At 41.0% G+C, this 57671-nt stretch carries 54 protein-coding genes and 1 tRNA gene (1 of these 55 running past the window's edge); 26 read left to right on the forward strand and 29 right to left on the reverse strand.

What is annotated here, in order from left to right; all coding sequences use genetic code 11:
• Window positions 1–423 precede the first annotated feature (423 nt).
• The gene (locus CVS91_RS00005) at window positions 424–1461 is read left to right on the forward strand and encodes an isoaspartyl peptidase/L-asparaginase family protein (protein ID WP_107829387.1); all 1038 of its coding nucleotides are present in this window, start codon (window positions 424–426) and stop codon (window positions 1459–1461) included.
• A gap of 138 nt (window positions 1462–1599) precedes the next feature.
• On the opposite strand, the gene CVS91_RS00010 is transcribed toward CVS91_RS00005, so the two are convergent.
• Together CVS91_RS00010 and CVS91_RS00015 are read right to left on the reverse strand one after the other, a co-directional pair.
• The gene (locus CVS91_RS00010) at window positions 1600–2424 is read right to left on the reverse strand and encodes an adenylosuccinate lyase (protein WP_107829388.1); all 825 of its coding nucleotides are present in this window, start codon (window positions 2422–2424) and stop codon (window positions 1600–1602) included.
• Window positions 2425–2474: 50 nt separating this feature from the next.
• Complete coding sequence (locus CVS91_RS00015) at window positions 2475–2660, reverse strand: hypothetical protein (RefSeq protein WP_087581907.1); 186 nt, start codon at window positions 2658–2660, stop codon at window positions 2475–2477.
• Window positions 2661–2769: 109 nt separating this feature from the next.
• Between CVS91_RS00015 and CVS91_RS00020 the strand changes: the two genes are divergently transcribed.
• Window positions 2770–2846 (forward strand) — tRNA-Arg (locus CVS91_RS00020).
• 41 nt (window positions 2847–2887) lie between these two features.
• Here the strand turns inward: CVS91_RS00020 and truA are convergent.
• From truA to glmU, 7 genes are read right to left on the reverse strand one after another with little or no spacing between them, the layout of a single operon-like run.
• Window positions 2888–3619 carry a tRNA pseudouridine(38-40) synthase TruA gene (gene truA, locus CVS91_RS00025; RefSeq protein ID WP_107829390.1) on the reverse strand — a complete coding sequence of 244 codons (732 nt, stop codon included), beginning with the start codon at window positions 3617–3619 and terminating at the stop codon, window positions 2888–2890.
• The gene (locus CVS91_RS00030) at window positions 3619–4647 is read right to left on the reverse strand and encodes an LptF/LptG family permease (protein ID WP_107829392.1); all 1029 of its coding nucleotides are present in this window, start codon (window positions 4645–4647) and stop codon (window positions 3619–3621) included. Before CVS91_RS00030 ends, truA begins: the two co-directional genes overlap by 1 nt.
• Window positions 4640–5428, reverse strand: coding sequence for a prepilin peptidase (locus CVS91_RS00035; protein WP_107829770.1), 789 nt, complete (start codon window positions 5426–5428; stop codon window positions 4640–4642). Before CVS91_RS00035 ends, CVS91_RS00030 begins: the two co-directional genes overlap by 8 nt.
• Window positions 5429–5435: 7 nt before the next feature.
• Entirely contained in the window at window positions 5436–6107 is a 672-nt protein-coding gene (uppS, locus tag CVS91_RS00040; protein ID WP_107829394.1) for a polyprenyl diphosphate synthase, read from the reverse strand.
• A gap of 3 nt (window positions 6108–6110) precedes the next feature.
• Window positions 6111–6797 (reverse strand): hypothetical protein, encoded by a 687-nt coding sequence (locus tag CVS91_RS00045; protein WP_107829396.1) that lies wholly within the window; start codon window positions 6795–6797, stop codon window positions 6111–6113.
• On the reverse strand, window positions 6794–7966 hold the full coding sequence (gene coaBC, locus CVS91_RS00050; RefSeq protein WP_107829398.1) for a bifunctional phosphopantothenoylcysteine decarboxylase/phosphopantothenate--cysteine ligase CoaBC: 1173 nt from the start codon (window positions 7964–7966) through the stop codon (window positions 6794–6796). Before coaBC ends, CVS91_RS00045 begins: the two co-directional genes overlap by 4 nt.
• Window positions 7953–9263 (reverse strand): bifunctional UDP-N-acetylglucosamine diphosphorylase/glucosamine-1-phosphate N-acetyltransferase GlmU, encoded by a 1311-nt coding sequence (glmU, locus tag CVS91_RS00055; protein ID WP_107829400.1) that lies wholly within the window; start codon window positions 9261–9263, stop codon window positions 7953–7955. The genes coaBC and glmU overlap by 14 nt, the downstream gene beginning before the upstream one ends.
• A gap of 136 nt (window positions 9264–9399) precedes the next feature.
• Between glmU and CVS91_RS00060 the strand changes: the two genes are divergently transcribed.
• The 8 genes from CVS91_RS00060 to CVS91_RS00095 are packed head-to-tail and all read left to right on the forward strand — an operon-like array spanning window position 9400 to window position 18800.
• Complete coding sequence (locus CVS91_RS00060; protein WP_021093044.1) at window positions 9400–10167, forward strand: motility protein A; 768 nt, start codon at window positions 9400–9402, stop codon at window positions 10165–10167.
• On the forward strand, window positions 10167–10946 hold the full coding sequence (locus CVS91_RS00065; protein WP_107829402.1) for a flagellar motor protein MotB: 780 nt from the start codon (window positions 10167–10169) through the stop codon (window positions 10944–10946). The genes CVS91_RS00060 and CVS91_RS00065 overlap by 1 nt, the downstream gene beginning before the upstream one ends.
• 11 nt (window positions 10947–10957) lie before the next feature.
• Complete coding sequence (gene fliP / locus CVS91_RS00070; RefSeq protein WP_196779718.1) at window positions 10958–11680, forward strand: flagellar type III secretion system pore protein FliP; 723 nt, start codon at window positions 10958–10960, stop codon at window positions 11678–11680.
• A complete protein-coding gene (locus CVS91_RS00075; RefSeq protein ID WP_107829404.1) occupies window positions 11680–12945 on the forward strand; it encodes a TolC family protein in 1266 nt (421 codons plus the stop codon). Before fliP ends, CVS91_RS00075 begins: the two co-directional genes overlap by 1 nt.
• On the forward strand, window positions 12942–13685 hold the full coding sequence (locus tag CVS91_RS00080) for an efflux RND transporter periplasmic adaptor subunit (RefSeq protein ID WP_107829406.1): 744 nt from the start codon (window positions 12942–12944) through the stop codon (window positions 13683–13685). Before CVS91_RS00075 ends, CVS91_RS00080 begins: the two co-directional genes overlap by 4 nt.
• A complete protein-coding gene (locus tag CVS91_RS00085; protein ID WP_107829408.1) occupies window positions 13682–16708 on the forward strand; it encodes an efflux RND transporter permease subunit in 3027 nt (1008 codons plus the stop codon). The genes CVS91_RS00080 and CVS91_RS00085 overlap by 4 nt, the downstream gene beginning before the upstream one ends.
• The gene (locus CVS91_RS00090; protein ID WP_107829410.1) at window positions 16705–17940 is read left to right on the forward strand and encodes a TolC family protein; all 1236 of its coding nucleotides are present in this window, start codon (window positions 16705–16707) and stop codon (window positions 17938–17940) included. Before CVS91_RS00085 ends, CVS91_RS00090 begins: the two co-directional genes overlap by 4 nt.
• Window positions 17937–18800, forward strand: a complete 864-nt coding sequence (locus tag CVS91_RS00095) for an EamA family transporter (RefSeq protein ID WP_107829412.1) — start codon at window positions 17937–17939, stop codon at window positions 18798–18800. The genes CVS91_RS00090 and CVS91_RS00095 overlap by 4 nt, the downstream gene beginning before the upstream one ends.
• Before the next feature lie 71 nt (window positions 18801–18871).
• Here the strand turns inward: CVS91_RS00095 and CVS91_RS00100 are convergent, their stop codons facing one another.
• The 10 genes from CVS91_RS00100 to CVS91_RS00145 all read right to left on the reverse strand — a co-directional run bounded on the left by CVS91_RS00100 (window position 18872) and on the right by CVS91_RS00145 (window position 28583).
• Window positions 18872–19228, reverse strand: coding sequence for a FlxA-like family protein (locus CVS91_RS00100; protein ID WP_107829415.1), 357 nt, complete (start codon window positions 19226–19228; stop codon window positions 18872–18874).
• A 52-nt stretch (window positions 19229–19280) separates the two neighbouring features.
• A complete protein-coding gene (locus tag CVS91_RS00105) occupies window positions 19281–20432 on the reverse strand; it encodes a ComEC/Rec2 family competence protein (protein WP_234409632.1) in 1152 nt (383 codons plus the stop codon).
• A gap of 98 nt (window positions 20433–20530) precedes the next feature.
• Window positions 20531–21943, reverse strand: a complete 1413-nt coding sequence (locus CVS91_RS00110) for a replicative DNA helicase (protein WP_107829419.1) — start codon at window positions 21941–21943, stop codon at window positions 20531–20533.
• 4 nt (window positions 21944–21947) lie between these two features.
• A complete protein-coding gene (gene ispG, locus CVS91_RS00115; RefSeq protein WP_107829421.1) occupies window positions 21948–23006 on the reverse strand; it encodes a flavodoxin-dependent (E)-4-hydroxy-3-methylbut-2-enyl-diphosphate synthase in 1059 nt (352 codons plus the stop codon).
• A 124-nt stretch (window positions 23007–23130) separates the two neighbouring features.
• Window positions 23131–24312: a hypothetical protein gene (locus CVS91_RS00120; RefSeq protein ID WP_107829423.1), complete on the reverse strand. Its 1182-nt coding sequence runs from the start codon at window positions 24310–24312 to the stop codon at window positions 23131–23133.
• Window positions 24313–24320: 8 nt separating this feature from the next.
• Window positions 24321–25781 (reverse strand): MBOAT family O-acyltransferase, encoded by a 1461-nt coding sequence (locus CVS91_RS00125; RefSeq protein ID WP_107829425.1) that lies wholly within the window; start codon window positions 25779–25781, stop codon window positions 24321–24323.
• A gap of 51 nt (window positions 25782–25832) precedes the next feature.
• Window positions 25833–27683, reverse strand: a complete 1851-nt coding sequence (locus tag CVS91_RS00130; RefSeq protein ID WP_107829427.1) for a primosomal protein N' — start codon at window positions 27681–27683, stop codon at window positions 25833–25835.
• On the reverse strand, window positions 27683–28093 hold the full coding sequence (locus tag CVS91_RS00135) for a type II secretion system protein (protein ID WP_087583073.1): 411 nt from the start codon (window positions 28091–28093) through the stop codon (window positions 27683–27685). The genes CVS91_RS00130 and CVS91_RS00135 overlap by 1 nt, the downstream gene beginning before the upstream one ends.
• Window positions 28090–28326: a hypothetical protein gene (locus CVS91_RS00140; RefSeq protein ID WP_009293636.1), complete on the reverse strand. Its 237-nt coding sequence runs from the start codon at window positions 28324–28326 to the stop codon at window positions 28090–28092. Before CVS91_RS00140 ends, CVS91_RS00135 begins: the two co-directional genes overlap by 4 nt.
• Before the next feature lie 23 nt (window positions 28327–28349).
• Window positions 28350–28583: a hypothetical protein gene (locus CVS91_RS00145; protein WP_002940382.1), complete on the reverse strand. Its 234-nt coding sequence runs from the start codon at window positions 28581–28583 to the stop codon at window positions 28350–28352.
• A 125-nt stretch (window positions 28584–28708) separates the two neighbouring features.
• On the opposite strand from CVS91_RS00145, the gene uvrB reads away from it, so the two are divergent.
• The gene (gene uvrB / locus CVS91_RS00150; RefSeq protein ID WP_107829429.1) at window positions 28709–30685 is read left to right on the forward strand and encodes an excinuclease ABC subunit UvrB; all 1977 of its coding nucleotides are present in this window, start codon (window positions 28709–28711) and stop codon (window positions 30683–30685) included.
• 491 nt (window positions 30686–31176) lie between these two features.
• Window positions 31177–31953 carry a PhzF family phenazine biosynthesis protein gene (locus CVS91_RS00155; RefSeq protein ID WP_103605266.1) on the forward strand — a complete coding sequence of 259 codons (777 nt, stop codon included), beginning with the start codon at window positions 31177–31179 and terminating at the stop codon, window positions 31951–31953.
• A gap of 2 nt (window positions 31954–31955) precedes the next feature.
• Here the strand turns inward: CVS91_RS00155 and CVS91_RS00160 are convergent, their stop codons facing one another.
• Entirely contained in the window at window positions 31956–33116 is a 1161-nt protein-coding gene (locus tag CVS91_RS00160) for an MFS transporter (protein ID WP_107829431.1), read from the reverse strand.
• Entirely contained in the window at window positions 33117–35660 is a 2544-nt protein-coding gene (locus CVS91_RS00165) for a tryptophanyl-tRNA synthetase (protein WP_107829433.1), read from the reverse strand.
• 168 nt (window positions 35661–35828) lie between these two features.
• On the opposite strand from CVS91_RS00165, the gene groES reads away from it, so the two are divergent.
• The 3 genes from groES (at window position 35829) to CVS91_RS00180 (ending at window position 39244) form a co-directional block, all read left to right on the forward strand.
• Window positions 35829–36089, forward strand: a complete 261-nt coding sequence (groES, locus tag CVS91_RS00170; protein ID WP_009293641.1) for a co-chaperone GroES — start codon at window positions 35829–35831, stop codon at window positions 36087–36089.
• Window positions 36090–36106: 17 nt separating this feature from the next.
• Window positions 36107–37741, forward strand: a complete 1635-nt coding sequence (groL, locus tag CVS91_RS00175) for a chaperonin GroEL (protein ID WP_002940160.1) — start codon at window positions 36107–36109, stop codon at window positions 37739–37741.
• A 135-nt stretch (window positions 37742–37876) separates the two neighbouring features.
• Window positions 37877–39244, forward strand: a complete 1368-nt coding sequence (locus CVS91_RS00180) for a phosphomannomutase/phosphoglucomutase (RefSeq protein ID WP_107829435.1) — start codon at window positions 37877–37879, stop codon at window positions 39242–39244.
• A gap of 68 nt (window positions 39245–39312) precedes the next feature.
• Here the strand turns inward: CVS91_RS00180 and CVS91_RS00185 are convergent, their stop codons facing one another.
• The 5 genes from CVS91_RS00185 to CVS91_RS00205 form a co-directional block, all read right to left on the reverse strand.
• A complete protein-coding gene (locus CVS91_RS00185; protein WP_107829772.1) occupies window positions 39313–39627 on the reverse strand; it encodes a TfoX/Sxy family protein in 315 nt (104 codons plus the stop codon).
• 20 nt (window positions 39628–39647) lie between these two features.
• Window positions 39648–40505 (reverse strand): cysteine ABC transporter substrate-binding protein, encoded by an 858-nt coding sequence (locus tag CVS91_RS00190; protein ID WP_107829437.1) that lies wholly within the window; start codon window positions 40503–40505, stop codon window positions 39648–39650.
• A gap of 91 nt (window positions 40506–40596) precedes the next feature.
• Window positions 40597–41334 (reverse strand): amino acid ABC transporter ATP-binding protein, encoded by a 738-nt coding sequence (locus CVS91_RS00195; RefSeq protein ID WP_107829439.1) that lies wholly within the window; start codon window positions 41332–41334, stop codon window positions 40597–40599.
• Window position 41335: 1 nt separating this feature from the next.
• Window positions 41336–42004 (reverse strand): amino acid ABC transporter permease, encoded by a 669-nt coding sequence (locus CVS91_RS00200; protein WP_087581878.1) that lies wholly within the window; start codon window positions 42002–42004, stop codon window positions 41336–41338.
• Complete coding sequence (locus CVS91_RS00205; RefSeq protein ID WP_107829440.1) at window positions 41991–42644, reverse strand: amino acid ABC transporter permease; 654 nt, start codon at window positions 42642–42644, stop codon at window positions 41991–41993. Before CVS91_RS00205 ends, CVS91_RS00200 begins: the two co-directional genes overlap by 14 nt.
• Window positions 42645–42753: 109 nt before the next feature.
• Here CVS91_RS00205 and CVS91_RS00210 point away from each other — a divergent pair, with 109 nt between their 5' ends.
• From CVS91_RS00210 to CVS91_RS00235, 6 genes are all read left to right on the forward strand, one after another.
• Window positions 42754–42999, forward strand: coding sequence for a CBU_0592 family membrane protein (locus CVS91_RS00210; RefSeq protein ID WP_021089339.1), 246 nt, complete (start codon window positions 42754–42756; stop codon window positions 42997–42999).
• Window positions 42996–43964 (forward strand): agmatine deiminase family protein, encoded by a 969-nt coding sequence (locus CVS91_RS00215; protein ID WP_107829442.1) that lies wholly within the window; start codon window positions 42996–42998, stop codon window positions 43962–43964. The genes CVS91_RS00210 and CVS91_RS00215 overlap by 4 nt, the downstream gene beginning before the upstream one ends.
• 2 nt (window positions 43965–43966) lie before the next feature.
• Window positions 43967–44893, forward strand: coding sequence for a cation diffusion facilitator family transporter (locus CVS91_RS00220; RefSeq protein WP_107829445.1), 927 nt, complete (start codon window positions 43967–43969; stop codon window positions 44891–44893).
• A 1-nt stretch (window position 44894) separates the two neighbouring features.
• Window positions 44895–45767 carry a carbon-nitrogen hydrolase gene (locus CVS91_RS00225; RefSeq protein WP_107829447.1) on the forward strand — a complete coding sequence of 291 codons (873 nt, stop codon included), beginning with the start codon at window positions 44895–44897 and terminating at the stop codon, window positions 45765–45767.
• Window positions 45768–45971: 204 nt separating this feature from the next.
• Window positions 45972–46913, forward strand: a complete 942-nt coding sequence (locus tag CVS91_RS00230; protein WP_021086898.1) for a TAXI family TRAP transporter solute-binding subunit — start codon at window positions 45972–45974, stop codon at window positions 46911–46913.
• 88 nt (window positions 46914–47001) lie between these two features.
• Window positions 47002–49068, forward strand: a complete 2067-nt coding sequence (locus CVS91_RS00235; protein ID WP_107829449.1) for a TRAP transporter permease — start codon at window positions 47002–47004, stop codon at window positions 49066–49068.
• A gap of 98 nt (window positions 49069–49166) precedes the next feature.
• Here the strand turns inward: CVS91_RS00235 and CVS91_RS00240 are convergent, their stop codons facing one another.
• The 3 genes from CVS91_RS00240 to CVS91_RS00250 all read right to left on the reverse strand — a co-directional run bounded on the left by CVS91_RS00240 (window position 49167) and on the right by CVS91_RS00250 (window position 51680).
• Window positions 49167–49652: a tetratricopeptide repeat protein gene (locus CVS91_RS00240; RefSeq protein WP_021093085.1), complete on the reverse strand. Its 486-nt coding sequence runs from the start codon at window positions 49650–49652 to the stop codon at window positions 49167–49169.
• Window positions 49653–49722: 70 nt separating this feature from the next.
• A complete protein-coding gene (locus tag CVS91_RS00245) occupies window positions 49723–50430 on the reverse strand; it encodes a M48 family metallopeptidase (protein ID WP_234409633.1) in 708 nt (235 codons plus the stop codon).
• Window positions 50361–51680, reverse strand: coding sequence for an MATE family efflux transporter (locus CVS91_RS00250; RefSeq protein WP_107829453.1), 1320 nt, complete (start codon window positions 51678–51680; stop codon window positions 50361–50363). Before CVS91_RS00250 ends, CVS91_RS00245 begins: the two co-directional genes overlap by 70 nt.
• A 96-nt stretch (window positions 51681–51776) precedes the next feature.
• Between CVS91_RS00250 and abc-f the strand changes: the two genes are divergently transcribed.
• From abc-f to CVS91_RS00275, 5 genes are all read left to right on the forward strand, one after another.
• The gene (abc-f, locus tag CVS91_RS00255) at window positions 51777–53708 is read left to right on the forward strand and encodes a ribosomal protection-like ABC-F family protein (RefSeq protein WP_107829455.1); all 1932 of its coding nucleotides are present in this window, start codon (window positions 51777–51779) and stop codon (window positions 53706–53708) included.
• Between the two features lies 1 nt (window position 53709).
• The gene (locus tag CVS91_RS00260) at window positions 53710–54144 is read left to right on the forward strand and encodes a hypothetical protein (RefSeq protein WP_107829457.1); all 435 of its coding nucleotides are present in this window, start codon (window positions 53710–53712) and stop codon (window positions 54142–54144) included.
• Between the two features lie 73 nt (window positions 54145–54217).
• Window positions 54218–55729, forward strand: a complete 1512-nt coding sequence (locus CVS91_RS00265) for a DKNYY domain-containing protein (RefSeq protein ID WP_107829459.1) — start codon at window positions 54218–54220, stop codon at window positions 55727–55729.
• Entirely contained in the window at window positions 55729–57174 is a 1446-nt protein-coding gene (locus tag CVS91_RS00270) for a DKNYY domain-containing protein (RefSeq protein WP_107829461.1), read from the forward strand. Before CVS91_RS00265 ends, CVS91_RS00270 begins: the two co-directional genes overlap by 1 nt.
• A gap of 125 nt (window positions 57175–57299) precedes the next feature.
• Window positions 57300–57671, forward strand: partial view of a BCCT family transporter gene (locus CVS91_RS00275; RefSeq protein WP_107829463.1) — the start only. The gene runs 1569 nt beyond the window's last position; the window shows 372 of its 1941 coding nt (coding positions 1–372); it begins with the start codon at window positions 57300–57302; the stop codon falls past the right edge of the window.

The following is a 57671-nucleotide window of genomic DNA, read 5'->3' on the forward strand; positions in this document are numbered from 1 at the left end:
TGGGATGTTGGAAAAGTAGGTCGTTGCGGGCTTTGTTGTTTGTCTGCTTTAATTCTTATATTATTAATCTTGGTTTTTTATAATTGTTGCTTTCTGTCTAAGTGTAAAGTATTAGTTTTTATTTTTTTAATTCTGCTATGTTATATTCATTCCATTGCTTGTTAAAAATGCCAAACCTTAGCCATTTGATATTAGCATGACCTCTTAGCTGATCTTCAAAAAGTCATTTTTGAGGTGATACGTTGATAGTTTCTGTATTTATCGTTCTTGTTAAAGTTTTATTACACACAAACGAACACGATGCTAAATTTATTAAATTTAACACTGTCTCATGCAAAAGTGTATACTTATATTAAGCTAAATAAAAAGTATTAAGTTATATTATTTTTTTAAGATTTATCAAATTTCTTTGAAGGAGAGCGTATGAAACTAGCATTTTCAAAAGCTGTTTTAGTAGCAGCTGGCGTTGCCTTATTCGCAGGCTCACTCTTAAACGCAGAGGATAAATTTAGTCCAGTCATAGTCATACATGGCGGCACTAGCGGACTTGAGCTTACTAAATATGAGTTTAAAGTACGCGAAGAGCCTATGAAAAAGGCGCTTTTGGCCGGCCAAGCTGTGCTTGAAAAAGGTGGTAGCGCGATGGATGCGGTGACGGCAGCCATTATGGTGTTAGAAGATGATCCAAATTTCAATGCTGGCAAGGGCGCAGTATTTACAGCTGATGGCTTTAATGAGCTGGATGCTTCGATCATGGACGGCTCTACTAAAAAAGCAGGCGCAGTCGCTATGGCAAGGCATATTAAAAACCCTATCCTTGGCGCGAGAGTCGTAATGGACAAGACCTGGCACACTCTTGTTGCTGGCGAGGGAGCTGACAAACTGGCCAAAGAAAACGGCCTAGAAATGGTTGATCAAAAGTATTTTTTCACGCAGTTTAGATATGACGCACTCCAAAGAGCTAAGGAGAAACAAAAGCTCATGCTTGATAGTGAAAAGACAAAGAAAACTTCGCTAAATTTATATGAGCGTCCATATCTTGGCACTGTTGGGGCGATTGCTCTTGATAAGAATGGCAACCTAGCTGCAGCAACAAGCACTGGTGGTATGACAAATAAAATGACTGGCCGTATAGGCGATAGTCCGATAATTGGCTCTGGAACCTATGCAGATAATGACTCAGTAGCAGTCTCTTGCACAGGCACAGGTGATATCTACATGCGTGTAAATGCTGCTCATGAGGTCTCAGCCCTTTATAAATACAAAACTTCAGATGTGCAAAAAGCAGCCGAAGAGGCTGTAAAAGAGGTAGCAGCACTAGGCGGTAGTGGTGGTATCATCTCTATCGATAAATATGGTAAGACCGGCTTTGCTTGGACTAAAGATAAGCTTGGTATGTATCATGGTGAGGCAAGACTAGGAGCTAAACCTGTTGTTTACTGGCCACTTGGCGAGAAATGATCAAAATAGCTAGGTCGGATTATATCCGGCCTAGTTTTTAAAGGGAGAAAGTTTATTAAAATATATAAATTGCTCCAAGAACGATAAATGCTCTTAGGCAAAAACCGCCGATTAAATTTATATTAAGTGTTGTCTTGTCTAGCCAACTTTGATAAAATTCTCTTGGTTTTTAAAGAATGGTTTTAGCCCCTCGTAGGCTGCTTGGATCTTTTTAAATTTAGCGTTATACTCGTTTTTTATGCTCTCACTCTTGCTTGAGTGCCTGTCTGGGTGATAAATTTTAGCAAGGGCTAGGTAGCTATCTCTTACGGTTTCGAAGCTATCGTTATTCGAGCAGCCTAAAATTTCAAAATTTTCTTCTAGTAAATTTGCCAAAGCACTGAAGCGACTTTTAAATTTGGCCGAGTTTTGGATCTTGTAGTTTCTTTTGAATTCTTTAAATTTGACTTCATTGTAGTTAAAATTTACTATAAATTTTAGATGCTCGCGTCTTGAAATGATCTCTTCTATCAAGTCAAAGTCGCTATCTTTTTTTATTTTTAGGCTAAATTTGTGATTTTTCTCGTCAAATTTAGACTCATTTCCTTTAAAATTTTGCAAAATGTAGCTAGCAAAAGCTCTTGGAGTGTTATTTAGCGTAAAGATCATCTCGCCATATAAAAAGTCGATGTCGATGTTATATATGTTTGTTAGGGCGTTTCTTTGCACTAAAGATAGTTTTATGGTTTTGTATTTTGCAAAGGTCACGTCAAGCTCGTTGCCCTGTTTTTCGTAGAGTTTTTTTATAAATTTTAAGAAGCATTTTCGTTGTGGGATCTCGCTCTCTTCATAAAAAGAGATGATTTTGTCTTTGTTTGCTAGGGTTTTTGTGAAATTTTTACTTATCAGTGCGCGAAGCTCGCAAAAAAGAGCGTCGCTATCGGTTAAAATACTTAAAGATTCTAAAGTTTGGGTTATATTCATGGGTTTCTCCATTTAAAATATCCCCATTTTAAGCAACTAGCGTTCCAAAGTTAAATTTTCCTGATATTGCTATCTTTTGTATATGCCAAAAACTCATCTCTTAGCTTTTGCTCTTTGTGTAAGATCGCCTCCTCTTTTGTATGAGAAATGGCCTCTTTTTGGGGCTTTTTAGCCACACCTTGCTCTTTTGTAAGCTCTTTTTTTATTTCTTTTAGACTATCGAAAAAATCGTTCATTTTTGCTCCTTTTACTCAAAGGATTTTACTAAAAAGGTTATAAAATTAAAATGAATACAATCTCTTTTTAAGGAAAGTTTGGTTAATATCACAACTTAATTTTTCATGTGCGCTCGTAGCTCAGCTGGATAGAGCATTTGATTGCGGTTCAAAAGGTCAGAGATTCGAATTCTCTCGGGCGCACCATCCTTTTCTCTCTAAATTTTATTTTCAGATCACTTTTGAGATTAGCTAAATTTGTAAAAAACTCTATTTAGATATAGCCCTTCAGCAGGCGCTGGTATGCGAGTTAGAGCAGGACGTCCATTTAGCGAAGCTTTGATGAGCTCGCTGCCGTCTTTTTGCTTTAGCGCTTTTAGTAAATTTGCAACCATGAGCCGCACCTGACCACGCAAAAAGCCATTTGCTTTAAAAACGATGATAGTTTGCTCTTTGTATGCGTAGCAAAATGCTTTGTAAATTTCTCGCACTGGGCTTTTTGTGTCGCTTCCAGTTTTCATATATGCGCTAAAATCATGCTCGCCGATAAAATTATGCAAAATATCATTTGCTTTTTTAATATCAAATCTAGGCAAAAACACCTTGTAGTTTGAGCTAAAAACATCAAATTTACCGTGATCTATCACATATCTATAAGACCTTGCGACCGCGTCAAATCTTGCTTGAAAGCTATCATACACCAAATTTATGCGTTTTATGTGAATGCTTGGGTGTGCGTGGCGGTTTATAAGATCTTGCAAGCGCTTTAAATCTTTAAAGTGATCGCCACAAACAACGCTTGAGCTTTGGTTATTTGCATGCACGCTTTTATCGGTGCGCGAGCTAGAGACCACTCTTTCAAAAATGCCAACGTGGGCTAGGGCGCGCGCAAGCTCATCCTCTACACCGTTTTCATGCGGCTGAGTCTGTGAGCCTTGAAATTTCGAGCCATCGTAGCTGTAGATTAGCTGAATTTTCATCAGTATCTTCGTGTGATCTTGGCTTTATAAAGCAAGACGCCAGCTAGTAAAAATACGAAAAATATGAGCGGTATTGCAAGCGCTGGCTTTGATGAAAAGAGCATGATAAGCGTAAAATAGCCAAACAAAACGCCAAAAGTACCCACATAGACCATGCCTTTTTCATATCTATATGTGACGATGCCAAGGCTGATCGCAAAGAGCGTACTAGCAAGCGGGAAGAGGGCCACTAGGACGTAGGTGCTAAGGTCTTTTCTGCGCTTATCACTGCTGGCTGCCTCCATCCAGTACTCTTTGATGCTGCCAACGTCGCTTATCTCCTCGCTTTGGGCGGTTCTTATCTTCATTGATTTGAAATTGCTTTGGTGATAAATTTCATCTCTGATATCATACATTTTGCCCTCGTTTAAAGAGAGTTCTACGCTTTGACCCACGTTTATAATCTTTGCGTTTTTGGCGGTTATTAGGCGCTGTGAGTCTTTGACAAAGGGGTTAAACATCACGATATCTTTGTAGGTTGTGCCATTTTTGTCTTCGCTTTCGTTGCCCACATAGACCATCCAGTCGGAGAATTTTTGTCCAAACTGGGTTGGCTTTAAATTTAGCTTGGCAACCGTCTTTTTGTAGTCGATGAAATTTGCATTTAGCTGAGCGGCTATTGGTATCATGACGATGGCAACTACCAGCAAGGCAGCGCTTAAAAGGGCTGAAAAAGCTAAGAAAAATCTTGCGATCTTATTTGGCGAGCCACCAAGCGTGAAGATAACGATGCTTTCATTCTCTTTTGATAGTCGAAAAAGCGTCATCGCAAGTGAGACGAAAAATGCGATAGGCACGACAAAAAGCAGCACGCGTGGGAGCATAAATGAGTAGAGTTTAAAGAGCTCGCCAAAGCTGATCTCGATATATGAGGTGATACGTGCAATCTGGATGAAAAAGACGATCGACATGATCAAAAAAAGCGTACTAAATAGCGATGCAAACGTGCCTAAAAAGTTAAACAAAAGATATTTATTTACTCTACTCATAAATGAACCTTAAAATTTCTAAAATTTGCGCGTCAAAAGCGTAGGTGACAAGCAGTCCCAGGCTTAAAAACGGCACAAAGGCTAACTCGTAACCCTTTTTACGAACGAGCGCATAGACTGGGAGCGTAAGAAGTGCCGCCAGATAGATCGCCACAAGGGCAAATTTAGCTGGTAAAATGGCTCCGATAATCGCTGCGATAAATATGTCAGCGCTACCCATGGCTTCGCGCTTCATCGCATAGCTCACGACAAATCTCAGCACCCAAAAGATAAATCCAAAGAGGATTAAATTTAAAATTTGAGCAAAATTCCCTTTAAAGATAAAAAGCAACAAGGCATAGGCAAATGCAAAAAAAAGTGCTGCAAAAAGAAGCGGATCTGGCACGGCTTTATACCTTATGTCTATGATGCTAAGGGCTAGTAGCATGATAAAGCAAAGCCCTAAAAATAGCGCATAAAGCAAGGTTTCTACGCTTAAAATTTCGCCACACTCTTTAAAAAAGCAGATCAGAAAAAGCAATCCAGAGGCTAGCTCAACCAGCGGATAGACAAGGCTTATCTTTTGCTTGCAAAAGGCACATTTGCCGCCTAAAAATAGCCATGAAAAAAGCGGGATATTGTGATAAAAATTTAGCTTGTGAGAGCATTTTGGGCAGTGAGAGGCTGGGAAATTTATGCTTTCATTTCGTGGCAAGCGATATATCAGCACATTTGAAAATGACCCCACGCAGATGCCTAGAACAAAAGCAAAAACAGCAAAAAAGATGACCAAAATATCCATTATCTCATTAAACTCCGCCAAATCTTCGCTCTATATCTTTAAATTTAGCAACGATGCTTGCAAGCTCATCCTTGCCAAAGTCAGGCCATAGTGTCGGTGTGAAAAATAGCTCCGCGTAGCTTGCCTGCCAGAGCATGAAATTTGAAAGCCTGCTCTCGCCGCCAGTTCTAATGAGAAGATCCACCGGCTCACTCTCGTCAAGTGCCGCATTTAGGCTCGCTTCATCTATCTCGCAGCCTTTTAAATTTAGTTTTCGCACAGCTCTTATGATCTCATCTTTTGAGCCATAGTTTATCGCTAAATTTAAAAGCAAATTTGCATTTTCCCTTGTTGCATCTTTGGTGATCTCTATCTCATTTTTTAGCTCGTCACTAAATGGTGAGATGTCACCGATCGTGTTAAATTTGATCCCATTTTTTATAAAATCATCACGCTTTAAAAGAAGAAATTTCTTAAGCAAATTCATCAAAAAATCAACCTCTTTTTGCGGCCTTTTCCAGTTTTCGGTGCTAAATGCGTAAAGGCTTAAAATTTTCACCCCATTATCGATGCAGAATTCGCACATATCGCTCACCACATTTGCCCCAGCCTCATGCCCATTTGTCCGCAAAAATCCACGCTTTTTCGCCCAGCGTCCGTTGCCGTCCATGATGATAGCGAGGTGGTTAAGTTTGTTCAATGTCTAGCCTTTAAAGTCAATTATCTGCTCTTTTTTACTCCAAAGAGCGCTTACGTTTTGCACCATAACTGCGGCGCTGAATTCGCTTTTTAGCAAGCTTGCGACGTTGCTAAATGGAGTTGCAATCTCATATAAATTTTCATCTTTAAATTTAAAAATAAGCGGCGCAAAATTTGAAAAAACAAGAAAAACTCTCATCTCATTTGCCTCTTTTTTAAGCTGAAAAATGCCGTTTGTACCGCTATATGCAAAGGGTATATGCACGACGTTTTCTTGCAGGGCAAAGAGCATTTTTGCTAGCACTCTCATCTCATCTTTTGTTTTAACTTCGCTTAAGTTTTTAAATAAATAGCTATAAAGCCACGATAAATTCTCGTTTTTTACCAAATTTTCTATCAAATTTAGCCCATCAGCCAAAACGTCCTCATCTAAAATTTTTGGCTTTTCGTATAAATTTTTTATGACGATGTTTTCGCCCTGGCTATGCACCTCGCCCCAGTATCTGGAGCCCACGTTTAGCTCTTTTACGCTTTTTGTGTTTAAATTTCTATTTGCGAAATTTAAGATGTATCTGTTAAAGCCGACCTTTTGGCTCACCAAAATGCTAAGCGGCAGGGACGAATTTATCGCTACTAGCGGAGCTTGACTGTTTTTTGCTATCTTTTGGACGCGTGAGATCTGCTCTATCATAAATTTGCCGCTAGCTCCACGATACGCCCTGCGATCTCATCTTTTGAGGCAAGCGGTAGCAGTGTTTCGCCACCCCTTGTGATGAAATTTACCTCGTTTTGCTCGCTTGCAAAGCCATTTTTCTCGCCCAAAATATTTAGACAAACTGCATCAAGCCCTTTTTTCTCTAATATCGATCTAGCGCTTTTTAGAGCACTCTCGCTTGAAATTTCAAGCTTAAAGCCGATCTTTTTACATTTAAACTCTTTTAAGCTTTGCAAAATATCGACATTTCTCTTTAGGCTTAAATTTAAAGTTTCTCCAACGTTCTCTTTTTTTATCTTGCCATCAATTTTTGTCGGTGCAAAATCGCTCACCGCAGCGCACATTACAAGTAAATTTGCCCCCTCACACTCGCTCTTGCAAAACTCTAAAAGCTCGCTACTTGAGCTAAATTTAAGGCTATCAAACGGCTCGTTTGCGGTTTCAAAGCTAGCAAGCAGTTTTACCTCCGCACCCGCATAGTAAAAGGCTCTAGCCAAGGCTCTTGCCATCTTGCCACTTGAGAAATTTGTAATGGCTCTTACATCATCTATCTTTTCGGTTGTCGCGCCGCCTGTGATCACCACTTTTTTGCCAGCAAAAAGTGGCCTGCTAAGCCTTTTAATGGCAGCTTCTACTATCACTTCAGGGCTTGCTAAGGCACCCTTGCCAACGTCGCCACAAGCTAGAGTTTTAAGCACTGGTTCAACCACTAAAGCGCCGTTTTTCTTTAAAATTTCAAGTGAATTTTGTGTCGCGTAATGCTCGATCATATTGTTATTTGCAGCTGGGGCTACGACCAAAGGCACGTGTGAGGCTGCGATTAGTGTTTGCATGAAGACATTATCACAGATGCCAGCTGTTAGCTTATTTATCGTATTTACCGAGGCGGGTGCGATGAGGACTAGATCCATTTTAGAGTAGGCTATGTGATTTACGCCGTCTTGCCAGTTTTGCGTTTGTGAGCTTAAAATTTTATGCTCGCTTAGTGCCTCAAAGCCGCTTACACTGCAAAATTCAAGCGCTCCGTCACTTAAAGCCACATAAACATCTGCGCCTTGCTTTTTAAGCAACGATAAAATTTCGAATGCCTTGTAAAAGGCGATACTGCCACAAACGGCAAGTAAAATTTTCTTATTTTTTAACATCGTCTTTGCCAAAGAATTTCTCAAAAAAGCCGCTTTTGTTCTCTTGGCGACCTCTGCTGATAGCTAGAGCGCCACTCTCAACGTCTTTTGTGATGGTGCTACCAGCTGCGATGATGACATTATCAGCGATATTTACAGGGGCGACTAGCTGCGTATCTGAGCCTACAAAGACGTTTTTGCCGATCTTGGTTTTGTATTTTGCCTTGCCGTCGTAGTTGCATGTGATCGTGCCACAACCGATATTTGTGCCACTTTCTATCTCGCAGTCGCCAAGATAGCTTAAGTGTCCAGCTTTTACGCCGCTAAGAACGCCTTTTTTAACCTCGACGAAATTTCCTATGTGCGTGTCAGAAATTTCAGAATTTGGCCTTATGTGAGCTAGTGGGCCGATGTCTGAGTTTTTGATGACGCTGCTTTCTATCACTGATGAGCTTTTGATGATACTCTCTGTAATAACGCACTCGCCAAGGATACTGACGTTTTCTTCGAGCACGCACTCGCCTTCAAATTTAGCCCTGCTGTCTATGAAAATACTCTCAGGCATGCGCATCAAAACGCCAGCTTTCATCAAATTTTGCTTGATCTCATCTTGCATGATCTTTTCAGCGATGCTTAGCTGAAATTTATCATTTATACCCATGAAATTTTGCTCATTAACATTTACTGCAACGCACTTTAAGCCCTTTTCGTTTGCTATTTTTATGGCGTCAGTTAGGTAGTACTCTTTTTGTGCGTTTTGGTTGCTTATGAGCGGTAAAATTTGCTCTAGTGCCTCGCGTTTAAAGCAGTAGCAGCCAGCATTTACGCTTTTTATCGCAAGTTGCGCTTCGCTCGCATCTTTTTGCTCGACGATGGCCTCAACTTTGCCGTTTTTTATGATAACTCTGCCGTATCCAAAAGGATTTGCTGCTTCAAATGAGCTCATAACCACGTCTGCTTCAGCGTTTGCTAGGCGCATAAGGTCAGTTGATCTAACAAGTGGCATGTCGCCGCAAGTGACAAGCACCTTTTCGCCGCTTAAGCTTACGCCCTTTATCGCACCAGCAGTGCCTGGGAAATTTGTTAGATCTTGCTCGAAAATTTTAGTTTGAGGGAAAAATTCTTTTATCTTTTTGCTAATTAACTCTTTTTCGTAGCGAAGCACGACGCTAACGTCATTTGTGATCGCATAAGCTTGCTTTAAGATGTGAATGATCATTGGCTCGCCACATAGCTCAAATAGGACTTTTGGGCATTTTGATTTCATCCTGGTACCAAGACCAGCAGCTAGGATTATGATTGAAGTATTATTGTTCATTTTTAAGCCTTTTAACGTTAAAAATTTCGCAGATTGTAGCAAAAAATGGCAAACATTTTTTTTAATTTAACGATTGTTTCAACAAAAAGCTAATAAAATAGCAATTCTTAAGAATTTATAAATAAAGCGAGTTTAAATGGATTTAGGAACCGTCGTCGGCTGGGTTTTGACCCTGGTGCTTTTGTTTGGATCAATGGCGATAGGCGTTGGTATAGGACCATACATCGATATCCCTTCTGTGATGATCGTTTTTGGTGGTACTATCGGCGTTATGATGGTTGGCTTCAAGATGGAGACGCTTAAAGGTGTTGGTAAATTTTATGGTGTTGCTGTTAAGCCATCAGTTGTTGTAAATTTACCTGAGACTATAAAAAAAGTAGTTGATTACTCAACCAAAGCTAGGCGAGATGGCATCTTAGCACTTGAGAGCGAAGTAAATAACGAATCAAATCAGTTTTTAAAAAAAGGTCTTTCGATGGCGGTCGATGGCAATGAGCCAGACGCGATAAGAGCGCTTTTAGAGATCGACATCGATCAAACTAGCACAAGGCATGCAAATAACATCAAAATTTTCGAGCAAGTTGGCGGTTTTGCAGGTGCGATGGGTATGATCGGTACGCTCATTGGTCTTGTTGCGATGCTTCTAAATATGTCAGATCCTAGTGCGATCGGTCCATCTATGGCGGTTGCTTTGCTTACGACGCTTTATGGCTCAATGATAGGCAACATCATCGGCGCGCCTGTTGCAAATATCCTCTCGATCCGCGATGCTGATGAGGCACTTGAGAAACAAGTTATTTTAGAGGGTATCATGGCGATACAAGCAGGAGACAACCCAAGAACGCTCGAGGCTAAGCTTTTAGCATTTTTACCTCCAAAAGATAGAAAAAGTCAGTTTGAATAATGGGTAAGTTAATAAAACCAGAAGAGTGCCCAAAGTGCATGCCTGAGTGGCTGGCATCGTTTGGCGACCTTATGTCGCTCCTACTTTGCTTCTTTGTTTTGCTCCTTTCTATGGCGACAATGGATGCTAAAAAGATGGAGGCTGCTGTTGGCTCACTAGCTGGTGCGCTAAGTGTGTTAGATGGTGGCGCAAGACCAGATAGTCAGGTAGAAAAAGAGACAGAACCTGAAAATAAGCGCATACCAAAACCAAATGCTCAAAAAGGTGCTCAAAACGAGATGAGTGCAACTGTTAAAAAGATAAATGAGCTACTAACGGCTAGCGGGGCACCTGAGATCACGATGGAGGAGAGCGAGGATGGCTTTATCGTTAGGCTTCCAGCTGCGATGCTCTTTGACAAAGATAGCGCTGAAATTTCTGGCGAGGATGCGAAACTCTTTTTAAAGCGAATAGGCATGATCATAGCCAAAATGCCAAATGAGGTAAAAACAGATATCATCGGATACACTGATAATACAAATCCAAGCAAAGACTCTATATACAAAAACAACTGGCAGCTCTCTACCGCAAGGGCGCTAAGCGTGCTTGAAGAGCTAGTTAGTGACGGCGTACCACAAGAGAGGCTTATCACTTCTGGCAGAGCCTCTTTCGATCCGATCGCTAGCAACAGCACAGAGGAGGGCAGAGCCAAAAACAATAGAGTGGAAATTCACTTCGTCTCGCTTGAGCCAAAAAATAAAGAGGCTACTAAGAAAAGTATCCTTGATACAAGGAATTAGTCGTGAAAGCACTGCTTAGTTTAGCGGTTTTGTTTTGTGTGGTTTTTGGCGCTGATCCTGCGCTACCAACTATAAATTTAAGCCTAAATTCACCGCAAAATGCCGAGCAGCTTGTAAATTCACTAAATGTTTTACTAATCCTCACCGCACTAGCACTAGCTCCTTCGCTCATCTTTATGATGACGAGCTTTTTGCGCCTTGTTATTGTATTTTCATTTTTGCGTCAAGCTATGGGTACACAGCAAGTGCCACCTTCAACGGTGCTCATCTCGCTTGCGATGGTGCTTACATTTTTCATCATGGAGCCAGTTGGACAAAGAAGCTACGATGAAGGCATAAAGCCTTATATAGCTGAGCAGATAGGCTACGAGGAGATGCTTGATAAGAGCTTAAAGCCCTTTAAAGAATTTATGGTCAAAAACACTAGAGAGAAGGATCTTGCGCTATTTTTTAGGATAAGAAATTTGCAAAATCCAGCAAATATCGAGGATATCCCGCTAAGCATCGCGATGTCAGCCTTTATGATAAGCGAGCTAAAGACATCTTTTGAGATAGCATTTTTGCTCTACCTGCCATTTTTAGTTATCGACATGGTTGTAAGCTCCGTTTTGATGGCGATGGGTATGATGATGCTGCCTCCTGTCATGATCTCGCTGCCGTTTAAACTACTCATCTTTGTGCTAGTTGATGGCTGGAATTTACTAATAGGAAACCTCGTAAAGAGTTTTCACTGATGAAAAAAATTTTATTAGCACTTTTGCCTTTGGCGCTATTTGGATCAAATTTAAGCGAGATAGCAAACAAGGCCACTCAAAACGAAATTTCAAAGATCAAAGAGCTTGAGCTAAAAAGAGCAAATTTAAGTGACGAGGCGACATCAAGCGCCTACTTGCCAAGCCTTAGCCTAGAGGGCTCATACGGTAAAAATGCAAGCACCTTCCCAAGCATAGTCGCCAAAGAGTCAGCTGGCGTGCTAGCAAGGATTGATTTTTTACTATATGATGGCGGGGCGAGAGAGGCTAGGCTAAAGATGAGCCAGCTTTTAAAAAACAAAGCTGCCATCGCAAACGATGAAGCCAAAAACTATCTTGCATTTAAGGCTGTAAATTTATACTTTAACGCCTGCGCACTTGAAAATATAATAGCCGCCAAAAACGCTCAGGCAAATTTCTTAAAAGGCGTTTTAGACAAGCTTGAAAAGGCGAACATTGCAGGGCTTGCCCCAAAAGATGAGCTAGAAAATGTGCGGGCAAAATACCACCTAGCAAACAGCGCGGAGCTTGAATATAAAAATAAAATGGAGCAAATTTTAAATGAGATAAATTTGCTAACAGGCGAGCAAATTTCGCCACTTAGCGGGGCAAAAATGGCTGAGATTGGCTCAAATTTAGCTTCAAAAAATGCCGAGCTTGACAAGCTAAGTCAAGATATATCTTTAAGCGAGGCAAAGCTTAGCGAGACAAGAGCTGGCTTTTTGCCTCAAATTTCGTTTTATGACACCTATGGATTTTACAAAAATAACTACGACATCGACCTTGGCAAGTATAGCGCTTATCGTCCATATCTTGACAAATATCTAAAAGAGGACACGCACGGCAATAAATTTGGCGTTAGCTTTAGGTGGAAAATTTTTGACTTTTTTGCCACTAACAAGATGAGCCAAGCTAGCAAGATCGCGCTTGATGAAGCGAGGCTAAATTTAGAGTATAAAAAGCGTGAAAACGAGACTAAACTTAAAAATTTACAAAACGAGATCGCAACTCTTAGCTCAAAGATCACCTCGCTAAATGAGTATGTAAAAGCAAGCGATCTAGCACTTAGAGCAAGCTTTGAGAAGTATAGCTCAGGGCTTTTGGGATATAGCGACTTGCTTGAGGCACTATCACAAAAATTTGATGCCATTAGCCTTTTTGAGGGGGCGAAAGATGAGCTGGAGATAAAAAAGGCGGAGTATTTTTTTGAGAGCGGGGAGAGCATTTTAGAGAGGATTAGGGATTGAAAAAGCTGATAATTTTAATGATATTTTGCATTTTTTCATTTGCAGGGGAGGAGATTTTTGCTGATTTTGAAGTCTATGCCAAGCAAAGCTCAAAGCTTGCATTTGAGAGCAGTGGTAAGGTGGATAAAATTTTTGTAGATGTCTCAAGCCACGTTAAAAAGGGCGACGCCTTAGCTAGCCTTGATCAAACGAGCCTTGAGATCGCTCTAAAAAAGGCAAAAAACGACCTAGCGCTTGCCAAAAATGCCAAAGAATTTGCTAAAAGCACCTTTAATAAATTTAGCCAAGTAAAGGACGTCACTTCAAAGCAAGAATTTGATGAAGTAAAGTATAAATTTGACGAGGCAGCTCTAAGAGTTCAAGCAGCTGAGATCGCCATTTTAAATGCAGATGATCATCTTAAAAAGGCCGTTTTAAAAGCTCCTTTTGATGGCGTCATAGCTAGTAAAAATGTCGAGCTTGGCGAGAGTGCTTCGCCGCTTCAGCCAGCCTTTGTCTTAAACTCCGAGGAGGCTAAAATTTTAATAGCGATCGATGAAAAATATGCAAATTTAGTAAAAGTTGGCGATACGTTTAAATTTAAGCTTGACGCAACAAACGAGGAAAAAGAGGTTAAAATCGCGCTAATTTACCCAGAGATAAAAAGAGAGACTAGAAAATTTTACGCCGAGGCTTATGACAGCGGGCTAAAGCCAGGCATGTTTGGTCAAGGAAAAGTGATAATCGGCGAAAATAAATGATAAAAACAGCCATCAACCGCCCCATAACTACGCTTATGATATTTTTAAGCCTCGTTATCTTTGGCATCTACTCGCTAAAGACGATGAACGTAAATTTATACCCGCAAGTAAATATCCCAATCGTTAAGATCACGACCTACGCAAATGGCGATATGAACTACATCAAGACAAAGATCACGCAAAAGATCGAGGACGAGGTCTCAAGCATCGAGGGGATAAAAAAGCTTTACTCAACCAGCTTTGACAACCTAAGCGTGGTAAGCATCGAATTTGAGCTAAACAAAGACCTAGAGAGCGCCACAAACGACGTCCGCGACAAGATGCAAAAGGCAAGGTTAAACGCAAACTACGAGATAGAAAAGCTAAATGGGCTTTCTTCAGCCGTCTTTAGCCTCTTTATCACAAGACTTGATGGCAACGAAACTAAGCTCATGCAAGAGATCGATGACGTGGCAAAGCCATTTTTAGAGCGCATTAGCGGCGTTTCAAAGGTCAAGACAAATGGCTTTTTAGAGCCAGCGGTGAAAATTTTACTTGATAGATTTAAGCTTGATAAGACCGCTCTTAGCGCAAACGAAGTGGCAAATTTGATAAAGGTTGAAAATCTAAAAGCACCACTGGGCAAGATAGAAAATGAGCAGATCCAAATGGCGATCAAGTCAAATTTTAGTGCCAAAAGCATAGATGAGATAAGAAATTTAACGATCAAACAAGGGGTCTTTTTAAAAGATATCGCAAGTGTTGATCTTGCCTACAAAGACGCAAACGAAGCAGCGATAATGGATAAAAAAAGTGGCGTCTTGCTTGGTCTTGAGCTAGCTCCAGACGCAAATGCTCTAACCGTGATCGCCCTAGCTAAATCAAAGCTAGAGCAGTTTAAAAGCCTACTTGGCAGTGAATACGACGTAAAAATAGCTTATGATAAGAGCGAAGTGATACAAAAGCACATCGATCAAACCGCCTTTGATATGATCCTTGGCGTCTTGCTAACCATCGTGATCGTCTATCTATTTTTAAGAAATTTCTCGATCACTATCATCTCAGTCGTAGCGATACCAACTAGTATCGTAGCGACATTTTTCATCATAAATGCCCTAGGCTACGACATAAACCGCTTAAGCCTCATAGCGCTCACACTTGGCATCGGAATTTTCATCGATGATGCGATAGTTGTCACTGAAAATATCGCTAGCAAGCTAAAAGATGAGCCAAATGCCCTAAAAGCAAGCTTTGCAGGCATAAAAGAGATAGCATTTAGCGTCTTTGCGATCTCGCTCGTGCTACTTTGCGTCTTCGTGCCAATAGCCTTTATGAGCGGCATCGTTGGCAAGTACTTTAACTCATTTGCGATGAGCGTGGCAGCTGGCATCGTCATCTCGTTTTTCGTGAGTATCTTTCTCGTGCCAACGCTTAGTGCTAGGTTTGTAAATGCCAAAGAAAGCGGCTTTTTTCTAAAGAGTGAGCCCTTTTTTGAAGCGCTTGAAAATGGCTATGAGAAGCTTCTAACTTTAGCGCTTAAATTTAAACTCATATTTTTAGCCATAACGCTCGTGGTCGTTGTTTGCTCGTTTGGGCTGGCTAAATTTGTAGGAGGCGACTTCATGCCAAGCGAGGATAACTCGGAGTTTAACATCTACTTTAAGCTTGATCCATCACTTAGCCTGCAAGCTAGCAAAGAGAGGCTAAAAGATAAAATTTCACTCATAAATGCCGATCCTCAGGTAGCTTACGCTTACTTCATCCTTGGCTACACAGACGCCAAGCAGCCTTATCTTGTAAAAGCTTACGTTAGGCTAAAGGAGCTAAAAGATAGAGCTAATCACGAGCGGCAAAATGCTATCATGCAGAGGTTTCGTGACAAGCTAAAAAGTGATGATATGAGCGTCATTGTGGCTGATCTTCCGGTGGTTGAAGGTGGCGACGTGCAGCCAGTTAAGCTTACTATCACATCTGAAAATGGCAAAGAGTTAGAGAAATTTGTGCCAAAGATCAGCAAGATGCTAAAAGAGATAAATGACGCAACGGACGTAAATTCGCCCGAAGAAGATCTGCTAAAGCGCGTGCAAATTTCTATCGATGAAGATAAGGCAAAAAGGCTAAATTTAGATAAAGCCAGCGTTGCAAGCGCCGTTTATAGCGCATTTAGCCAGAACGAGGTCTCTGTTTTTGAAAACGAAAATGGCAAAGAGTATGAGCTTTACATGCGCCTTGATGATAAATTTAGAAGTGATACAAATGATATCTTAAAGACCAAGATAAGAAGCAATGAGGGCTTTTTCGTCACACTTGGCGATGTGGCGACGATTAGTTTTGAGCAAAAGCCAGCTAGTATTTCAAGGTTTAATAGAGCCGATGAGATCAAATTTCTAGCAAATACCAAAAACAACGCTCCGCTAAATAGCGTGGCAAATGAAATTTCAAAGAAGCTTGATGAAATTTTGCCAGCAAATTTCAAGTATAAATTTTTGGGATTTGTCGAGCTCATGGATGATACGAACGCTTCGTTTATCTTTACGGTGAGTGCGAGCGCTGTGCTTATTTATATGGTGCTAGCTGCACTTTATGAGAGCTTTTTGCTGCCATTTCTCATCATGCTCGCCATGCCACTTGCCTTTTGTGGCGTCGTGATTGGCCTTTTTATAAGCGGCAATCCATTTAGCCTATTTGTCATGGTTGGCGTCATCTTGCTCTTTGGCATGGTCGGCAAAAACGCCATCTTAGTCGTTGATTTTGCAAACCACTTTGCAAATAGTGGCATGGAGGCAAACGAAGCTGTGAAAATGGCTGCAAAAAAGCGCTTAAGAGCTGTTTTGATGACCACTTTTGCTATGATATTTGCCATGCTGCCTCTTGCGCTTGGTAGGGGTGCTGGCTTTGAAGCCAACTCGCCTATGGCTATAAGTATCATCTTTGGTCTCATTAGCTCGACCTTGCTAAGCCTACTTGTCGTGCCAGTGCTTTTTGCTTGGGTCTATAATCTTGATAAATTTATAAGAAAATTTTATGAAAGGGAGAGAATTTGAAGAAGATTTTGGCGGCTTTGCTCTTTGCTTTGCCTCTTTGGGCTGGAAATTTACTAGAGATCATCGCTCTGGCGCAAAGTGCGAAGCTTGAGAGTTTGAAAGAATTTAATAAAAACGAATATATAAATAAAAATAAGAGCAACAAGCTAAATTTATCCCTTGATGGCAGATATACCTTTGTGCCTGACGAGCTAAAGGGCGGGTATATGACAAAGACTGGATCGATCACGGCAAAGGTTGAGTATCTCATCTTTGACGGCGGTGCGAGTGAGGCTTCGGATAAAATTTTAGACCACAAGGGCGTGGAGAAAATTTACAAAGATGAAGAGCTTATGAATCTCACTGCTTTTCAGGTCGCAAAGGTCTATTTTAACGCTGTTGCACTAAATTCTCTTATAAATTTAGAGACAAAATTTGTAGATAGCTTTGCCAAGGCTGCGGCTGAAAATGAGTTTTGGTTTGAGTATGGCGAGATAGATAAGAGCGAATTTGATGCGATAAATTTCACTCTTAATAAAAAAAGAGCCGAGCTAGACGAGCTTGGGCTTAAGCTAGCCGAGCTAAACTCAAGGATAAATTTGCTCTCAAACGGCGAGATCGGCTTTAATGCTGGCTCAAAGATAGTGATGCCTGATTTTAATAAGGATGATATAAGCGCCAAACTTGGGGCTATGGAGCAAGAAAAATATATAAAAGAGCAAGAAAATGAGAAGCAAAAGAGCAAATTTGCTCCAAAAATTTACTTAAAAGATACGCAAAGTGTGAATAATAACAGCTTTAAAAAAGGCGAGAGGACGACTTCGCAGATGGCTGAGGCATACGCTGATGCGAACAAGCCTAGAGTGGAGTTTGAGTGGAAGCTGCCAGATAGCCTAAGCCTTAGCAAGCAAAGCCAAACTAAGCGCATAGAGGAGCAAAAAGCTGCGCTTGATCTAAGCGACGAAGAAAACAGGATAATAGCTAGGCTAAAGGATCTAAGAGGCGTGATAGAGGGCCTAGGCGCTAGGCTGAATTTAGACTCGCTAAAGCAAGATAGCCTTGATAGCGACTTTAATGACCTGCTAAATGGCTATCTTAGCGGTAAGGTAAAATTTGAGCAGTTTTTGTTTGTGAGTGAGAAAAATTTTAGCGACAGGGCAAATTTCATCCTAAATGGCGATTTGCTCGAGCTAAACAAGCTTGAATACTTTTTTGAATGCGCAAGAAATATAAATGAGGTGGTGATAGAATGAATAAACTGATCTTCGTGACCATTTTGTGGGCGTTTAGCTTTAGTTTGATAGGGGAATTTTTAGCGGGCAAAGTAGATAGCTACCTAGCTGTTTTTGTGCGTGTGACGCTTGCAAGCCTAGTTTTTTTGCCATTTACGAAATTTCGAGGCGTTAATCCAAAGCTCGCCCTTGGCATAATGGGCATAGGAGCGGTGCAAATAGGGCTCATGTATCTTTGCTACTACAACTCGTTTTTGTATCTAAGCGTGCCTGAAGTCGCGCTTTTTACCATCTTTACGCCGTTTTATGTGACGCTCATATACGATGCGTTTAGCTTTAAATTTAGACCGCTTTATCTCTTTAGCGTTGGCGTGGCGGTCTTTGGCGCGCTTATCATCAAGTATGGCGCGATAAACGAAGGGGCGATAAAGGGCTTTTTGCTAGTGCAAGGGGCAAACATCTGCTTTGGAGCAGGGCAGAGTGCGTATAAGGCGCTTTTGGAGAGATATGACGTGGATCAAAAAAAGGTCTTTGGCTACTTTCACTTTGGAGCGTTTTTTGTGGCAGTGATCGCGCTCGTAACACTTGGCAATCCAGCTAAATTTCACGTAGATCTAACCCAAACTTTGGTGCTTTTGTGGCTTGGAGCGGTCGCTAGTGGGGTTGGCTATTTTATGTGGAACAAAGGGGCTTGCGAGGTCGATAGCGGCGTACTTGCCATCATGAACAACGCCCTCATACCAGCTGCTATCATCGTAAATTTAGTCTTTTGGCAAAAGGATACCAACCTAACAAGGCTCATTTTGGGCGCTGTGATAATGTATATCTCGCTACTAATTCACAATAGAGTGATGAAATTTTACGGCGTAAAGGCCGCATGAGGTTAAATTTAGGGTTAAATTTGAGCTTTTTAAGTTAAGTGAGAGTTTTTAAAGCATCAAATTTGAGCTATTTAAGCGCCTTGCATCTTTACAAGCTGGGCGTTTAGTTGCATTATCTGAGCAAAGATAGCCGCTTTTTTGGTATGAAGCGAGGCGACCAACTCTTTTGCGTATGGATTTTTGCTAGCACTTGCTTGCTTTATCGCAGCTTCAATCTCTTTTAGCTGTTTTTGCAGTTTTTCTAACTGCTTTTTTATGACATCGGCGCTACTCTCGCTCTCGTTATTTGTCTCGCTAACTAAATTTGAAGCGTCGTGTAAAATTTCACTCTTATCTAGTTTTGGCAAATTTTTGCTTTTTAAATTTTCATCGCCAGTAGCTGTAGAGCCGTTTTTATTTAAATTTATAAAATTTGAGTTTATCTGCATCGCCTCGCCTTTAAATTTAAAAGCATATCGGCAAATTTAAATAAAACTTTGACTACGAAAAATTTAGCAAGAAAATCAAAAACGATGCCAAGCCAAAGAGTGGTGGCAAAAGTGCTGCTGGCTTAAATTTAACGCATAAAAGCGTGATGGCGTTATAAAGTAAAAAGGTAAATGTGCTTATGTGAAGATTGTCTGAACTTAGCCTAAAAGCTAGCATCTTGCTTAAAATTTCATCAAAAATGCTGCCATATCCAAAGAGATGAAGCAAAAAGCTTAGCGGATAAAATATGCCAAATAGGTAGTTGATAGCTAGCACGCTAAGCTGCAAGAGGCTAATAAGTGGGAAAAAGTAAAGCACCGCAACCTCCATCGCAAAAAAGACATATAAATTTAAAAGTAGCGAGTTGGCTAATAGGCTAAATTTAGGTGCAAAATAGAAAAGATAGACGAAGATATAAAAGACGCCAAGGCATGAAAAATAAAAGCCAACACTAAAAAGAAGCTGCGGAAATAGGGCGATGCTAAATAAAATAACGCCAAAGAGCGTGTAGAAATTTAAGATCTTTATCTTTTTGCAGATCATGTAAAAGCCAGCCACGCTCATCAAAAATGCCCGCAAAAAGCTTGCTATAAAGCCAATCATATAAAAGTAAAAGCAAAGCACCAAAAATACGGCGATCGTAAAGTCAAAAATGTATGAGCGGTAAGGCATATATCTTGCGTAGATGGGCTTAAAAACGAGTTTTAAAAGAAAAAAGCAAACCGCGCTTATGACGCCAAGGTGATAGCCGCTAATGGCGATGAGGTGCGCCACGCCCCAGTTTGAGACGTCATCTCTTAGCTCGCCAAAGACGTTTGTGCCAAGAAAGAGCGCTGAGAAGAGCTGCGAAATTTTAGCGTCTTTGTGCTGGGCGGAGATGAAATTTATGGCTCTTTGCCTTAGGCTATCATCTCTTTTTATGACGGCTCTATCGTAGCTAGGCATATAAAATGTGCCGCCAAGATAGTCTGTAAAGCTCACGTCTATTGGCTGAACGCTAAGTGCCACTACGTCATAAAGAGCGATCTCATCTTTTTTAGAAGCGGTTGTGTAAAAGCTAAAATTTGAGGTGTCGATCCTAATGATCTGGCGCTTTTTGCCATTTTTTTCTTTGGTGAAATTTACGCTTACTTTGCCTGTGATATCTTGCTCGCCAAGCTCCATAAATGCGCTGTATTCATGAAATTTAAGCGCTAAATTTATACAAAAAATAAATAGGCAAAGCAGGAGAAAATAAAAAATACACCTGCTTTTTGGCAAATTTACTCTTTAAATTCAGTTGATTGCACTGGTGTGGTGGCGATATCGCAAAAGCGCGAGTATTGCTTTTGAAAGAGCACGTCGATGGATCCCACTTCGCCGTTTCTGTTTTTGCCAACGATGATCTCGGCGTTTTCTTGAAGCTTGTTAAAAACGTGCTCGCTTTGATAAGGTTTGCCCTCGGCTGCTGCCTTGCTCTTTTTCTCGTTCTCCTCTTGCTCCAGATAGACCTCGTGTCTATATACAAAAAGGATGATGTCGGCGTCTTGCTCGATCGCGCCTGACTCTCTTAGGTCACTTAGCATAGGGCGCTTGTTCGCGCGTGCTTCAAGGCCGCGGTTTAGCTGTGAAAGTGCGATGATAGGCATATCCAGCTCGCGCGCTAGAAGCTTTAAGCCACGAGAAATTTCAGCTATTTGTATGTGGCGGTCGGCGAAGTTATTTGTGCTCATCATAAGGCCGATGTAGTCGATGACGCAGAGTGAAATTTCAGGATGAGCTGACTTTAGCTTGCGAAGCTGCGTCCTTACTTGGTGGATATTTACGTAGCCGCTATCGTGCACGAAGAGTTTTGCGTGCGAAAATTCGCTGCATGCATGGCTAAAGTGAGCGAGCTTCTCGTCGTCCAGGCTCGCTGTCATTATCTCTTGAAGTGGGATCGAGGTCTTATCAGCTAGCATCCTCATCATGATCTGCTCTGCTGGCATCTCAAGTGAGAAAAAGACGACACCAGCGCCACTTTTTAAAACGTGCCCCATGAAATTTAGACAAAGCGTCGTTTTACCCATGCCAGGGCGTGCTGCGATGATGATGAGGTCGCCATTTTTAAAGCCTTTTATCATCTCATTTAGCTTTTTAAAGCCGGTGTTTAGTCCGATGATATCGCGCTCGTTTAGGGCTGCTTGCTTTTGCATGTGCACGATCAAGCTTTTTATGATATCTTCGCTATCTCTGATGCTGCCAGTACCGCTGCCATCGACAAGAGAGTAAAACTCCTGACTTAGCTCATCGACCATATCGCGGCTAGCTTTGTCTTCATTTACCTTGCTTGGGATGTCGTGGGCGATCTTGACTAGACTGCGTTTTATCGATTTTTCTTTTAGCTCGTTTGCGTATCTTTGGATGTCGATGATCGAGTTTGTGGCCAAAATGCTCGCCATGACGTTGTCATCGTAGTTTTCACCAAGCTTGTTTTTGATAAATGTCGATGCGATAGGCACGTCGCCGTTTAGACAATCAACCATCGCTTTGTAAATTTGAGCGTGAGCCTTTAGGTAAAAGTCCCCAGCCTTGATCGTGTCAAAAATTTCGCCCAAAGCGTCGTTGTTTGCGATGATCGAGCTTAGTATGGCTCGCTCCATATCAAGGTCGTAAAGGTTGCTAAATTCTATCTCGTTAAGTCTCTCTTTTGCCACTGCTTTATCCTCTGCTCTTTATCTCGTCGTCGATCTCTTGTAAAAATCTATCCACAAGCTCGCTCTCAGGCAGTCTAGCAACCACTTCGCCGTGTCGCATGATCATGCCATTACCTTTACCAAATGCTATGGCGACGTCCGCACCTTTTGCCTCGCCGATAGCATTTACCACGCAGCCCATCACTGAGACGTTTAGTGGCTCTTTTATCCCTTTTGTCTTTTCTTCTACGAGCTTTACTGCTGCCATGAGGTCAGCTTGCAAACGCCCACAAGTTGGGCATGAGATGATGTTTAGCCCCTCTTTTTGGCGGCCGCTATCTTTTAAGATCGCCTTTGCGACTTTGATCTCCTCTTCAAGCTCGCCCGTGATGCTAACTCTCATCGTATCGCCGATACCCTCAAGTAGTAACCCACCAAGTGCGATCGCGGACTTGATGGTCGCGTGAAAAGTGGTACCTGCCTCTGTTACGCCTAGATGAAATGGGTAGTTTGTCTTTGGGCGAAGCGCTCTATAAGCTTGCATAGTGCGCTCGACGTCGCTTGATTTAAGTGAAATTTTAATGTCTGTAAAGTCAAAATCCTCAAGAAGCTTGATGTTGTATAAGGCACTCTCCACCATCGCCTTCACCGTGCGGCCGTAGCGGTCCTCAAACTGCTTTTCAAGCGAGCCAGAATTTACGCCTATGCGGATAGGCAGATTTCGCTGTTTGCAGGCATCAACGACTGCTTTTATGTTCTTAGCTGAGCCTATGTTGCCGGGGTTTATGCGGATAGCATCGACAAATTCGCTAACGATGAGCGCGTAGGTGTGGTTAAAATGTATGTCTGCAACGACTGGGATGGGTGAGCTTGCGACTATTTGCTTTAGCGCGCTGGCGTCCTCTTTGTCAAAAACTGCGCAGCGCACGATGTCACAGCCTGCAAAATATAGCCTTTGTATCTGCTCAAGCGTGCCTTTTACGTCCTTTGTCTTTGAAAATGTCATCGACTGCACGGAGATCGGTGCGTCACCGCCTATTAAAACATCGCGAATTTTTATCTGTTTTGTCGGGTATCGTTGCAAAATTTTGCCTTTAAATTTTATTGGGGATTATATAAAATCTTGGCTTTTAAATAAATTTGTTAAAAATAGTTGTAAGCATTTTTAATTCATAGTGTTTGTAAGCAATTTATCTAGTGTGTAAAATTTATTTTACACATCCCAGCTCTAAAAAATCTCTCTCTTTATATATTTTGTATTTTGTCTTGTCAAAAATAGTTAGAGTTTTTCCTGCATTTTCACTAATTAATTTGTTGATTAATTCTATATTTAAGTATTTTGATAGGCTTGAGTTTTGATCATACATCTTTTTTAATATCCTTTGATAGGCCACATCACCACCATGAAATCCATCAACAAATTCGCAACTATCCTTATAATAATCTCTCATGTCGTGAAAGTCATAATTTTCTATATCCGTCTCTTTTACGAGTTTTCTAAATTCAGAAACATAGTTGTATTTATCGCCAAGACTATTCATATTTTCAACAACTTCGTTTGCCAAAGGCGGTATAAATAATATTAATTTTATATCATTATCTTTTGCAAATTTTATAATCTCATTGAAAATTTCAACCCTCTCTTTAGAGATGTGGTTAGCATATTCAAATCTAGAATCGCTACTTTTTACTCTTTTTAAGGTATCTGAAAATTTTATATCTGAATTTTTTTCATCTCCTAAAATAAAACTAGTATACTGGTAAGAACCATCTTTCCTAAAGCCATTTGAGTATTTAAGGGACCTTAGTCCTATGTTTTGGTAGTTTGTTATGTCATTTTTGTCTTTTAAAATATATTTAAAAATATCAAGGTCAATTTCTCTTTTTAGGATTATGGATAGTGTTTGGTTGATTTTTGCTTTTATATCAATTTCTGTTTTATTTAAGTAATTAAAAACTCTTGGTTGATAAAGTTTTTCATTAAACCACCAAAAATCTAAACCTAAAATTATGATTTCTGGTTTATAGATTTTTTTCATTTCTTGTAAAAATAAATATCCTTCGTTTAGATGATGCATTGCTCCGCCAGTTGTAATAAAACTTGTATTAAAGCTTTCTTCTCTAAATTGCATAACTCTTGATGAACCCAGTGCTATAATTTTTGGCTTAATGTTTTTGATTAACTCTAATTTGTATTGAAACATATCTAAGTTCAAGTAGTTATATATTGCATTCTTTTCTAATTGAAATTTTGTAGCTTCTTGTAGTGATAAATCTTCTTTTGCTTTAAGTAATAATTTATAAACGAAAAAAGAAGGTATTGATACTAAAAAAAATGTAACAATAAATGTAAAAAATATAATGATAGAAAATTTTTTGTTTGTTAGCATTTAAAATCCTAAAAATTAAAATATAGAAATTCTGTTTTTACAGCGATCATTGAACAAAAGGATAACAATAAAATCAATATAAGATATATGATATTTAAGTAGCTTGGTTTAAATATGGCTGTTTTCTCGACTGAGTTTTTGAAAAGCAAGATTAAAACAAAACCAGATGCGATATATAGGAAAGTATATCTATCCCCTTCAATGCTGGCTATAAAATCACCAAAACTTACATTAAAAGATTTTAAAAATCCAAGCTTTGCTAATAAAAAATTTGGCAAAACTATTCCACTCAGCCCAAACATCCCTTTTAAAACTTTTAAAGCATCGTCCCAATCTTTTGCTCTAAAAAATACCCAAGTAATATTTATGAAGTTAAATGTTATAAACCAAGCCAAAATTTTATTCATCTTAAAGCCAAGTTCGTTCCAAATTCTGTGAATAACCAAGGCAACGCCATGCAAAAATCCCCAAAAGACAAATGTCCAGCCAGCCCCGTGCCATATACCACCTATTATAAAGGTTGCCATTAAATTTACGTATGTTCGAAGCCTGCCTTTGCGGTTACCACCTAGCGGGATATAGATGTAGTCTCTTAAAAAGCGGCTCAACGTTATGTGCCATCTGCGCCAAAAGTCTTGAATGTTTAAGGCTTTATAAGGTGAGTTAAAGTTTATTGGAAGCTTGATATTAAAAAGAAGTGCCGCACCAATAGCCATATCACAGTATCCACTAAAGTCAAAATATAGCTGAAATGTATAGCTTAGGCTAGTCGCCCATGCTTCAAATAAATTTAAGACAGTTGCCTTGTCAAAACCATTTGTTGCCCAAACAGCAAAACTATCAGCGATAACTACCTTTTTAAAAAGCCCTATCGAAAATATAAATAGTCCAAGTGCTATATTTTTGTAATTGATTATTTTATTTCTAACATTTGCAAACTGCGGCATCATCTCTTTGTGATGCACGATCGGACCAGCGATTAGTTGCGGAAAAAAGGTAACAAACAAGCAGTAGTTTAAAAAGTCATACTGCTTCGTACCCCCCCCCGTAGCACTATCGACTAAATAGGCTATTTGCTGAAAAGTAAAAAATGATATCGCAAGGGGCAATAGTAAATTTAAATGAGGTATGTTGGTATTAAAGATAAAATTTACATTGCTTATAAAGAAGTCTGAATATTTAAAATATCCAAGTAGCATTAAATTTGCCACAATGCCTAGTATAAGAATAAATTTTTTAGAAATTTTACTATTTTCTTTGTTTAGCTCCGCCCCAAAGCAGTAGTTAAACACCATTGAGCCTAAGATTAGCGGCAGATAAATGACATTCCACCAGCTGTAAAAAAATAAAGACGATAGAACCAAAAAGCCCTTTGCTACTTCTGTGAGGCGCTTTTTGTTTAGGTAAAAGTATATAAAAAATGTAAATGGCAAGAATAAAAATATAAATTCGTAAGAGTTAAAAAGCATTGATGTATCCGTTAATTTTTTGGTGAGATTATAATAAACATTGGCTAATCACTAACTAAAATTCACCGGATCTATATCAATATCGCTAAGTTCGCTTTTGCAGAGGTTTGCCGCCTTTAAAAGCATGGTGTGCGAGTTTGAGCGAAGCAAAATTTCATATCTAAATTTACCTACAAGATACTCAGCCTGGCACTTGCCGTATCCAACGATCTCTAGCTCATCGCTTTTTAGCGGCTCTAGCCTTTGCACAAATTCGTTCATTGCGCCCTTTACCGTGCTCTCATCTTTATGGGAAACGACCACGCGAAGTAGCCTCGTAAATGGCGGATACAGCCCCTCTCGGTAGCTGATCTCCTCCTTTAAAAATGCGTCGTAGTCGCTGATATAACTCTCAAAAAACTCCCTTTGTTTGCTTTGGATGATGACCCTGCCAGCTCCGTTTCTACCGGCTCTGCCAGCTACTTGCATGGCAAGGGCAAGTGTCCGCTCTCTAGCTCTATAATCAGGAAAATTTAAAAGCTCGTCAAAGCCCATGATGACGGCTAGCTCGACGTTGTGGTAGTCATGCCCCTTACTTAGCATCTGCGTGCCAAGCAGGATATCTATCTTGCCATCGTTAAATTCCTTCAAAGCCTTTACAAGCTTGTTTTGCGTCGTGATCTCGTCTCTGTCAAATTTAGCGATCCTAGCGTTTGCAAACTCAGCTTGCAGCCTCTCAAGAAGCTCACTCGTGCCGATCTTTTTAGCCTCTATCATCTCGCTGCCGCACTGGTGGCAGGTCTTTGGCACGGCCATTTTGTGCTCGCAGTATTGGCACTTTAGCACGTTTTGCTTTTTATAGTAGCTCATTCCGATGCTACAAAATGGACACTTCACCGTCTCGCCGCAGTTTTTGCAGACAAGATATTTGAAATTTGCCCTTGTTGGTAGGCAGATGACGGCTTGCTTTTTGTTTTCAAGCGTCTTTGCGATCTGCTCTTTTAAAATTTCACTTATGCCAGTCTCGCTCTCGTCAAATATATAGCTCTTTTGCGACGCAAAATATGTCCCTTTTAGGCGAAAACACTCTTGCTTGTAAAAGCTAGTGAGGCTTGGCGTGGCACTACCCAGAACTACTTGCAGGTCAAATTTGCTAGTTAAAAAGAGGGCTAGATCCCTTGCGTTGTAGTGGGGCTTTGAGCCTGTGTTTTTGTAGCTATCGTCGTGCTCTTCGTCGATGATGATGAGTTTTAGCCTCTCAAGTGGCAAAAATAGGGCAGATCTAGCTCCTGCAATAAGCCTTGCTTTGCCACTTTTGATGTCTTTTAAAATTTGCTCTTTTTTCTTTGACGTGATCTTTGAGTGCCACACTGCCACAGCCTCGCCAAAGAAACTCTCTAAACGCTTTTGCATCTGCGGCGTTAGTGAAATTTCAGGCATTAAAAATAGTGCCTGGCCGCCTGCGTTTAAAATTTCTCTGATTTTAGCGATGTAAATTTCACTTTTGCCACTTCCCGTGTCGCCAAAGATGAGCGAGCTTTTTCGCGCATTTATAAAATTTAGCGCTTCAAGCTGCTTTGGGCTTAAATTTGGCGATTTAAAGTCGCTTTCGCCACTATAAATTTCATCATCAGTAAGGCTTTGTGGCTCAAATAAATTTATAGCAACGCCAAGCTCGCAGGTGTAGTAGTAGGCGATAAATTTAGCTAAAGTTGCTTGGATATCGTTTAGCTTAATGGGTAAAATTTCATCAACGAGGCTTGTTTTAAAGCTTGGCTCGCTTACTTCGCGCAGGATAAAGCCAGTTAGACTTTTACCCCTAAGCTTTGCAGTGACGGCGCGAAATGGCGCAATATCTAGCTCGCTTTTATATGTGAGCGCAGCTAAATTTACCCCGCTAAATACGACCTCGTAGTATCTCATCACTCAAGGGCGCTGCAAAGTCCGTCACTGCTTTGGCAGTCAAATTCGCCAGTGGTTTTGTTATAAGTGAAATTTGCTGTTTGTCCGTCTAGTTTGAAGGTATAAGTTGTCGCTCCAGTTTTGTGCCAGCCGTTTTTTGTGCCGCTGTCTGCGATATTTACGCTTATTACTTTGTTGAAAAGTTTATTCCCATCATCAAGCGCGTCTGGATATGCTGGAGTGCCTTTTAGGACGCTATCGTTGTATTTTAGTGAGATGCCGCTTTTTATGGCAGCTATTTGCGTTTTTGCGTTTGCAACTATGGCGTCGCTTCTAGTAAAGAAAAGCTTTGGTATAGCAATAGCGCTCAAGACACCAAGTATGACGATGACAAATATAATTTCTATTAGTGTAAAAGCTCTTTTTTTCATTTATTTTCCGGTTTTAGTATCTCTTCTATCTCTTTTGTAACGTCCTTTACGACGCGTAAATTTGTGTAGCTCTCGTAGCTCTTTTCGACAAAGGCGTTTATAAGTTCGCGAGGCTCTATAAATTTCTTTCCCCCCATAAATTTCTGCCAGTCACGCTCAAAAACTTCAGCAAAATCATCATCAAGCGTTATCGTGTAGTCGCGAGATGATACGGTGAGCGTGATCTGTTTCATCTTTTATGCCAAAAATGCCTAGCTTATCTACCAAGGACGGCTTCGATCTTTTTCATTACATCATCAGCTTCGCTATTTTTCTTATCAAGGTCCTCTTCTAGGCGCATGATCTGGTTGGTTTTTGCCTCATTTTGTGCTTTTAATGTTACGATCTCGTTACGTAGCTCTTCATTTACTCTGCAAACTTCATCGTATTTTGTGATGAGGTCATTTACTTTATCGCTTAGTGTGGTTAAGATCGCATTATCTTCAAACATAAAGGTTCCTTTAAAATAATAATTAATGCCGTATTCTAACACGCAGAGGCTAAATTCTTTTTAAAATTCTCATTTGACAAAGCACTATCTTTGCTATAAAATTCGCCCAAATTTAAAGGCGATCAATGAGTAAATTTGAAATTTCATCTAAATTTAGCCCAAGCAGCGACCAAGCAAGAGCGATAAAAGAGATAGTAAAAAGTATAAAATCAGGCAATAAATACCAAACACTTCTAGGCGTCACAGGATCTGGCAAGACTTTTACCATGGCAAATGTCATACGTGAGCTAAATATGCCAACGCTCATCATGACACATAACAAATCCCTTGCCGCTCAGCTTTACAGCGAATTTAAGGGCTTTTTCCCAAAAAACCACGTCGAGTACTTCATAAGCTACTATGACTACTACCAGCCAGAGGCCTACATCCCAAGAAGCGACCTATATATAGAAAAGGATAGCTCGGTAAATGAGGAGCTTGAGCGCCTGCGCCTCTCTGCGACGGCTAGCTTGCTAAGCTTTGACGACGTCATCTGTGTCGCCTCAGTCTCTGCAAACTACGGCCTTGGTAATCCAAGCGAGTATAAAGGCATGGTCGCATACCTAAACGTCGGCGATAAAATCAACCAGCGCACGCTACTGCAAAAGCTAGTGGATATGGGATACAAGCGAAACGACGTTTATTTCGATCGTGGCGACTTTCGCGTAAACGGCGACGTGGTGGACGTATATCCCGCATATTTTAACGACGAGGCGTTTAGGATCGAGTTTTTCGGCGACGAGATCGAGACGATGTATAGCCTGGACGTGCTGGAAAACAAAAAAAGACACGACCTGAAAAAATTTATCCTCTACCCGACCAGCCAGTTTATCGTGGGCGCTGATAGGCTAAAGATCGCTATGAAAGAGATCGAAGAGGAGCTTGATGTGCGCTTGAAAGAATTTAACGAGCAGGGCAAGCTAGTTGAGGCGCAGAGGCTAAAGCAAAGGGTGGAGTTTGACCTCGAGATGATGGCAAGCACTGGCATGTGCAAGGGCATCGAAAACTACGCGCGCCACCTAACTGGTCAAAAGGCTGGAGAGACGCCGTACTCGATGTTTGACTACTTTGAGATAAGTGGTGAGGACTATCTGGTTATCGTCGATGAGAGCCACGTGAGTTTGCCGCAGTTTAGGGGTATGTATGCAGGCGATAGGAGCCGTAAAGAGGTGCTTGTGGAGTATGGATTTCGCTTGCCGTCAGCGCTTGATAACAGGCCGCTTAAATTTGACGAATTTATAAGCAAAAAGGCTAAATTTCTCTTTGTCTCAGCAACGCCAAACGAATACGAGCTTGGTATCAGCCAGGGGCACGTCTATGAGCAAATTTTGCGACCTACGGGGCTACTTGATCCGATCATCGAGATAAAAGATAGTGACAATCAAGTAGAGGCGCTATTTGACGAGGCGAAGGCGGTCATTGCAAGAGGTGAGCGTGTGCTAGTTACAGTGCTAACTAAAAAGATGGCTGAGGAGCTAAGCCGCTACTACATCGAGCTTGGCGTCAAGGTCAAGTATATGCACTCAGACATCGACGCGATCGAGCGAAATGAGATCATTAGAGGGCTTAGAAGTGGCGAATTTGACATGCTAATAGGCATAAATTTGCTTCGTGAGGGGCTTGACCTGCCTGAAGTGAGCCTAATAGCGATCATGGATGCCGACAAAGAGGGCTTTTTGCGCTCTACAACGAGCCTTATACAGACGATGGGGCGCGCAGCTAGAAACGTAAATGGCAAGGTGCTAATGTTTGCTAAAAAGATCACACACTCGATGAAAGAAGCGATCGATACGACGACTGCTAGGCGTAAATTTCAAGATGAGTACAACAAGGCTCACGGCATAACGCCGCACTCTGCAAGTAGAAATATCGAAGAGAGCCTGCACGTCGAGGACGGCACGGAGATCTTAAGAAAAGGCGCAAATCTGGAAAAAATGCCAGCTAGCGAGCGAGCCGCGATCGTAAAAGAGCTAAGAAAACAGATGCTTGAAGCGGCGGCGCAGCTGGAGTTTGAGAAGGCGGCGGCGCTGAGAGATGAGATAGCAAAGATGAGAAAACTTTAAAAAAGACAAGCCATTTTTGTTTTATACTGCGTTGGATATCGCTTCAAACTTCGGTCACGTATCATATATACGCTCCCTTGTTTTTGCTCATCCGCCTTGTCTGAAACAAAAATTTTCTTGTCTTGGCGGCTTAAATTCATATGTTCTATCTTTGGTCGAAAATTTCTTCGTTTCTACTTGCAGTTACGAGCTTGCGAAGCAAAACATTTAAAATCATCACAAGATACTTTGCCTTGATGCTCTGTGACTAAAATTTAAATTTCTACGTGTTTAGTTTGCGCAAATTTTTTAAATCTATCACAAAATATGCTGCCAAGTACCATGTTTTGTTTTTTTGTTTCTTTAAAATTTAAGTCTTGTCGCCTCTTTATAGTGAAGTAAAAAACTTATTTTCTTTGACAAGTTTTGCCTAAATTTCAGATCACATCAAATTTGGTCTGCTCAACAAAATTTAAAGCATAAAAAGTAAAATTTTGCAAAAAGGAGAAAAGATGACTTGCTATCATATCGACGCATTTACGAGTGAAATTTTTAAGGGCAATCCAGCAGCTGTTTGCATTACAAGCGAGCCGTTGTCAAAGGAGCTTATGCAAAAGATAGCTGCTGAAAATAATCTCTCAGAGACCGCATTTGTAGTGCCAAATGGCGAAATTTACAGCCTTCGCTGGTTTACGCCGCTTAGTGAGATAGACCTTTGTGGGCATGCCACGCTCGCATCGGCATTTGCGTTAAAGCGATTTTTTGCGCCAGAGCAAAATGAGTTTAAATTCAAAACGTTAAGCGGAATTTTAAATGTAGCTTATAAAGATGAGACATTTTGGCTTGATTTTCCAAGCTTTAGCCTAAAAGAGGTCGCTGTGAGCGAGCAAATGGCGCGTGCCGTTGGAGCTAGGCCAAAGAGAGCATTTTTGGGCAGAGACCTGCTTCTTATTATGCAAAATGAGAGTGAGGTGGTGGATGCGAGACCAGACATGGAGTTTTTAAGCGGCCTTGATGGGCTTATAACCCACATCAGTGCTATGGGCAAAAAATTTGACTGCGTATCTCGTAGCTTTGCGCCAAAGTTGGGCGTGGTGGAGGATTCAGTCTGTGGCTCGGGACACTGCCATCTAGTGCCATTTTGGGCAAAAGAGCTTGGCAAAAGTGAGATCGCAGCATTTCAGGCATCAAAAAGAGGTGGCAAGATCGCTTGTAGGATGAGAGATGACGGCAGGGTGATGCTTGGCGGCAAGGCTGTGCTCTACGCTGTTAGCGAGCTATTTGTATAAAATTAAGTTCTGCTAACTGGCTTTAAAAAGTAGCTAGAAACCGCGCAGATGAGCGAAACTGCGGCGATAAAGTAAAACGAGTGCGTTAGGCTAAAGATGTCAGCGATCTTGCCGATGACCGTCGCAAATATACCGCCGATTGTTATGCTAAGCCCAAGCGTTACGCCTGAGGCTAGGCCGATTTGATTTGGCAGATAAAGCTGTGCAAGGGCGATTGAGGGGCTAAAAGATAGGCTGATGCAGGCACTCACGCACATAGAGGCCACGAGAAATAGCGCGTAGCTGTCGATAAAGAGCATTAGCACGACTAGCGGTGCGGCGATGCTTAGGCTTATTTTGATGAGCCTAACTAGGCCGTATCTATCGGCTAGCGCTCCGCCAAATAGCGTAGAGATCGCACCTGCAGCAAAAAACATACTTAAATTTACATTTGCAGCCTCTTTGCTAAGGCCAAAAATTTTGATGAGGTAGATGCTAAAAAATGCCGAAAAGCCAAAAGCGACGATCGAGCGTGAAAATATACAGACACAAAGCCTTAAAAATGCGCCCAGATCATCTTTTAGAGCGCTTGTTTTTTGTGAAATTTGCTTTTTGTGATTGCCTTCTAGCGCTTTTATAAATTTGCCCTTTTTAAGGTATAAAAGTGTTAGAAAAATTTGAGGGATTATGAAAATTAACGTCCCTTTTAGGCCAAAATTTCCCACAAAAACGGCGACTAAAATGGGTCCAACCGCAAAGCCCACGTTGCCACCAAATGAAAATATGCTTATGCTTTTGGCTCTATTTTTGGTGTTTGAGGCGTAGTTTACGATCCTTGCGGCACTTGGGTGAAAGAGCGCGGCGCCGATACCGCTTATCATCACGCAAACCAAGATGATGTAGTAGTTTGTCACAAAGCCAGTGAGGCTCATGCCTCCGCCCGCTAGCAGTAGCCCAAGCGGGATGACATAGGGAAGCTCTTTTTTGTCGCTTAGGCGACCGATCAGCGGCTGGATGAGCGAGCTTGCTAAATTTGTGGCGGTCACGAGCGAGGCGGCTGTTGCGTAGTCGTAGTGGTAGCTCGCGATGAAAAAGGGTAGCATCGCACCAAGCGCGCTTTGGTTTATGTCACTACAAAAGTGCCCAAGCCCCATTAGATACTTTAAATTTTCCGCCTTTTTCATCTAAAATAGCCCTTTTAAAAGCCCCTTTAAATTTTGCTTTTCGCCGTTTGCGCCTTCATCATCTTTGCCCAGCTTTTTATCTAAAAATCTACCTATCTCTTTTTTGACCTTATTTTCGAGATATTGCGACCTGACATCATATTTTAGCTTGTCTGTCGTGCCTGAGATTTGCACGTTTAGATCGGTCTTTTCGAGCCTGCAAACAAGTGGCGCGTTAAGCATTTTTGTCGCGGTGTTATAAGTGCCACCTGTAACCTTTATGTCGCTCTTTGGTGAGCTTAAATTTACGTTAAAGACGACGTTATCGCCCTTTATATCGCCATAAATTTTGCCGTCTTTGTAAATTTCTTTTGTGATGTCCTTGCCGGTGAAGGTTTTTATATTGTTTGTGAGATTTGTGCTGGCTAGGTGACCCTCTTTTAGCAAGATGTCAAATTTACCGAGCTTTTGCTTCGTCTCGTAGTCAAATTTAGCATCGCCGTAGCCATCATAAAGATGATCTAACCCCAAAGTCTGCGTTAGCCCTTTGACCTCAAAGTTTTTTAGCACCGCATCAAGCGCGCCACCTTTGTAGTTTGCCTCTAGTTTGCCCTTAAATAGATCATCTGAAGTAGCTTTCACACTTAGATCATCCACTTTGCCCTCTGCCGTTACTAGGGCTGCAAATTTACCGTGAAGCTCGCGACCAGCTAAAAATGCAAGCCTATTTAGCTCTGAAACTACCGCTTGAAGCTTTAAGTTTAGCGTGCTTTTGCCCACGTCAAAACTGCCGTCTATGCCCTTTATATCAGCTAGCGAGCTAAGAAAGTCACCACTAAATTTTGCCATGTCGCCTTTATAGTCTAGGCTCAAATTTGAGCTAAATTTCTCATTTTCAGGGAATTTTTTATCAAGCATTTTGCTAAGCGCTGCTGCGTTAAATTTGCCCTCGTTTAAAGCGATCGTTGCGGTGACGCTTGGACTTTTGCTAAAGATATTTTGCCCCTTTGCCTGGATATTTGTCTTAGCGTTTGCCAGCATGTCGTTGCCGCTAAGTGCTAAAATTTCTCCTAACTGCGCCTCTTTTAGGTTAAGATCAAGATTTTCATTTTTTATGGTGGCATTTAGCTTGCCAGCAAAGGCATCGCCACCTAAATTTAGCTCATCTATTTTGCTCTGCTTGAGCTTCACATCGCCCGCAAGCGCCATCTTTGAGCCAACCTCAAAGCCGCTAACCGCTTTAAATTTCTCAGGGTCGCTAATGAGCAGGGCAAATTTGCTAAAAATTTGGTTGTTTTTTAGGTCATAAACGCCCTTTACATCCTTTAACTCGCCAAGGTCGCTAAGCACGTTTGCGTCAAAATTTACAAGTTCATTTTTTGCTGTGGCGCCGCCTTTTAGCTCAAATTTAGCCGCGTTTTTAAGTTTTGCAAGACCTTTATTTATAAGGCCGTTTTTTATCTCAAATTTAGCCTCGCCTGCAAGCTTTTTTAGCTCGTCAAAGCCGCTAAAATTTGCGTTTAAATTTATCTGCCCGTCTGCGTAGCTAGGCTGCATAGCAAGCGCTAGAAGCTCTTTTAGCTTGATGTTAGTTGCATTTAAGGCTAAGTTTTTGCTATCAAAATTTGCATTTATCTTGCCGCCAAGGCCGTTTATCTCAGCTTTTAGGTTTTGAAGGGCATTTTCTTGCATTGTAATTTCGCCGTTTGCCTCCACTGCGCCGCTTAGTTGCTCGCCTAAGAGCTTGCCAAAAAGGGCAAGATCAGGCACGTTTAGCGAAAAGTCGCTCTTTAAATTTTTGCTAGCTAGATCATAGGTCGTCTCGTTTGCTTTTAAAGTGGCTTCAGGTGCGATGATAAGGGTTTTTGCGCTCACTTTTTCATTTGCAAATTTAGCATTTACGCCGCCTTTAAAGCTTATATCTTTTGCTAAATTTAGCCCAAACTCATTTTTTAGAATTTCTTTGTTTATCGTTGCGTCGCTTGCTAAAATTTGAGCGTTTATGATGGGCTCATTTTTCTCATCAAAGCCTTGCATATTGCTCGTTAGATCAAGCTTGCCGCTAGCTAAATTTGGCTTTTGCGCAAGAGCTGAGATCTCAGAAAGTTCGATATTTTTAGCGTCAAGATTTAGAGCTTTTGGCAGGTAGTCTTTTAAATTTGCGTTTAAATTTATATTTGAGCCAAGTGCCGTGCCAGTTGCTGTTAGCTTAAAGTCACTAAATTTGCCAGCCACGTTTGCTTTAAGCGCGACATCCTTTTTTAGCCCAAGCTCGCTAGCCTTTGCCTTGTCGGCGTTTATGTCTATGTTTAAGTTCATACTTTGAGCAAGCAAGGAGAGCTCGCCATTTGCCTTTAAATTTATGGCGTTCATCACGGTTGCTTCTAAATTTAGCGTGCTAAGCCCAAGGTTAAACTCTTTAAATTTGACATCAATACCACGAGCTAGTGCCTCTTTTTCTATTTTACTGGCTATAAATTTATTGCCAAAAGAGCTAAAGATAAAGCCAAAAATGCAAGCTACTATGAGCACAAGCGCGCCAACTATGTAAGCTACTTTTTTCATAAAATTCCTTTATATTAGTTTTACATATCATAAAACTTTAGTCACTTAGACTAAAGTTTTTAATAAAATTCACTATAAATTATTGACTTTTTCAGAAAAAAATGCTAGCATTTCATCACTCAAAAATAAAGAGTGCTAAAAAAGACAATTAAACTAAAAGGATGAACAATGAACTTTCAACCATTAGGCAAGCGTGTCCTAGTCGAACGCGTAGAAGAGACAAAGACGACAGCTTCGGGCATAATTATACCTGATAACGCAAAAGAAAAACCTTTAAGCGGCGAGGTAAAAGCAGTTGGTGCTGAAGCTGAGGGCGTAAAAGTTGGCGAAAAAGTAGTATTTGCTAAATACGCTGGCACTGAGGTAAATTTAGATGATAAAACATATCTTGTTTTAAACATCGACGACATTTTAGGCGTGATTAAATAATTTAAAAAGGAAAGATAATGGCAAAAGAAATTTTTTACTCTGATGATGCAAGAAATCGCCTATACGAGGGCGTAAAAAAACTAAATGACGCTGTAAAAGTGACAATGGGACCAAGAGGCAGAAATGTCCTTATCCAAAAGAGCTTTGGTGCTCCAAACATCACAAAAGACGGCGTTAGCGTGGCTAAAGAAGTTGAGCTAAAAGATACTATCGAAAATATGGGTGCAAGCCTAGTTAGAGAAGTAGCAAGCAAAACAAACGACCAAGCAGGTGACGGCACTACAACAGCGACTGTGCTAGCTCACGCGATATTTAAAGAGGGTCTTAGAAACGTAACTGCTGGCGCAAATCCTATCGAAGTAAAACGTGGTATGGATAAAGAAGTAGCAGCTCTTATAGATGCACTAAAAAACATCTCTAAAAAAGTTTCTGGCTCAAAAGAGATCGCTCAGATCGCTACTATCTCTGCAAACTCAGATGAGAGTATCGGTAAGCTTATCGCTGATGCGATGGAGAAAGTCGGCAAAGACGGCGTCATAACAGTAGAAGAGGCAAAGTCTATCCAAGACGAGCTAAGCGTTGTTGAGGGTATGCAGTTTGACCGCGGATATCTAAGCCCATACTTCATCACAAACCCTGAAAAGATGCAAGTTGAGCTAAGTAATCCATTTATATTACTATTTGACAAGAAGATCACAAATTTAAAAGACCTGCTTCCAGTGCTTGAGCAAGTACAAAAGAGTGGAAAACCACTTCTAATCATCGCTGAAGATATCGAGGGTGAGGCACTTGCAACGCTTGTTGTAAATAAACTTCGTGGCGTGCTAAACATCTCAGCTGTAAAAGCTCCTGGCTTTGGTGATAGAAGAAAAGCAATGCTTGAAGATATCGCTATCTTAACAGGCGGCGAAGTCATTAGTGAAGAGCTAGGCAGAACACTTGAGAGTGCCACTATAAACGACCTTGGACAAGCTTCAAGCGTAGTTATCGACAAAGATAACACTACTATCGTAAATGGTGCAGGTGAGAAGTCAGCGATCGACGCTAGAATAACTCAGATCAAAGCTCAAATCGCTGAGACTACAAGCGACTATGACAAAGAAAAACTTCAAGAGCGCCTTGCAAAACTAAGCGGCGGCGTGGCAGTTATCAAAGTAGGTGCTGCGACTGAGACTGAGATGAAAGAGAAAAAAGACCGCGTAGATGACGCTCTAAGCGCTACTCGTGCAGCTGTAGAAGAGGGCATCGTAGTAGGTGGTGGCTCAGCTCTTATCCTTGCTTCAAAGAGTGTAAATTTAAATTTACAAGGTGACGAGGCAATCGGTGCTGAGATCGTTAGAAGAGCGCTTCGTGCTCCACTTCGCCAAATCGCTGAGAACGCTGGCTTTGACGCTGGCGTAGTAGCAAACGCAGTTGAGACAAGCAAAGATGCAAATTTTGGCTTTAACGCTGCAACTGGCGAATATGTAAATATGTTTGAAGCCGGCATCATCGACCCAGTTAAAGTTGAGAGAGTTGCGCTTCAAAACGCTGTTAGCGTGGCTAGCTTGCTACTAACCACTGAAGCAACTATCAGCGAGATAAAAGAAGAAAAAGCAATGCCTGCAATGCCTGACATGGGCGGAATGGGTGGCATGGGCGGCATGATGTAGCAGCCCTTTTCGAGCTAGAGCCTTTTCTAGCTCGAATTTATATTTAAATTTAACCTCACTAAATTTATAAAATTATTTACTCCTTTTTAAATTTATTCTTGTATCATTTTTGCATTCTTTTAGGGAGAATTTACAATGAAATATGATGAAATTTTTAGAGAATACGACATCCGTGGCATTTTTGAAAAAGACTTGACAGAGGACAGCGTCAAGGCTATAGGACTTGCTTTGGGTAAGAAATTTAACGAATTTGGCGTGAAAACTTTAAGCGTTGGTTTTGACGCAAGGCTAAGTGCTAGCACGCTTTTTAGGTATCTGCTAAGCGGCCTAAACAAGGCTGGTGGCTTTAAAATTTATAACATCGGCTTGCTACCAACTCCTGTTGGCTACTTTAGCGTTTATGCTGACTATTTCGACGCAAACATCATGATTACGGGCTCTCACAATCCAAAAGAGTATAACGGCTTTAAGATCACTATCAAAAAAGATAGCTTCTTTGGCAAAGATCTGCAAATTTTAAAAGATAAGGTGAACGAGATAATCGCCTCAAATTTAGAGATCGCAGATGATGAGAGCTGTGAGAAATTTAACATCTTAGAAAAATATGTCGAGTTTTTTGTAAAAGAATTTAGCGAGCTTAAAAATTTCAAAAAGCCTTTTGTTATCGACTGCGCAAATGGCGCTGTTGGCGTGAGCTTGGTGCCTATCGTTAAAGCACTTGGACTAAATGCAAAAATTTTATATGAAGATCCAGACGGAAATTTCCCAAATCACCACCCAGACCCAAGCGAAAAAGAGAATTTAAAAGAGATATTTTCGCTCATCGAAAAGAAGGAATTTGACCTTGGATTTGGCTTTGACGGAGATGGCGACAGGATCGCGGTTATAACGCCAAAAAGAGATATAAAAGGCGATGAGCTAGCATATCTTTATGCGCTAAATATGAAACATCCAAAGGTGCTTGGCGAGGTAAAATGCTCACAAAATATGTATGATGAGATTGCAAAAATCGGCGAAGTTTTCATGGGTAAGACGGGACATAGCAACATTAAAAAGATGATGAAAGAGCTAAACGTAGATCTTGCAGCAGAGGTGAGCGGACATATTTTCTTTAAAGAGCGCTATTTTGGCTTTGATGATGCGCTTTATGCGATGATGAGGGTGCTTGAGCTGGTTCATAAGGGCTTTGACCTTGACGGCGAGCTTGATAAGATGCCACTTGTCTTTAGCACCGATGAGATCAAGATAAAGACGACTGACGAGGCTAAATTTAAGATAGTAGCTAAGCTAAAAGAGTGTGTGAAAAACGAGGGTTGCGACCTGCCAAAGATAAAAAATATCATCGACATTGATGGCATTAGAATTCAGTTTGAAAATGGCTGGGCACTGGTGCGTGCGTCAAATACAACGCCAGTTATTGTTACTAGATTTGAAGCTAAAAGCAAAGAATTTCTAGAAGAGATCGAGCAAAAAGTGACAAATTTGCTAAAGAGCTTAATGTAACCTGCAAAGAGCATTTTGGGCTAAATTTACTCCAAAATGCTTTTCAAATTTTTATTTAAACATCCAACTTATCTGGCTTTTGCTGGTTTCTTTTCGGGCAGTTCCGCATACATGCCGCGCAACAATTCTCCAATCAAATTCGCATCCTCAAATTTCTCGAATACATGCATTAACGTCTTTGAGCCATTATAAGGATAACGTAGTTCTGAGTCCGCAAGAAGTCTGTCCGGTGTCGGCGTTCTCTTTAAAAACAGTTCATTATTACAAATGTCACCTATCAGTTTACCGTTAAAATATACAAGGTATCCACCCATCATGGATTTTATGACAATATCGCCGAATTCAGAAAATCTATCGCGAACATATTCATTAAATTCATTCACTATGATCACTCACTTTGAATTTAGAGTTTGCCGCCTTCGACGACTAGAGATTCAGGATTGACACTATTGCCATATATTGGTTTTAGTGTCGCGTCATAGTCTTTGTGGAAGAAATTTTCTTTTCCAAGCTCGATGATCTCGTTATTTAGCCACTCAAGCAAAACTTTGTTACCTTTTTTAACAGCTGGAGCTATCACATCCACGTCGCCAAGCGCTTCAACGCCAACGACAAAGCCAGGAGTCTCTTTCGCCCAAGCAAAAAGTAGAGCGTTATCATGCGCTAGAGCAGCACCTCTTTTATCAACCAAAGCTGCGAAAGTTTCGGTGTTTTGATCATACTTTAAAAGCTTGATATCAGGATAATTTTTTGTAAAAAATGCGTCTGCTGTTGTGCCTTTATTGACGATTAAAGTTTTATCTTTTAGCTCATCAACGCTCTTTATCACAGCACCTTCTGGGCTAACGATGCCAAGAGAGACCTTCATATATGGAAGCGCAAAATCAACAACTTGCGCGCGCTCAGGCGTCTTTGTGAAATTTGCAAGCGTGATATCGACCTTGTCAGCTGTGAGCACTTCGACCCTGCCAGCAGCCTCGACTAGCTCAAATTTAACCTTGCTCTCATCGCCAAGCAAGTCTTTTGCGATGCGTTTTGCAAAATAGATGTCATAGCCTTGGTTTTTGCCGTCTTTATCGACGTAGCCAAATGGCGGTTTGTCGCTGAAAACGCCTATCCTTATATATCCACGCTCTTTGATCTTTGCGATAGCGTCAGTTTGATTTGAAGCGGCCGCTTTGTCCGCACCTTTGTCATCACCACAACCCGTTAGAAAGACGGTAGCGACTAATGCTAATAAGAAAAATTTAAATTTTCTCACTCTTTCTCCTTTAAAAAATTTAGTTAATAAGAGCGGTCAAATCTCGCTCTAAACGCATTTTGAAAAAACGGCAAATTATCTCTTATTTTTTCTAAAACGAGAATAAATTTAGAAATTTCTTCGCGCGATCGCTCTTTGGATTAGTAAAAAACTCCTCTGGCTCGCTGATCTCCACGATCGCTCCAGCGTCCATAAATACGATCTTATTTGCAACCGCTCTTGCAAAGCTCATCTCGTGGGTGACTATTAACATCGTCATGCCATCTTTGGCTAAATTTAGTATCACATCGAGCACCTCTCTAACGATCTCTGGATCAAGTGCTGCCGTAACCTCGTCAAATAGCATGATCTCAGGGTTTAAACAAAGGCTTCTTACTATTGCTATGCGCTGCTTTTGACCGCCGCTTAGCTCCTTTGGATAGGCAAATTTCTTATCAAGTAGCCCAACCTTGCTTAGCCACATATCAGCCGTTTTTTCAGCTTCGGCTCTATCTTTTTTTTGCACCTTCAAAGGTCCAAGAAGGACGTTGTCTATGACGTTCATGTGATCAAAAAGCTCGTAGCTTTGAAAGACCATGCCGACCTTTTGGCGGATCCTTTGCCACTCTTTAAATTTAGCATCTATCACTTCGCCGTCTATGATGATCTCGCCGCTTGCTATGCTCTCAAGGCCGTTTATGCATCTAAGAGTTGTGCTCTTGCCACAGCCTGATGGTCCAAGAAGCACTACTACTTCGCCACTTTTTACCTCTAAGCTTATATCTTTTAAGGCGTGAAGCTCTCCATAAAATTTATTGATTTTTTTAAGTTCTAAGATATTTTCGCTCATTTTAGCTCCATTTTTCTTCTAGTTTTTTCGATAGTTTTGAGACTGGATAGCAGATCGCAAAATATAAAAAGAATATGAGCGTGTATATCCAAAATGGCGCCATAGGATTTGTAAATACATTTCGCTCGATGATCTGCTGACCGACTTTGACCACCTCTACGACGCCGATTAGCACGACGATAGAGGTCGTTTTTATCATACGGCTTAGTAAATTTACAGCTCCAGGCACCAGCCTTCTTGTGGCAAGCGGGATGATGACGTGAAAGTAAATTTGAAATTTGCTAAGTCCTAGTGAGGCGGCTGACTCAAACTGGTGCTTTGGTATCGAGGTGATAGCACCGCGCACGATATCCATCATCTCAAAAACGCCCCAAAGGCTAAAGACGATGAGCGAGGCGGTAAATGCCGAGATATGCAGTCCAAAAGCCTTGCTAACACCAAAGTAAAATAAAAATAGCCAGACGATCTGAGGCATGATACGAACGATCTCGAGGCAAATTTTTAAAACAAAATAGATAAATTTGTTTTTCATACTCATCAAAACGCCAAGTATGAGGCCACCGATGACGGAGATGATGATAGAGATGAGCGAAATTTCAGTGCTTACTACAAGACCTTCAAGCAGTCTTAGTAAATTTTGCGTGTCAAATAATATACTAACTCCTTGCATTTCTCACCCTTTTTTCGACGTAGCTAAGCGCCAGCGAGACTGGCAAGATGATGACAAGATAGCTAATAACCAGCATAAAAAGCGCCTCATCTGTTTTGTAGTAAAGTCCGATGAGATCCTTTGCGACGTAGACTAGATCAGCAAGGGCTACGATGCTAACGATGCTTGTCTCTTTTAGTAAAAATATGACGTTTGCGCTGATGCTCGGAAGTGCCACGCTAAAGGCTTGTGGCAATATGACATATCTTAGGAGCTGGTTTTTACTAAGTGCGATACTAAGTCCTGCTTCTATCTGCGACTTTCTCACCGCCTCAAAGCCAAGTCTAAAGCTCTCGCTCATATAGCTGCCACCAAGAAAGCTAAGTCCAGCGACCGCACAGGCAAAGCCACTCATCGACACTCCAAGCTTTGGCAAGCCGTAGTATAAAAAGAAGAGCTGGATAAGAAGCGGCGTATTTCTTGAAAGCTCAACATAGCAATCAACGAGCTTTGAGAGAAATTTTAGCTTGTAAAATTTCACAGCCATGCAAAAAATGCCTATCAAAATAGAAAAAACGATCCCCAAAAAGGCGATCTGGCAGGTGAGAATCCCAGCCTTTACAAAAAGGGGGTAAAATTTCTCAATAAACTCAAAATCCATAAACTTTAATCCAATCTGAAAAATGGAGTTATTTTATCCCATAATCATAAATTTAAAACTAATTAGATATGATCACGCTTTAAATTTAAGCTTACAAAAAGGATAAAATTTGATCGATCTTTTTCAGATCATCGGCTTTTTAGGGATGATTTGCATCGTGATGGGCTACTTTTTACTTCAGATCGGCCGCCTAAATAGCCGCGATCTAGCCTACCAGATCATAAATTTAGCAGGTGCGGTGCTGCTTATAATCTCGCTTTTTGTGCACTTTAACCTCGGTTCATTTTTGATAGAGGTCTTTTGGATAATCATTACGATATATGGAATTTATAAAATTTACAAGGAGAGAGCGTGAGAGCGTATGCAGAGTGGGAGGAGCAGGAGCTTTTGTTTTTATCGCTGCCACATAGTAAGAGCGACTGGGAGCCTTATTTAGAGGAGATTTTGGCGGGTTATGAGGAGCTTGTGGCTGCTGTTACGCCCTATGAAAAGGTGGTGCTTATCTGCCCTGATGAGGCAAATTTTGATAGATTTAAGAAATTTAAAAATGTAGAGTTTGTAAAGCTTGAGACTGATGATACTTGGATCAGAGACTACGGTATGATCGACGTTTGCACCAAAGACGGCGTAAAAAGTTACGACTTTAAATTTAACGCTTGGGGCGGTAAATTTAAGAGTTCAAAAGATGATGCGATAAATTTAGAGCTAGCTAAAATTTACAAAACCAAACTTGAGCCTGTTGATATGATACTAGAGGGCGGAAGTGTTGAATTTAATGGAGATGGCGTGCTTTTAACCACCTCAAAATGCCTGCTAAATGAAAATAGAAACAAAGCGCTTAGCAAAGAGCAGATCGAAGAAAAACTAAAAAATTTATTTGGCTTAAAGCGTATCATCTGGCTTGAAAATGGCTTTATAAGAGGCGATGATACAGACAGCCACATCGACACTTTGGCGCGCTTTATCACGCCTGATACGATAGCTTACGCAGCTTGCGAAGATGTGAGCGATGAGCACTTTGATGAGCTTAAAAGGATGGAGGATGAGCTTAAGAAAACTGGCTTTAAGCTGCTTGCTCTGCCGCTTCCTAAGCCTAAATTTTATGATGACAAAAGGCTTGGTTGCACCTATGCAAACTTTATCTTTATAAATGGCGCCTTAATCGTGCCAACATATAACGACGAAAACGATGAAAAGGTGCTAAATTTACTAGCCCGTGCGCTGCCAGATAGAAAGATCATCGGCGTAAATTCGCTAGTTTTTGTCCGTCAAAATGGCTCGCTTCACTGCTCAAGCCAAAATAGATACAAAAGGGCTTAAGTTTGGGAAGTCCGTTTGATTATGAGTTTAACAGCATAAATAAGCAGGAGTGCACGCAGAGCGAAAATAAGGCTGTTATCGCAGCTGGAGCATGCGCTTTTTTGCTTGCACTTGTGAAATTTGCAGCAGGGCTTTTTAGCGGCTCAGTCGCTGTGCTTGGCTCGGCGATTGACTCGATGCTTGATTTTATCGTTTCGCTTTTAAATTTATTTGCGCTTAGAAAGTCAAGAAAGCAAGCCGATGAGAGATTTAACTTTGGCTACACAAAGCTAGAGGCGTTGGCAGCGCTATTTGAGTGCGTCATCATCGTGCTGGCTGCTGGATATATATTTTATGAGAGCGTTAAGAAATTTAGCGAGCCAAATTTAGAGATAGACCTTGGCTTAAGCCTTGGCGTGATGGTATTTTCAGTCATTGTGACGTTATGTTTGGTCCTATTTTTAAACCAAATTTCTAAAAAAAGTGGCAACCTTATCATCAAAGCAGACGCGCTGCACTATAAGATCGACCTTTTTAGTAACCTTGCAGTTATCATCTCGCTACTTATCATTAAATTTAGCAGATTTGTGATGATAGATGCGATCTTTGGTATTGTAATAAGTGGCTACATCGCTCAAAGCGCCATAAGTCTTGGCAAAGACGCCTTTGGTGTCTTGCTAGATCACGCGGCAAGCCCTGAGGTCACAGATGAGATCATCAAAATGATAAAGGCTAAGCAGAGAATTTCTGATTTTCACTACCTAAACACAAGGCAGAGCGCAAATACCATATTTTTAACGCTACATTTAGTTTTTGACAAAGATATCTCGCTTTACGACGCGCACGAGGTGGCCGACTCGCTTGAAGCTGAGATAAGAGAGAAATTTAAGGAATTTTCGTGGCAGATAACCACGCATTTAGACCCATACAACGACAAAGAAGGGAGATGAGATGAAAGTAGCACTACTTCAACAAGAATTTAAAGGGACAAAAGAGGCAACTATCGCAAAGACGCTTGAGCTAATCGCCGAGGCAAAAAAAGGTGGCGCTGATCTAGTTGTCTGCCAAGAGCTGCACCAGACGCAGTACTTTTGCCAAAGCGAGGATACAAATTTCTTTGATCACGCAAACGACTGGCAAGAGGACGTCGCTTTTTGGGGCAGGGTGGCAAAAGAAAATGGCGTAGTTTTAGTCACTTCGCTCTTTGAAAAGAGGGCTGACGGACTTTATCACAACACCGCCTTTGTCTTTGAGAGTGACGGCAGTGTGGCTGGCAAATACAGAAAAATGCACATCCCTGATGACCCTGGATTTTACGAGAAATTTTACTTCACGCCTGGCGATATTGGCTTTGAGCCTATTGAAACTAGCCTTGGTAAGCTTGGCGTTTTGGTTTGCTGGGATCAGTGGTATCCAGAGGCAGCAAGGCTAATGGCGCTAAAAGGGGCGAAAATTCTCATCTACCCAACGGCTATTGGCTGGTTTGAGTGCGATAGTGATGATGAAAAGTCAAGACAGCTTGAAGCGTGGGTAGCAGTGCAAAGAGGTCACAGCGTGGCAAACGGTCTGCCAGTGGTCGCAGTAAATCGCGTGGGCTTTGAAAAAGATGATAGCGGCGTGATGGATGGGATAAAATTTTGGGGAAATAGCTTTGTTTTCGGGCCACAAGGCGAGCAGCTTTTCCGCGCAAATAGCACAGATGAGCTTTGTAAGATCGTTGAGATAGATATGAAAAGAAGCGAAGAAGTTCGCAGAATTTGGCCATTTTTAAGAGACCGCAGGATCGATGCCTACGCAAATATCACAAAAAGATTTATCGACTAAATTTAGAGCTAGAATTTCTAGCTCTTAAAATTTAGAATGCTCGTAAAAGAAATATAAATTTATTCTTAAGAAAATATTTTTTTAAGCCTTGATTGTGTAGAATAGTTGCAACTTTACCAAAATGGCATAAAAATATCATATCAAAAAGATACAAAGCTAAATTTATAGAATAAAATAGCCTTAAATTTTTTGAAAGGATTTTAGATGAAAACTACTTCTTTGGCACTTGCTGGATTGCTTTTGGCAACAACACTTTCAGCAAAAGAATTTATCAGTATCGGCACTGGTGGCATGACAGGTACATACTATCCGATAGGTGGAGCGATCTGCCGCTTGGCAAATAAAAATACAGATGTAAAATGCTCTGTTCAATCAACTGGCGGCTCTGTTTATAACGTAAATAACGTCCTTAAAAAAGAGCTTACATTTGGCTTTGTTCAAAGTGACGTCGTATATGATAAATATAACGGCACTGGCAAATTTGACGGAGCAAAAGATGAAAATTTACGCTCAGTAGTTGCGATCTATCCAGAGCTTCTTGCATTTGTTGTAGCAAAAGATAGCGGTCTAACAAGCGATCTTTCTTCATTTGCAGGTAAAAAATACAACGTAGGCAACCCAGGTAGCGGCAACGAAGTGAGCACGCTTGAAGTCTTTAAAGCAAAGGGCTTTGACGTTTCAAAACTAGGATACCGCGGCGTTTTAACAGTTGGCGAATGCCCACATGCACTAAAAGATAAAAAGATAGACGGATATAGCTTTGTCGTTGGTCACCCAACTGCAAACATCACTGATGCTGCGACATCTTTGCCTATTGATATCCTAAATATCGAAGGCAGCGAGATCGATAACCTTCTTAAAGAAAAACCATACTTTGCAAAAGGTGTGATCCCAAAAGGCTCTTATGATGGCGTCGATCACGATGTAAATACTATCGGCGTAAAGGCTGTTTTAGTAACTAGCAAAGATACAAAAGATGAGGCTGTAAAAGCTGTGATAAAAGCTATTTTAGACAACTTTGATGAGTATAAAACTCTTCACCCAGCGCTAAAATCAGTAAATAAAGAAGATCTCGTCCAAGGTCTTTCAGCTCCACTTCACCCAGCTGCAGAGGCTGCGTTTAAAGAGGCTGGTATCTTAAAATAACTCAAATTTCCAGGGGCTTTTGCCTCTGGATAAAATTTAAATATGCAAATTCTTTTAAATTTATATATTTAAATTTTAAAGGAGAGAGATGAACGAAGTTAATGACAACGAAGAACAATTTGTCGAAGTAAAGACAAGAGAGATAAATAGCAATTTTTACAACTATTTCATCGCATTTGCGTGTTTCTCTTGGTCGGTTTTTCAGCTTTATATAGCGTATTTCCCACTAAATACTAACATTTCGCGCTCTATTCACCTAGCCTTTGCGGTTGGGCTTGTATTTTTGCTCTATCCAGTCACTTTTCATAAAAAGGCTCACTCAAGTTTGCCACTTTACGACCTAGTTTTTTGCGTGGTAGGCGTTGTTGCCGTGCTTTATCCAGCGGTTTATTTTTATGAGCTAGCTGATAGGACAGGGGATTATATCACTCAAGATATCGTCATATCGTTTTTGGCGATCATCGTCTTACTTGAGGCTGGCAGACGTGTCATGGGACCAGCGCTTCCTATCATTTGTATATTATTTTTGATATATGATCACTTTGGCCCTTATATGCCAGATATCATCGCTCATCAAGGCGCTAGCTTTGAAAAGATCGCAGGGCACATGTTTTTGACGACTGAGGGCGTCTTTGGCGTGCCTATTGGCGTTAGTGTTAGCTTTATCTACCTTTTTGTTCTTTTTGGCTCATTGCTTGAGCGAGCAGGCGCTGGACAATACTTTATAAATTTAGCCTTTTCTCTTCTTGGCAAATATAGAGGTGGCCCAGCTAAGGCTTCAGTCATCGCAAGTGGCCTAACTGGCATGGTCTCAGGTAGCTCCACAGCAAATGTTGTAACCGTTGGTACATTTACCATACCACTTATGAAAAAAGCTGGCCTTTCACGCACAAAAGCTGGAGCTATCGAGGTTGCAGCTGGCGTAAATGGACAGCTCATGCCACCTATCATGGGTGCGGCTGCTTTTATCATCGCTGAGTTTTTAGGTATGACATATACAAATGTCATGATGGCAGCGGTTATCCCAGCATTTGCTTGTTATTTGTCACTATTTTTCATCGTGCATTTAGAGAGCGTCAAGCTTGGACTAAAAGGCATAAATCAGAGCGAATTTCACTCAAGATTTAAAATTTTTGTAAGTGGCCTTCACTATATAACGCCTATTTTGATCCTGCTTTATACGCTTTTAATAGCAAAAGAGTCAGCCATAGCTGCAGCGTTTAATGCGATTGGATTTTTATTTTTGATAATGATCTTTCAAGAGCCAACTAAAAAGCTAGCTTCAGGAGAAAAAGTAGGGCTAAACGACGTGCTTCTTGGCTTTGAGGATATATTTTGGGCGATGGTCGCAGCTGCAAAGAGCATGACTACAATAGCTATCGCAACCGCGCTTGCAGGCATCATCGTGGGTTCTATCTCGCTAACTGGCCTTGGTCAGGTGCTCTCTGATCTAGTCGAGCTTTTAGCAGGCGATAATATCATGATGATCCTAGTTTTAACAGCGCTTATGTCGCTAATCCTTGGCATGGGTCTTCCAACGACAGCAAACTACATCGTCGTCTCAAGCCTTGTAGCGCCAGTTATCTTGTTTTTAGCGCATAAAAATGGCTTTTTAATCCCAGCCATCGCCGTGCATCTTTTTGTATTTTACTTTGGAATTTTAGCCGATGACACACCACCAGTTGGCATCGCAGCCTACGCAGCAGCGGGCATCGCTAAAGCAAATCCAATAACCGTTGGTGTTCAAGGATTTTTTTACGATCTAAGAACGGCGATCTTGCCATTTGCCTTTTTCTTTAACAACAAACTTATGCTAATTGAGAGCATAAACACGAGCGATCCGCTTGATTCAAAAGGGATAGTTTGGATGAGCAATCCGCTTGAAATTTTGCTCGTCTTTGGCATGGCGATCGTGGGAATGTTTGCCTTTTCTAGCTTGCTACAAGGCTACTACGTCACAAAGCTTAGGATTTGGGAGAGAGTGCTACTTATCCCTGTCGTGCCACTAGCTCTTGTGCCAAATATCTGCGTGAAATTTGGTCTGATGCCAAACGAATACACAGCCTACATCGTGGCAGCTGCTCTTTATGGCTTTGTCTTTATGACTCAGTGGGGCATAAAAGATAAACCGCTTGATCAAATAAGAGCGATTTAACACTAGGCAAGAGCCCTCTTGCCTAAACTTTTAAATTTATTTATAAATTTCTATTGATTTTGTAAAAAGTGAGAATTTAGGCTTTAAAAGCCTAAAGTTCAAAGCTGTTTTGAGCGTTTTAGATCGCCTGCAAACTCGCAAGACATCTTATCGTTTAGTTTGCAGCCTTTTTCTAAGAAGGTGTAAGCCTCTTTAAATTTCTTAGCTTCTATTAGTATCGAGCCTATCATACCGCAAGAGTAGCCGTCGTTTTGCTCGCAAGCTTTGTTAAAAAGCTCTCTTGCCTTTTGCGGATCATTATCTAGATAAATTCCACCAGCTGCTGAGCAACCCTCTTTTTCGCCACCTTGACAAGCTTTGTTGTAAAACTCTAACGCTTTGTTGCTATCTGGCACGTCAGTTTTGCCAATCTGGTAGATCGCACCTGCTGTTACGCATGATCTTGCGTCATTTGCTGCGCAACCTGCTTCAAATTTAGATAAAGCCTCAGTGAAATTTGAGTCAGCATAAGCTTTCAAGCCATCTTCAAAGTCGCCTGCTAGAGCGCAAGCTGCAAGAAGTGAGATAAAAATCATTTTTTTCATTAAATTCTCCTTTTGTAAAGTAATATGCAATTTTAACATATTAAATTTACACTTACTTGATGAAAAATAATTACGATTTTAAAATTTGCTCTTGCTCTTTGTAATCAGGCATGATGGCTTCTATAAATTTATAAAAGCTGCTTTGATGATGCGGATAGAGCAGGTGGGCGAGCTCGTGAAGCACGACGTATCGCACGGCTGAGAGCGGTTTTTCTATAAGCCTTAGGCTTAAGTTTATATAGCCTTTTTTGTGGTTGCAGCTGCCCCATCGAGTTTTGCTATCTCTTATGACGATGCGACTAACTGGCTTATTGATATGAGGTTGATAGCAGCTTACAAGCTCTAAAAATAGCTCTTTTGCTCTTACTTTTTTAAAGCGCTCAAGTGCCTTTAAATTTGGCGTTATGATAAATTTATCTTCAAAAAATGGCAGTTTTACGCTCTCATCAAATTTGATCTTATAAATTTGCCCAAGAAATTTCATCTCATCATCTTTTGGCAAATTTAAAAGAGCTTTTTTATATGAGTTTTCAAGCCAAATTCTGTGCGTCTCTAGAAAACTAATAGCCATCTTTTGCGTGCTGTAAAATGGCATAGAAAGCGTGATCTTAGCGTCCTTGCCAACTCTTAGTCGCATAGCCTTTACATTCGTTTTAAAATTTATTAAAACGCTTAAGCCATAAAAGTCTAAATTTAAGCTCTTTTGCCTCAAACTAGGCGTTTTTCTTGCCACTTTTTGCTTCTCCAGCGCCATGTATTTGCAAGGCCTCTTAGCCACTCATCAGCGCAAAATCCTATCCAAACGCCAATGATGCCCCAGCCAAGGTGTATGCCTAAGAAATATCCAAGCGGCAGCGAAAGCCCCCACATAAAGATAAGCCCAGTTGCTAGCGGGAATTTCGCGTCGCCACTTGCACGAAGGGCATTTACGATGACGATGTTAAAGGTTCTGCCAGCTTCTAGCACGATCGAGAGCGTAAAGAGTGGTAACATTATCTTGCGCAAGCCCTCATCTAAATTTAGCGCGTCCATGATCTTATACTTTAAGGCGTAGGCGATCAAAACGACGACGAGCGTGATAGAAATGCCAAGCCACAAGGCTTTAAAAGTCCTTGTATAGGCCTCGTTAAACTCGCTAGCTCCCACTAAATGCCCCACGATGACCTCGTTTGCCACGCTGATACTCGCTCCACAAAGCAAGATAAGAAGCGTGATCTGAAAGTAGATAGTTTGCACGCTAAGAGTTGCCTCGCCCATGCTCGCGATAAAGCCAAATGCGACCATGTATTGCGCCATCCAGAGTAAATTTTCGCCAGCACTTGGCAAGCCAACTGAGAGTATTTTCTTTAAAATTCCAAACGGCACGACAAGCAGTTTGCTAAGATAAATTTTAACTTTTGCCACGCGTATGAGCATATAAAGTAGGACAAAAACGCCTATTAGCCTGCCCACAAATGTCGAGATAGCAACACCTTGCAGGCCTAAATTTGGCAGATCAAACCAGCCAAAAAGAGCGATGGCGTTGCCAAATATGGTGATGATGTTCATCAAAACTGAAGTTAGCATCACAGCAGTTGCTAGGTTATAGACGCGAAGCACCGCAGCTAGCACCATGCCGATGCCATCAAAGAGCAATGCAAAGCCAAGGATGTGAAGGTATGAAAAGCTATCGTTTATGAGATCATTTGGCACATTTAGTAAATTTAAGATGTTGTAGCCAAAGACGTAGATGATGATGGCTGAGAAGATACCAAAGACCGTATTTGACGTGATGCTTGCGTGTATGACGTTTGAGGCTAGCTCGTTTTGCTTTGCTCCAAGTGCTTGTGCGACGACGACTGAGCAGCCCATGCTTAAAAAGTTAAAAATGGTCATAAAAAGATCCATCACTTGATTGCCCGCACCCATGGCGCCAACTAGATGCACACTCACTTTTGTCACCATGTAGGTGTTTATGATGAGTGTTATAAAGTGCAAAAACATATCTAAAAATATAGGGACGACCAGTTTTTTCATAGAAAGGTTCATAAATTTCTCCTTTTTTAAATTTAGGGGCGATTATAGCCAAATTAGGTTTTAGCTCCCTTTTGATATAATCCAAAAAATTTAAAATTTGAGAGAAAAATGGCATTAATCGACCTAATAGACGTAAGTAAAAAATTTGGCGCAAATGAAATTTTAAACAGTGTAAGTCTTAGCGTAAATGAAAATGAAAAGATAGCTATCATCGGCAAAAACGGCAGTGGCAAGAGCACGCTTATGAAGATCATCTCTGGCGAGGTGGCAGCAGATAGCGGAAGACGCATAGTGCAGAGCTTAATAAGCGTCGAGATGCTAGCGCAAAATCCAAATTTTAACGCCACATTTAGCGTAAGAGATGCGCTAAATAACGAGCTAAAAGAGATATTTGACGCGATAAGCGAGTATGAAAAAAGTGGCGTCTTGCTAGCAAATGATCCTGAAAACAAAGAAATTTTAAAAGAGCAAGAGAGGCTTTTAAAATTTATAGAGGCAAAAGACGGCTGGAATATCGAGCACAAGATCGAGCGAATTTTGCAAGAATTTAAGCTAAAAGAGTATGAAAACAGACCCATTTGCTCACTAAGTGGTGGCGAGATCAGGCGCGTGGCACTGGGCGCTCTCATCCTTAAAAAGCCAGATGTGCTTTTGCTTGATGAGCCTACAAACCACCTTGACGTCTATATGGTCAAATTTCTTGAAGATATGCTTAAAAGCTCAAATCAAAGCATAGTTTTTATAAGCCACGATAGGTATTTTATCGATGCTCTGGCAACTAGGTGCGTTGAGGTCGAGGATGCAAGCTTAAAAAATTTTGAGGGCGGATATGCAAACTATCTAACCAAAAAAGAGGAAATTTTAGCAAGCCTTGCAAAGTCGCATGAGACGCTGCTAAAACAGCTAAAGGCCGAAGAGGAGTGGCTAAGGCGCGGCGTAAAAGCTAGGCTAAAGCGAAACGAGGGCAGAAAAGAGCGGGTGCTCGCCATGCGCGAGGAGGCTAAGAAAAACCCAGGTGTGATAAGGCGCGTGAGGCTAGAGCTTGAGCGTGCGAGTAAAAATTTCAACCAAACGCAGAGCCAAAACCGCAAGAAAATGCTCTTTGAGTTTAAAAATTTAAGCAAAAGTATAGACGGCAAGGTACTTTTTGAAAAATTTGACGCAAGAATCTTGCAGGGCGAGAGGATAGCCATAGTTGGGCGAAATGGCAGCGGAAAGAGCACTTTGCTTAAAATTTTGCTAGGACTTGAAAAGCAAAGTAGTGGCGAGATAAAAAGAGGCGAGGTGAGTATCGGCTACTTTGATCAAGCTAGAAATGTCCTTGATGATGATAAGAGCCTTATAGAGACATTTTGCCCAAATGGTGGCGATCACGTGCTGGTTCGTGGGCGAAATATGCATGTTTATGGCTATCTTAAAAATTTCCTCTTTCCAAAGGAGTTTTTAGATAAAAAGATAGGCGTTTTAAGTGGTGGCGAGAAAAACCGCGTTGCACTTGCGATGCTTTTTACCAAAACTTACGACGTACTGGTGCTTGACGAGCCGACAAATGACCTTGACATCGCAACTATCAACATCTTAGAGGACTACTTGCAAAGCTTTGAGGGGGCTATCTTGCTAGTTAGCCACGATAGATATTTTGTCGATAAGATGGCAAATAAGCTTTGGGCGTTTGAGGGGACAAAGATAAATGTCTTGCACGAAGAGTATAGCGTCTATTTGGAGCTTGAAGATGAGATGAAAGAGCTTGATAAATTTGAAAAAGAGCTAACAAATAGCCAAAATGAAGCCAAGCAAAAGAGTAAATCTGGCGCAAAACTAAGCTATAAACAGACGCAAATTTTAAACACATATCCAGATAAAATTTCAGCCCTTGAAGCAAGAGTGGCTGAGCTAAACGAGGGGCTTAGCGATCCAAAAATTTATCAAGAAGTGGGGCTAACCAAGCTTTATGAAGAGCTAGAAAGCACAAAAGCCGAGCTTGAAAGCCTAGAAAATGAGTATTTTGAAGTGCTTGAGATCGCCGAGGAGCTAGAGTAGCTTGAAAAAGATCGGTAGGATAAGCGCGCTAAATACGAGAGTTGTTAGGCAAAATTTAGCCACAAGCATGAGCCTTTTGATAGGTAAAGAGAGATTTAGCGGGGTGTTTTCACCAGAGATAGAAAAATATGAAGTAGGCGATCTAGTCCGGATAAAATATAAGAGGGTTGGATTTTTAAATAAGATAGAGAGCATTAGGCTAATCGCGACAAATAGAGAAAATTCGGACTTATATGAAAGGTTAAAAAATTTATTTTATATGATTATGTTTTTTTATTTTTCTCTTTTTTTATCGATGGTGATTTATTATGTGGTTTTAAAGAATTTTAGTATTATTGGAGCTATTTTGGCATTATATGCTGTTTGGCTACTGAATACAGCAGTTAGGATAGTATATTATAGGCTTATGATATTTAGATATTTTATATTTGGATAGAACTTTGAAATTTAAATGTATGAAAGGTTTGTGGCTTGATAAGGTCGCTAAATTTATTTGAAACGGAGCTAAAATGCTAAAAAAACATCCGCTAATCACCACATTACTTGCCATAGTTGTAATATTTTTTGCTGTCTATTTTTTTATCTTTGGGTTAGTTTCTATTTTAGATGACGACATTGGCGATAGTAAAGAGCTAAATAATAGCTTTTTTTACGTCAAAGATGACAAGGTCTATGCCTTGGTGCCAAGCGGCGGTAAATTTGAGCTAATAGGCGTGAGGGCCAGCAAATTTAGATACATTGACACTGGCAAATACGACAACAGAAACGTTGGCGCTAGCGATAAGGCGGTATATTGCGGTAATCTCGTGATGAGTGGGCTTAGCCCTAAGAGCGTTAGAGCGCTTGGTAATGGCTACTTTGGCGATGGCAATGTAACATATTTTTGCGATAGCGTAAGCGAGACAAACCTCGAAATATCCGCACTTAAAGAGTTTTGGGACATCTTCTCGCACAAAATGTTTAATACCCCAAAAGCGCAAACTCATATCTATAAATTTAGGCAGGTTGATAACGCAAATTTAGCAGCGATCTTGGGCTTTGGCTATGCAAGCGACGGCGTGAAGGTCTATCATGAGGGCAAAGAGCTAGAGGGCGCAAATGCCAGCAAAATGCGTTATATCGAGCAGGTATCTGGCAGAAAGAGCGTGCATTTTACGACTGATGGGGAAAATGTCTATTATGACAGCACAAAGCTAGGGATCAAATTTAACCCACAAATGCGTGATATCGGCGAGATATGGCGCATTCACTATCTTTATGAACCAAATTCTGGCATGGTCTATGCAAATGATCATGAATTTGACCCCAAATTTGCCCCATACGAGCCACTTTTTAACCTAAAAGATGAGCATGCCTATCACGCTCTTTTTCGCGGCAAAGGCGGGATCTATCACTGGGAGCGAAAGTGGCAGTGGTATAACAGCATAGATGAGGGCGAGTTTGTAAGAGACGGCGATGATCCATTTAAAGGCGAGATAACGCCGCTATATGGCGACGTGGTGATAAGTGATGGCAAGACATATTTTTTAAAAACCTATGAAATTTGGCACAACACAAAAAATAACCACAGCCTAAGCTCACGCCACACGTCTATCGTAAGGCTTGATACAAAAGAGCAGTGGCGAAAGATCGGCTTTGTAAGAAACGATGGCTATGGCGCGGTCTATGCAAACGGCGATAAGACATATTATTTTGATAACGTCGGCTACGGCTGGCGTTTTAACAGCAGCATTTATGATATAAACGACCTTGGCGTGGTTGAAATCCTCACTCGTCCTTATGACTCAAATGTTGAGAATTTAAAACTAGATGAGATAGTAAAAATGGTAGATCAAGGCGCTATGGTACCAGCTGAGGGCGAGGTGGTGATCGATGCGATAAGCGACTTTGATGATTACTCACAAAAATATGCCTACTGGATATTTTTAGCCATTGCATTTGTGCTCTCGGTAGTTGGCGCTATTTTTAAAAGCAAAAATCAAAAAAGCGAGCTTAAAAAAAGAGTGGATGACTATAGATAATGAGAAAAATTACTATTAGATTTGTTTATTTTTTAGTCATCTTGACGCTATTTTTTGTTTTGGCGATGCTTTATCTGTGGCATGAGGGCGAGTATCAAAGAAGCTTTGCAAACATTGATAATAGCGAGTTTTACCGCTCGCCTGAGGGTAAAATTTACGTTCAAATTTCAGGTAGTGGCAAGTATGAGCTAAAAGGCGTTGATGAGGCTAGTTTTAGGGTCTTAAAGCTAAAACACGCATACGACTACTCAAACGTGGGAGCTGATAAAAACAGTGTCTATTGCGCTAGAGAAATTTTGCCAGGACTTGATCCAAAAAGTGCCAAAGTGCTTGGCAATGGCTATCTAAGTGATGGCAAGATAAGCTATTATTGCGCTACTAGAAGCGAGAAAGAGGCGGGATTTGGCGAATTTAGTTCTATTATGAAAAACATTGCTCACACCTTTATAAAAAGCTACGATGATAGCTCATATTTTTACAGGACAAAAAGGGTCGAAAGCACAAATTTAGAGCCTATATTTGACGCTGGCTTTGCAAGAGATGGCGGCACGCTTTACTACAAGGGCGAAAAGCTTGACGCAGATCCTAGCGAGCTAAGATACATCACAACAGAAAATGGCGCTGCTAGCGGATATTACACAGATGGCAAAAGCTTGTTTATGGGCTTTTATAGGCTCGATGCAAGTTACTCAGATGAGACGCGCCGGATATGCTACGATGCTAAGCACGATATAGAATATCTTTTTGAGCCAAAAAGTGGGGCGGTGTTTGCAAATGAGCATAAATTTAGCGCTCAAAATATGCCTTATAGCGCCATTTATAGCGTGGATAACGTGCATTCGTTTTGGCCTCTTTTTGCCAGCAAAGATGGAATTTACTTTTGGGATGGCAGTAAAAACGAGCAGGCTAAAATTTCAGACTACCAGCTAAAAGGCGAGCTAAAAAGGCTCTATGCTGACGTTTTTGTAGATGATAGCTCAGCATATTTTTTACAACAAGGCGAAGAGTGGCAGCGCTCAAAGCACGGCAGGCACTTAGTGGCACAAACCGTCTCTTTGTATAAATTTGCCCCAAGCTCATCATGGCGCGAGATAGGACTGGTAAAAGATGGCGAGTATGGCGCGGTCTATGCAAACGGCGATAAGGTCTATTTTTTTAGCAGTATAAAGCCATTTTATGGCATTAGACATAGCGTTTATGAGGTGGCAGATCTTAGCGTCATAGAAATTTTAACAAGGCCGTCTAAAGAGCTTAGCGCAAAAGATATCAGCGAGATGATAAAGCGCGGCGAGCTAGTGGAGGCAAGCGGCGAAGAGGTCGCTAGATCTAGGATAGAGTTTGACTCGCCAAAGATCATCTTGTATATCACATTTGGCATCGCTTTTTTCGTCATAGTGCTAACAACTCTTGCAAAACCAAAGAGAGATGAAAGAGACTTGAGATAAATTTCAAAGTGGCTATTTTTGGTGGTTAAAGCTTAAAATTTCATAAAAATTTAAAGAGAAAATTTGACCTATTTACTCTTTTTTGTTATTTTAAGGCAAAACTGAAATTTATAAAAAGGAGAAAAATGTTTAAATTTCAAAGGTCAAAATTTAACAACTCAGTATTTATCCCATCGCTTGTTATCATATTTTTAATAGCGGCATTTGCAGCGATATTTCCAAATTTCTCAAATGAGTTTTTTAAGGGTATGCAAAACTACATCGCGGCCAAATTTGGCTGGTTTTATATCCTAGTCGTTGCCGTCATACTGCTAAGCGTCATCATTCTTGGCTTTAGTAAGCTTGGCGAGATCAAGCTTGGAGCTGACCATGTAAAGCCAGAGCACAAAAATATCTCGTGGTTTTCTATGCTTTTTGCCGCTGGCATGGGCATAGGTCTAGTATTTTTTGGTGTGGCCGAGCCGCTCATGCACTATCTAAACCCACCAGTTGGCGAC

It is taken from the genome of Campylobacter concisus (genome assembly GCF_003048985.1).
GTDB lineage: Bacteria > Campylobacterota > Campylobacteria > Campylobacterales > Campylobacteraceae > Campylobacter_A > Campylobacter_A concisus_AY.

What these genes read in the sequence shown, in the direction of transcription:
- CVS91_RS00010 (WP_107829388.1), bottom strand. Translation starts at nt 2,424, where the DNA reads ATGAATATAACCCAAACTTTAGAATCTTTAAGTATTTTAACCGATAGC.
- CVS91_RS00135 (WP_087583073.1), bottom strand. Translation starts at nt 28,093, where the DNA reads ATGAAAAAAAGAGCTTTTACACTAATAGAAATTATATTTGTCATCGTC.
- CVS91_RS00065 (WP_107829402.1), top strand. Translation starts at nt 10,167, where the DNA reads ATGGGTAAGTTAATAAAACCAGAAGAGTGCCCAAAGTGCATGCCTGAG.
- CVS91_RS00235 (WP_107829449.1), top strand. Translation starts at nt 47,002, where the DNA reads ATGAACGAAGTTAATGACAACGAAGAACAATTTGTCGAAGTAAAGACA.
- CVS91_RS00015 (WP_087581907.1), bottom strand. Translation starts at nt 2,660, where the DNA reads ATGAACGATTTTTTCGATAGTCTAAAAGAAATAAAAAAAGAGCTTACA.
- coaBC (WP_107829398.1), bottom strand. Translation starts at nt 7,966, where the DNA reads ATGTTAAAAAATAAGAAAATTTTACTTGCCGTTTGTGGCAGTATCGCC.
- CVS91_RS00200 (WP_087581878.1), bottom strand. Translation starts at nt 42,004, where the DNA reads ATGCAAGGAGTTAGTATATTATTTGACACGCAAAATTTACTAAGACTG.
- groES (WP_009293641.1), top strand. Translation starts at nt 35,829, where the DNA reads ATGAACTTTCAACCATTAGGCAAGCGTGTCCTAGTCGAACGCGTAGAA.
- CVS91_RS00105 (WP_234409632.1), bottom strand. Translation starts at nt 20,432, where the DNA reads ATGGAGCTTGGCGAGCAAGATATCACAGGCAAAGTAAGCGTAAATTTC.
- CVS91_RS00205 (WP_107829440.1), bottom strand. Translation starts at nt 42,644, where the DNA reads ATGGATTTTGAGTTTATTGAGAAATTTTACCCCCTTTTTGTAAAGGCT.
- CVS91_RS00265 (WP_107829459.1), top strand. Translation starts at nt 54,218, where the DNA reads ATGCTAAAAAAACATCCGCTAATCACCACATTACTTGCCATAGTTGTA.
- groL (WP_002940160.1), top strand. Translation starts at nt 36,107, where the DNA reads ATGGCAAAAGAAATTTTTTACTCTGATGATGCAAGAAATCGCCTATAC.
- CVS91_RS00145 (WP_002940382.1), bottom strand. Translation starts at nt 28,583, where the DNA reads ATGTTTGAAGATAATGCGATCTTAACCACACTAAGCGATAAAGTAAAT.
- CVS91_RS00095 (WP_107829412.1), top strand. Translation starts at nt 17,937, where the DNA reads ATGAATAAACTGATCTTCGTGACCATTTTGTGGGCGTTTAGCTTTAGT.
- truA (WP_107829390.1), bottom strand. Translation starts at nt 3,619, where the DNA reads ATGAAAATTCAGCTAATCTACAGCTACGATGGCTCGAAATTTCAAGGC.
- CVS91_RS00230 (WP_021086898.1), top strand. Translation starts at nt 45,972, where the DNA reads ATGAAAACTACTTCTTTGGCACTTGCTGGATTGCTTTTGGCAACAACA.
- CVS91_RS00030 (WP_107829392.1), bottom strand. Translation starts at nt 4,647, where the DNA reads ATGAGTAGAGTAAATAAATATCTTTTGTTTAACTTTTTAGGCACGTTT.
- CVS91_RS00180 (WP_107829435.1), top strand. Translation starts at nt 37,877, where the DNA reads ATGAAATATGATGAAATTTTTAGAGAATACGACATCCGTGGCATTTTT.
- CVS91_RS00130 (WP_107829427.1), bottom strand. Translation starts at nt 27,683, where the DNA reads ATGAGATACTACGAGGTCGTATTTAGCGGGGTAAATTTAGCTGCGCTC.
- CVS91_RS00240 (WP_021093085.1), bottom strand. Translation starts at nt 49,652, where the DNA reads ATGAAAAAAATGATTTTTATCTCACTTCTTGCAGCTTGCGCTCTAGCA.
- CVS91_RS00045 (WP_107829396.1), bottom strand. Translation starts at nt 6,797, where the DNA reads ATGATAGAGCAGATCTCACGCGTCCAAAAGATAGCAAAAAACAGTCAA.
- uvrB (WP_107829429.1), top strand. Translation starts at nt 28,709, where the DNA reads ATGAGTAAATTTGAAATTTCATCTAAATTTAGCCCAAGCAGCGACCAA.
- CVS91_RS00250 (WP_107829453.1), bottom strand. Translation starts at nt 51,680, where the DNA reads ATGAACCTTTCTATGAAAAAACTGGTCGTCCCTATATTTTTAGATATG.
- CVS91_RS00100 (WP_107829415.1), bottom strand. Translation starts at nt 19,228, where the DNA reads ATGCAGATAAACTCAAATTTTATAAATTTAAATAAAAACGGCTCTACA.
- CVS91_RS00140 (WP_009293636.1), bottom strand. Translation starts at nt 28,326, where the DNA reads ATGAAACAGATCACGCTCACCGTATCATCTCGCGACTACACGATAACG.
- glmU (WP_107829400.1), bottom strand. Translation starts at nt 9,263, where the DNA reads ATGAACAATAATACTTCAATCATAATCCTAGCTGCTGGTCTTGGTACC.
- CVS91_RS00035 (WP_107829770.1), bottom strand. Translation starts at nt 5,428, where the DNA reads ATGGATATTTTGGTCATCTTTTTTGCTGTTTTTGCTTTTGTTCTAGGC.
- CVS91_RS00005 (WP_107829387.1), top strand. Translation starts at nt 424, where the DNA reads ATGAAACTAGCATTTTCAAAAGCTGTTTTAGTAGCAGCTGGCGTTGCC.
- CVS91_RS00155 (WP_103605266.1), top strand. Translation starts at nt 31,177, where the DNA reads ATGACTTGCTATCATATCGACGCATTTACGAGTGAAATTTTTAAGGGC.
- CVS91_RS00120 (WP_107829423.1), bottom strand. Translation starts at nt 24,312, where the DNA reads ATGCTAACAAACAAAAAATTTTCTATCATTATATTTTTTACATTTATT.
- CVS91_RS00225 (WP_107829447.1), top strand. Translation starts at nt 44,895, where the DNA reads ATGAAAGTAGCACTACTTCAACAAGAATTTAAAGGGACAAAAGAGGCA.
- CVS91_RS00125 (WP_107829425.1), bottom strand. Translation starts at nt 25,781, where the DNA reads ATGCTTTTTAACTCTTACGAATTTATATTTTTATTCTTGCCATTTACA.
- CVS91_RS00195 (WP_107829439.1), bottom strand. Translation starts at nt 41,334, where the DNA reads ATGAGCGAAAATATCTTAGAACTTAAAAAAATCAATAAATTTTATGGA.
- CVS91_RS00160 (WP_107829431.1), bottom strand. Translation starts at nt 33,116, where the DNA reads ATGAAAAAGGCGGAAAATTTAAAGTATCTAATGGGGCTTGGGCACTTT.
- abc-f (WP_107829455.1), top strand. Translation starts at nt 51,777, where the DNA reads ATGGCATTAATCGACCTAATAGACGTAAGTAAAAAATTTGGCGCAAAT.
- CVS91_RS00060 (WP_021093044.1), top strand. Translation starts at nt 9,400, where the DNA reads ATGGATTTAGGAACCGTCGTCGGCTGGGTTTTGACCCTGGTGCTTTTG.
- CVS91_RS00165 (WP_107829433.1), bottom strand. Translation starts at nt 35,660, where the DNA reads ATGAAAAAAGTAGCTTACATAGTTGGCGCGCTTGTGCTCATAGTAGCT.
- CVS91_RS00270 (WP_107829461.1), top strand. Translation starts at nt 55,729, where the DNA reads ATGAGAAAAATTACTATTAGATTTGTTTATTTTTTAGTCATCTTGACG.
- CVS91_RS00075 (WP_107829404.1), top strand. Translation starts at nt 11,680, where the DNA reads ATGAAAAAAATTTTATTAGCACTTTTGCCTTTGGCGCTATTTGGATCA.
- CVS91_RS00085 (WP_107829408.1), top strand. Translation starts at nt 13,682, where the DNA reads ATGATAAAAACAGCCATCAACCGCCCCATAACTACGCTTATGATATTT.